Origin of the sequence: Ectopseudomonas composti (assembly GCF_001567565.1) — a bacterium.
GTDB lineage: Bacteria > Pseudomonadota > Gammaproteobacteria > Pseudomonadales > Pseudomonadaceae > Aquipseudomonas > Aquipseudomonas composti_A.
Genome location: NZ_LSSW01000006.1, coordinates 1 through 57,671, shown reverse-complemented (window position 1 = coordinate 57,671; position 57,671 = coordinate 1). Strand labels below are relative to the sequence as shown.

Annotated in this window: 47 protein-coding genes and 1 riboswitch (1 of these 48 running past the window's edge); of the genes, 20 read left to right on the top strand and 27 right to left on the bottom strand. The window is 63.1% G+C overall.

Annotated features, from left to right (window positions below; all coding sequences use genetic code 11):
- The 3 genes from asd to PCLY_RS01230 form a co-directional block, all read left to right on the top strand.
- A protein-coding gene (asd, locus tag PCLY_RS01240; RefSeq protein WP_061237430.1) for an archaetidylserine decarboxylase crosses the window boundary here: on the top strand, window positions 1-203 show its 3' end. It extends 658 nt beyond the left edge of the window; 203 of the gene's 861 nt are visible here — the last part of the coding sequence; the start codon falls outside the window, past its left edge; its stop codon occupies window positions 201-203.
- A 167-nt stretch (window positions 204-370) separates the two neighbouring features.
- Window positions 371-2,173 carry a hypothetical protein gene (locus tag PCLY_RS01235; protein WP_061237429.1) on the top strand — a complete coding sequence of 601 codons (1,803 nt, stop codon included), beginning with the start codon at window positions 371-373 and terminating at the stop codon, window positions 2,171-2,173.
- A gap of 62 nt (window positions 2,174-2,235) precedes the next feature.
- Entirely contained in the window at window positions 2,236-4,305 is a 2,070-nt protein-coding gene (locus tag PCLY_RS01230) for an EAL domain-containing response regulator (RefSeq protein ID WP_061237428.1), read from the top strand.
- Window positions 4,306-4,366: 61 nt separating this feature from the next.
- Here the strand turns inward: PCLY_RS01230 and serB are convergent, their stop codons facing one another.
- The gene (gene serB / locus PCLY_RS01225) at window positions 4,367-5,581 is read right to left on the bottom strand and encodes a phosphoserine phosphatase SerB (RefSeq protein WP_061237427.1); all 1,215 of its coding nucleotides are present in this window, start codon (window positions 5,579-5,581) and stop codon (window positions 4,367-4,369) included.
- A gap of 174 nt (window positions 5,582-5,755) precedes the next feature.
- On the opposite strand from serB, the gene PCLY_RS01220 reads away from it, so the two are divergent.
- Window positions 5,756-7,276: an AhpA/YtjB family protein gene (locus PCLY_RS01220; protein ID WP_061237426.1), complete on the top strand. Its 1,521-nt coding sequence runs from the start codon at window positions 5,756-5,758 to the stop codon at window positions 7,274-7,276.
- A 13-nt stretch (window positions 7,277-7,289) separates the two neighbouring features.
- Here the strand turns inward: PCLY_RS01220 and PCLY_RS01215 are convergent, their stop codons facing one another.
- The 4 genes from PCLY_RS01215 to PCLY_RS01200 all read right to left on the bottom strand — a co-directional run bounded on the left by PCLY_RS01215 (window position 7,290) and on the right by PCLY_RS01200 (window position 10,755).
- Window positions 7,290-8,198 carry a hypothetical protein gene (locus tag PCLY_RS01215; protein WP_061237425.1) on the bottom strand — a complete coding sequence of 303 codons (909 nt, stop codon included), beginning with the start codon at window positions 8,196-8,198 and terminating at the stop codon, window positions 7,290-7,292.
- Between the two features lie 142 nt (window positions 8,199-8,340).
- Window positions 8,341-9,150, bottom strand: a complete 810-nt coding sequence (locus tag PCLY_RS01210) for an aldo/keto reductase (RefSeq protein WP_061237424.1) — start codon at window positions 9,148-9,150, stop codon at window positions 8,341-8,343.
- Complete coding sequence (locus PCLY_RS01205; protein WP_061237423.1) at window positions 9,147-10,322, bottom strand: NAD(P)/FAD-dependent oxidoreductase; 1,176 nt, start codon at window positions 10,320-10,322, stop codon at window positions 9,147-9,149. Before PCLY_RS01205 ends, PCLY_RS01210 begins: the two co-directional genes overlap by 4 nt.
- A 100-nt stretch (window positions 10,323-10,422) precedes the next feature.
- On the bottom strand, window positions 10,423-10,755 hold the full coding sequence (locus PCLY_RS01200; protein ID WP_061237422.1) for a DMT family transporter: 333 nt from the start codon (window positions 10,753-10,755) through the stop codon (window positions 10,423-10,425).
- Between the two features lie 89 nt (window positions 10,756-10,844).
- Between PCLY_RS01200 and PCLY_RS01195 the strand changes: the two genes are divergently transcribed.
- Entirely contained in the window at window positions 10,845-11,732 is an 888-nt protein-coding gene (locus tag PCLY_RS01195) for a LysR family transcriptional regulator (RefSeq protein ID WP_061237421.1), read from the top strand.
- A gap of 43 nt (window positions 11,733-11,775) precedes the next feature.
- Window positions 11,776-13,041 (top strand): lipid IV(A) 3-deoxy-D-manno-octulosonic acid transferase, encoded by a 1,266-nt coding sequence (gene waaA, locus PCLY_RS01190; protein ID WP_061237420.1) that lies wholly within the window; start codon window positions 11,776-11,778, stop codon window positions 13,039-13,041.
- A gap of 145 nt (window positions 13,042-13,186) precedes the next feature.
- Here waaA and PCLY_RS01185 read toward each other — a convergent pair whose 3' ends face one another.
- Window positions 13,187-14,629 (bottom strand): TolC family outer membrane protein, encoded by a 1,443-nt coding sequence (locus PCLY_RS01185; protein ID WP_061237419.1) that lies wholly within the window; start codon window positions 14,627-14,629, stop codon window positions 13,187-13,189.
- Between the two features lie 223 nt (window positions 14,630-14,852).
- A riboswitch (TPP riboswitch) is annotated at window positions 14,853-14,959 on the top strand.
- 99 nt (window positions 14,960-15,058) lie between these two features.
- On the opposite strand from PCLY_RS01185, the gene thiC reads away from it, so the two are divergent.
- The 10 genes from thiC (at window position 15,059) to PCLY_RS01135 (ending at window position 26,436) form a co-directional block, all read left to right on the top strand.
- A complete protein-coding gene (gene thiC, locus PCLY_RS01180) occupies window positions 15,059-16,954 on the top strand; it encodes a phosphomethylpyrimidine synthase ThiC (RefSeq protein ID WP_061237418.1) in 1,896 nt (631 codons plus the stop codon).
- A 238-nt stretch (window positions 16,955-17,192) separates the two neighbouring features.
- Window positions 17,193-17,792: an NUDIX domain-containing protein gene (locus PCLY_RS01175; protein WP_061237417.1), complete on the top strand. Its 600-nt coding sequence runs from the start codon at window positions 17,193-17,195 to the stop codon at window positions 17,790-17,792.
- Window positions 17,783-18,235 (top strand): DUF1249 domain-containing protein, encoded by a 453-nt coding sequence (locus PCLY_RS01170; RefSeq protein WP_061237416.1) that lies wholly within the window; start codon window positions 17,783-17,785, stop codon window positions 18,233-18,235. The genes PCLY_RS01175 and PCLY_RS01170 overlap by 10 nt, the downstream gene beginning before the upstream one ends.
- Window positions 18,236-18,375: 140 nt before the next feature.
- A complete protein-coding gene (cpdA, locus tag PCLY_RS01165) occupies window positions 18,376-19,197 on the top strand; it encodes a 3',5'-cyclic-AMP phosphodiesterase (RefSeq protein ID WP_197432116.1) in 822 nt (273 codons plus the stop codon).
- A gap of 61 nt (window positions 19,198-19,258) precedes the next feature.
- Entirely contained in the window at window positions 19,259-19,870 is a 612-nt protein-coding gene (locus tag PCLY_RS01160; protein ID WP_061237415.1) for a YqiA/YcfP family alpha/beta fold hydrolase, read from the top strand.
- A 15-nt stretch (window positions 19,871-19,885) separates the two neighbouring features.
- Window positions 19,886-21,784, top strand: coding sequence for a DNA topoisomerase IV subunit B (parE, locus tag PCLY_RS01155; RefSeq protein WP_061237414.1), 1,899 nt, complete (start codon window positions 19,886-19,888; stop codon window positions 21,782-21,784).
- Window positions 21,784-22,767 carry an esterase-like activity of phytase family protein gene (locus tag PCLY_RS01150; RefSeq protein WP_061237413.1) on the top strand — a complete coding sequence of 328 codons (984 nt, stop codon included), beginning with the start codon at window positions 21,784-21,786 and terminating at the stop codon, window positions 22,765-22,767. Before parE ends, PCLY_RS01150 begins: the two co-directional genes overlap by 1 nt.
- Before the next feature lie 35 nt (window positions 22,768-22,802).
- A complete protein-coding gene (locus PCLY_RS01145) occupies window positions 22,803-23,288 on the top strand; it encodes a retropepsin-like aspartic protease family protein (protein WP_394326844.1) in 486 nt (161 codons plus the stop codon).
- A gap of 7 nt (window positions 23,289-23,295) precedes the next feature.
- Window positions 23,296-25,545: a DNA topoisomerase IV subunit A gene (gene parC / locus PCLY_RS01140; protein WP_061237411.1), complete on the top strand. Its 2,250-nt coding sequence runs from the start codon at window positions 23,296-23,298 to the stop codon at window positions 25,543-25,545.
- Window positions 25,546-25,716: 171 nt separating this feature from the next.
- Complete coding sequence (locus PCLY_RS01135) at window positions 25,717-26,436, top strand: PqiC family protein (protein WP_082767991.1); 720 nt, start codon at window positions 25,717-25,719, stop codon at window positions 26,434-26,436.
- 57 nt (window positions 26,437-26,493) lie between these two features.
- On the opposite strand, the gene PCLY_RS01130 is transcribed toward PCLY_RS01135, so the two are convergent.
- From PCLY_RS01130 to msbA, 6 genes are all read right to left on the bottom strand, one after another.
- Window positions 26,494-27,705, bottom strand: a complete 1,212-nt coding sequence (locus tag PCLY_RS01130; RefSeq protein ID WP_061237410.1) for an acyl-CoA dehydrogenase family protein — start codon at window positions 27,703-27,705, stop codon at window positions 26,494-26,496.
- Between the two features lie 13 nt (window positions 27,706-27,718).
- Window positions 27,719-28,999: an acyl-CoA dehydrogenase family protein gene (locus PCLY_RS01125; RefSeq protein WP_061237409.1), complete on the bottom strand. Its 1,281-nt coding sequence runs from the start codon at window positions 28,997-28,999 to the stop codon at window positions 27,719-27,721.
- 152 nt (window positions 29,000-29,151) lie between these two features.
- Complete coding sequence (hldE, locus tag PCLY_RS01120) at window positions 29,152-30,573, bottom strand: bifunctional D-glycero-beta-D-manno-heptose-7-phosphate kinase/D-glycero-beta-D-manno-heptose 1-phosphate adenylyltransferase HldE (RefSeq protein ID WP_061237408.1); 1,422 nt, start codon at window positions 30,571-30,573, stop codon at window positions 29,152-29,154.
- Between the two features lie 62 nt (window positions 30,574-30,635).
- Entirely contained in the window at window positions 30,636-32,018 is a 1,383-nt protein-coding gene (locus tag PCLY_RS01115; RefSeq protein ID WP_061237407.1) for a PIG-L deacetylase family protein, read from the bottom strand.
- A gap of 4 nt (window positions 32,019-32,022) precedes the next feature.
- Window positions 32,023-32,919, bottom strand: coding sequence for a GNAT family N-acetyltransferase (locus PCLY_RS01110; RefSeq protein ID WP_061237406.1), 897 nt, complete (start codon window positions 32,917-32,919; stop codon window positions 32,023-32,025).
- Window positions 32,919-34,760: a lipid A export permease/ATP-binding protein MsbA gene (gene msbA / locus PCLY_RS01105; RefSeq protein WP_061237405.1), complete on the bottom strand. Its 1,842-nt coding sequence runs from the start codon at window positions 34,758-34,760 to the stop codon at window positions 32,919-32,921. The genes PCLY_RS01110 and msbA overlap by 1 nt, the downstream gene beginning before the upstream one ends.
- A gap of 128 nt (window positions 34,761-34,888) precedes the next feature.
- On the opposite strand from msbA, the gene PCLY_RS01100 reads away from it, so the two are divergent.
- Entirely contained in the window at window positions 34,889-36,070 is a 1,182-nt protein-coding gene (locus PCLY_RS01100) for an O-antigen ligase family protein (protein WP_061237404.1), read from the top strand.
- Entirely contained in the window at window positions 36,070-36,714 is a 645-nt protein-coding gene (locus PCLY_RS01095; RefSeq protein WP_061237403.1) for a BUD32 family EKC/KEOPS complex subunit, read from the top strand. Before PCLY_RS01100 ends, PCLY_RS01095 begins: the two co-directional genes overlap by 1 nt.
- Here PCLY_RS01095 and PCLY_RS01090 read toward each other — a convergent pair.
- The 15 genes from PCLY_RS01090 to glnE form a co-directional block, all read right to left on the bottom strand.
- Entirely contained in the window at window positions 36,697-37,332 is a 636-nt protein-coding gene (locus tag PCLY_RS01090) for a CatB-related O-acetyltransferase (protein WP_061237402.1), read from the bottom strand. The genes PCLY_RS01095 and PCLY_RS01090 overlap by 18 nt on opposite strands.
- A 2-nt stretch (window positions 37,333-37,334) precedes the next feature.
- On the bottom strand, window positions 37,335-38,219 hold the full coding sequence (locus tag PCLY_RS01085; protein ID WP_061237401.1) for a glycosyltransferase: 885 nt from the start codon (window positions 38,217-38,219) through the stop codon (window positions 37,335-37,337).
- Complete coding sequence (locus PCLY_RS01080) at window positions 38,216-39,361, bottom strand: glycosyltransferase (protein ID WP_061237511.1); 1,146 nt, start codon at window positions 39,359-39,361, stop codon at window positions 38,216-38,218. Before PCLY_RS01080 ends, PCLY_RS01085 begins: the two co-directional genes overlap by 4 nt.
- Window positions 39,362-39,363: 2 nt before the next feature.
- Window positions 39,364-40,245, bottom strand: a complete 882-nt coding sequence (locus PCLY_RS24285; protein WP_082767989.1) for a DUF6625 family protein — start codon at window positions 40,243-40,245, stop codon at window positions 39,364-39,366.
- A gap of 27 nt (window positions 40,246-40,272) precedes the next feature.
- Window positions 40,273-41,391 (bottom strand): glycosyltransferase, encoded by a 1,119-nt coding sequence (locus PCLY_RS01075; protein ID WP_061237400.1) that lies wholly within the window; start codon window positions 41,389-41,391, stop codon window positions 40,273-40,275.
- On the bottom strand, window positions 41,378-43,132 hold the full coding sequence (locus PCLY_RS01070) for a carbamoyltransferase family protein (RefSeq protein ID WP_061237399.1): 1,755 nt from the start codon (window positions 43,130-43,132) through the stop codon (window positions 41,378-41,380). The genes PCLY_RS01075 and PCLY_RS01070 overlap by 14 nt, the downstream gene beginning before the upstream one ends.
- Window positions 43,133-43,144: 12 nt before the next feature.
- Window positions 43,145-44,590 (bottom strand): lipopolysaccharide kinase InaA family protein, encoded by a 1,446-nt coding sequence (locus PCLY_RS01065; RefSeq protein WP_061237398.1) that lies wholly within the window; start codon window positions 44,588-44,590, stop codon window positions 43,145-43,147.
- Window positions 44,590-45,333, bottom strand: coding sequence for a lipopolysaccharide kinase InaA family protein (locus tag PCLY_RS01060; RefSeq protein ID WP_061237397.1), 744 nt, complete (start codon window positions 45,331-45,333; stop codon window positions 44,590-44,592). The genes PCLY_RS01065 and PCLY_RS01060 overlap by 1 nt, the downstream gene beginning before the upstream one ends.
- A complete protein-coding gene (locus tag PCLY_RS01055) occupies window positions 45,330-46,064 on the bottom strand; it encodes a lipopolysaccharide kinase InaA family protein (protein WP_061237396.1) in 735 nt (244 codons plus the stop codon). Before PCLY_RS01055 ends, PCLY_RS01060 begins: the two co-directional genes overlap by 4 nt.
- Entirely contained in the window at window positions 46,064-46,870 is an 807-nt protein-coding gene (gene rfaP / locus PCLY_RS01050) for a lipopolysaccharide core heptose(I) kinase RfaP (RefSeq protein ID WP_061237395.1), read from the bottom strand. The genes PCLY_RS01055 and rfaP overlap by 1 nt, the downstream gene beginning before the upstream one ends.
- Entirely contained in the window at window positions 46,867-47,991 is a 1,125-nt protein-coding gene (locus tag PCLY_RS01045; protein ID WP_061237394.1) for a glycosyltransferase family 4 protein, read from the bottom strand. Before PCLY_RS01045 ends, rfaP begins: the two co-directional genes overlap by 4 nt.
- A 9-nt stretch (window positions 47,992-48,000) precedes the next feature.
- Complete coding sequence (gene waaC / locus PCLY_RS01040; RefSeq protein WP_061237393.1) at window positions 48,001-49,005, bottom strand: lipopolysaccharide heptosyltransferase I; 1,005 nt, start codon at window positions 49,003-49,005, stop codon at window positions 48,001-48,003.
- A gap of 1 nt (window position 49,006) precedes the next feature.
- Window positions 49,007-50,050: a lipopolysaccharide heptosyltransferase II gene (gene waaF / locus PCLY_RS01035; protein WP_061237392.1), complete on the bottom strand. Its 1,044-nt coding sequence runs from the start codon at window positions 50,048-50,050 to the stop codon at window positions 49,007-49,009.
- 201 nt (window positions 50,051-50,251) lie between these two features.
- A complete protein-coding gene (locus PCLY_RS01030) occupies window positions 50,252-51,175 on the bottom strand; it encodes a branched-chain amino acid transaminase (RefSeq protein WP_061237391.1) in 924 nt (307 codons plus the stop codon).
- A 64-nt stretch (window positions 51,176-51,239) separates the two neighbouring features.
- A complete protein-coding gene (gene glnE / locus PCLY_RS01025; protein ID WP_061237390.1) occupies window positions 51,240-54,182 on the bottom strand; it encodes a bifunctional [glutamate--ammonia ligase]-adenylyl-L-tyrosine phosphorylase/[glutamate--ammonia-ligase] adenylyltransferase in 2,943 nt (980 codons plus the stop codon).
- Between the two features lie 271 nt (window positions 54,183-54,453).
- Here glnE and aceE point away from each other — a divergent pair, with 271 nt between their 5' ends.
- Window positions 54,454-57,099 (top strand): pyruvate dehydrogenase (acetyl-transferring), homodimeric type, encoded by a 2,646-nt coding sequence (gene aceE, locus PCLY_RS01020; protein ID WP_061237389.1) that lies wholly within the window; start codon window positions 54,454-54,456, stop codon window positions 57,097-57,099.
- An 11-nt stretch (window positions 57,100-57,110) separates the two neighbouring features.
- Window positions 57,111-57,671, top strand: a 561-nt coding sequence (locus PCLY_RS01015; protein ID WP_331711336.1) for a biotin/lipoyl-containing protein, incomplete at its 3' end; no start/stop codon positions are given.

Genomic DNA, 57,671 nt, shown 5'->3' with positions numbered 1-57,671 from the left:
CCAAGCGCGAACTGAAGAGCACTCGCTATGACGCGCATGCGCGCGGCCCGATCGAACTGGCCACAGGAGCGGAAATGGGTCGTTTCAAACTGGGTTCAACTGCCATCGTCCTGTTCGGCCCGAATCAGGTGCAATGGGCCGCAGAGCTGGATGCCGGCAGCGCGGTACGCATGGGCCAACTGCTGGGCAACGCTCAGGGCTGAACGCCAAGGAACAGGAACCCGCATAACGACGGTCTGGTCAAAGATCCATACCCTGCCTGGGTTGCCCGTCCAAGTGGACGGGCTGCCAGCGCAGCCAGATGCTGCTAGAGTTCGAAAGACTATTACTAGAGCCGCTTGCTAGTGCGTGGCCGGAGCCTCCAAGTTTGATGGATAAACAGAGTACCCACCTTCAGCTACTGCGCGTACCCACGCCAAGCAAGCAGAGCCTCAGCTTCTGTGACGGCACTCCCCGCGATCTCAAACGCTGGATTGCAGGCCTACCCAAGGCGAACATCGGTGAAACCGCGCGGCAGTTGTATCAGAGCCTGGTGGAACTCAACCAACTCCTCACCCCTTCGGAAAACCGCCTGCAACTGCTCGAGCTGCTGCGCCCGGAGGTCAGCTTCGTCTGCCAGCATCTGGAGCGGCACTTCCTCAACCAGGCCATCGTGCTCGATGAGCGCCCACGTAAGGTAGCCAACCTGTGCCAGGCGCTGCAGAACCACCTGGCCGTCGGCTACAAACTGATCATCTCCCGCGTTATCAGCCGCAGCGGCAAGGATCGCGAGCAACTGCTCGCCGTCGCCCTGCAACGCGCCAGCCACAGCCTGTGCAGCCCGCTGATCCGCGCCAGCCAGCTTTACTGCCCGGTGCCCGAGGGACTCTGGCTGGAGCTGCACCAGCTGTATCAGATCGCCTGCGAGCAACGCCTGCAGCGTCAGGTCATTCGTGATCCACTGGCCCGCCACACCCAAGGCCTGAGCACCGAACAGTCCTACGTGACCGCACTGCTGCTAGGCTGCGCCCGCACCAACCAGATGCGGCAGAACGGCATCGCCCGCCTGGCAGAAGCGCTGGAGCCCTGGAGCACGCTGGTCAAGCTGCAGCCGGGTGACCATCCGGACAGCCTGTTCGTACTGGCGCCGCAGATCGACGGCCCACCACGCTACAAGTCGCTGTACCAGAGCAGCGAGTTGCACAACCTGTTGGGTATCGATACGCAGCCACTGGTCGATGCGATCAAGGAATACCTCGAACTGCCGGAAGAGGAGCGCAGCAAATCGCGCCTGATGATTCCGGAAGGCATCAGCCTCGACCTGCTACAACATGTCGCAGCAGCCTGGGGTGACATCGCCGAGCGCACCTTCCAGCGCACACCGGGCCAGGGCAACCTGACCCTGTGCATCGGCATGACCGCATTGCATTTCTTCCTCTCCGGCAAGCGCAGCTTCGCCGAAGTACTCAAGCGTCCGGTCGAACTGGGCGCCGCGGTATTCAAGCCAACGACCGGCGAGCCTGACGTCTGGTCGAACGCCTTCGACGCTCAGCGCACTGCCGCTGACGAAATCCATTTCGAAGAAATCCAGTACACCAAGGTGACGCCTGGCGAACAGCCGCAACCCACGAGCAGCAGCGAGGACTATCCGACCTTCCCGCTGGCCATCGTCAATCACAGCCCAGGCGGCTACTGCCTGTCCTGGCCCAAGGACGTGCCCAGCCAGTTGCAGGCCGGCGAGTTGCTCGGCGTGCAGGACAACCCGAGCCAGGGCTGGAGCGTGGCCATCGTGCGCTGGATTCGCCAGGTTCGCGGTGGCGGCACGCAGATGGGCATCGAACTGATCGCCCCGCATGCACGCCCATGCGGCCTGCAGCTGCTGCGCAAATCCGAACAGAGCAGCCAGTACCTGCGCGCCCTGCTGCTGCCGGAAATCAGCGCCATCTCCCGCCCTGCCAGCCTGATCACCCCGCGCCTGCCGTTCCAGGAGGGCAGCAAGGTGATGATCAACGACCACGGCGAGGAGCATCGCGCCATGCTCACCCACAAGCAGGTCAGCACCGGCAGCTTCAGTCAGTTCGAGTACCGCCGCGTGGGCGAAGAAGAAGGCGCAGCCGGGACACCGGTCACAGCCTCGCAAAGCCAGAAGCCTGCCGGGGAGGAAGATTTTGACTCGCTCTGGAAGTCGCTGTAGGCTCCGCCAGACTCACCATTTGTCGCCTTTTCGCGTCCGTTCGGCGCGGTATTGACTCCCCTATGGCCATCGAAAAAAAAACCATCCGCCTGCTGATTCTCGAAGACTCGCAGAACGAAGCTGAGCGCTTGGTCAGTCTGTTCCGCAACGCCGGTCACGCCACCCGTGTGCACCGTTTGACCTCCAGCGACGACCTTGCAGAGACCCTGCAACAGACCTGGGATCTGCTGATCTGCGCGCCAAGCAGCGAGCAGCTCGAGCCTAGCGAGGCGATTACCGCCATCCGCCGCCAGGCCAAGGATATTCCGGTCATCCAGCTGATCGAAGACAACGACTCGGAGATCATTACCGAGGCGCTCCTGTTCGGCGCCCAGGATGCCTTGCCGCAAGGCGAGGACGAGCGCCTGGTGCTGGTGGCCAAGCGCGAGCTGGCCAACCTCGAGGAGCGCCGCGCCCGCCGCGCCGCGGAAGTGGCGTTGCGCGAGGCAGAGAAACGCTGCCAGCTGCTGCTCGAGAGTTCGGTGGACGCCATCACCTATGTCCACGAAGGCATGCACATCTACGCCAACCGTGCGTACCTGGAGCTGTTCCGCTACGAAGATGGCGACGAGCTCGAAGGCATGCCGATGATCGACCTGATTGCCAGTGCCGATCATGGGTCCTTCAAGGACTTCCTGAAGAACTACCAGAGCGCCGAAGGCCACGCCGAGCTCAACTGCCAGGGCGTGCGAGCCGACGGCAGCAGCTTCGCCGCGCAGATGAGTTTTTCGCCGGCCACCTACGACGGCGAGCCGTGCATTCAGGTGGTGATTCGCGCGGAAACCTCCAACGCCGAACTGGAAGAGAAACTGCGCGAGATCAGCAGCCAGGACCTGGTCACCGGCCTGTTCAACCGCAACCATTTCCTCGAACTGATGGACAACGCTGCCGAGCGCGCCATCAGCACTGGCCAGCCCTCGACCCTGGCGTACATCCGCGTCGACCGCTGCGCCAGCATGCAGGGCGAAATCGGCCTGGCCGGCATCGACCTGCTGCTGACTGACCTGGCTGGCCTGCTGCGCGCGCACTTCCCGGCGCAAACCCAGCTGGCCCGCTTCGGTGACGACGTGTTCGCCGCCCTGCTGCCGGGCCAGACGCCCGAGCAATGCGAAGCCAGTCTGGCAGCGCTGTTGAAGAAGGTCGAAGGCCACCTGTTCGACGTCAGCGGGCGCACCGCCCAGACCACGCTGTCGGTAGGCGTTGCCGGCCTCAGCGAGAAAACCGCCAAGGCCCAGGAAGTCATCGACCGTGCGCACCGCTGCGCGGATGAACTCAACGATGGCAATGCCATCAAGCTGTTCAACCCGGCCGACGAACTGGCTGCCGCCGCCAACCGCGGCAACCTGCTGGCGATGGTGCAGCAGGCACTGGAGAACAACAGCTTCCGCCTGCTGTTCCAGCCGATCATCAGCCTGCGTGGCGATGCCCACGAACACTATGAAGTACTGCTGCGCCTGCTCAGCCCGCAGGGTGAAGAGGTGCCGCCGATGCAGTTCCTCGCAGCCGCCAAGGACGCCGGGCTGGGCGAGAAGATCGACCGCTGGGTGATCCTCAACTCGATCAAGTTGCTGGCCGATCATCGCTCCAAAGGTCACAACACGCGTCTGTTCGTGCACCTGTCCAGCGCCAGCCTGCAAGACCAGACACTGCTGCCCTGGCTCAGCGTCGCGCTCAAGGCTGCACGCCTGCCGTCGGATTCACTGGTGTTCCAGTTCAGCGAGCCAGATGCCATCGCCTACCTGAAGCAGGCCAAGGCCCTGACCCAGGGCCTGGCGGAGCTGCACTGCAAGGCGGCGCTGAGCCAGTTCGGCTGCGCGCTGAACCCATTCAACACGCTCAAGCACCTGCAAGTGGACTTCGTCAAAGTCGACGGCTCGTTCTCCCAGGACCTGACCAACGCCGACAACCAGGAAGCGCTGAAGACGCTGCTCAGCAGCCTGCATGCCCAGGCCAAGCTGACCATCGTGCCCTTCGTCGAGAGCGCCAGCGTGCTGGCCACACTGTGGCAGGCCGGGGTCAACTTCATTCAGGGTTACTACCTGCAGGGCCCGAGCCAGTCGATGGACTACGACTTCTCGGCCGGCGACGAATAAACCCGCGCCCAAGAAAAAGCCGCCTGTTCAGGCGGCTTTTTCATTTCCGAAATACCTTGGCTCAGTCCTGCCCCTCGCGGTCGCGAAAACCTAGCAGGTAGAGGATGCCGTCCAGGCCCAAGGTGGAGATTGCCTGCTTGGCCGACTGCTTGACCAGTGGTTTGGCGCGGAAGGCCACGCCGAGACCGGCCAGGCCGAGCATCGGCAGGTCATTGGCACCGTCGCCAACGGCGATGGTCTGCTCCAGCTGCAGGCCTTCCTTCTGCGCCAGCTCGCGCAGCAGATCGGCCTTGCGCTGGGCATCGACGATGGGCTCGACGGCCACGCCGGTAACCTTGCCGTTCTCGATCTGCAGCTCGTTGGCGAACACGTAGTCGATACCCAGCTTGGCCTGCAGTTGCCTGGCGAAGTAGGTGAAGCCGCCCGACAGAATCGCAGTCTTGTAACCCAGGCGCTTGAGTTCGGCGAACAGCACCTCGGCGCCCTCGGTCAGGCGCAGGGACGCGCCGATCTCTTCCAGCACGTCCTCCGACAACCCCTGCAGCAAGCCCAGGCGTTCCTTGAAGCTGGCGCGGAAATCCAGCTCGCCGCGCATGGCGCGTTCGGTGATTTCGGCAACCTGCTCACCGACACCCGCGGCCTTGGCCAGTTCGTCGATCACCTCGGCCTCGATCAGCGTCGAGTCCATATCGAATACGGCCAGGCGGCGATTGCGACGGAACACCGAATCACGCTGGAAGGCGATGTCGACGTTGAGCTCCTGCGCCACGCTGAGGAACTCGGCGCGCAGGGCTGCAGGATCGGCTGGCTCGCCACGCACCGAGAACTCGATACAGCCCTTGCCCTGCTCGGCCGGCATGTCCAGTGGCATACGCCCGGAAAGACGGTCGATATGATCGATATTCAGGCCGTACTTGGCGGTGATGGCACTGACGCGCTGCAACTGCTCGGCGCTGACCTTGCGTGTCAGCAGGGTAACGATATGGCGGGCCTTGCCCTGGCCACCAACCCACTGCCGGTAGTCGTCTTCCGAAACCGGCGTGAAACGTACCTGCTGGTCGAGTTCGTAGGCAGTGAACAGCAGATCCTTGAGCACCGACTGGGAGCGACCGTTGTCCGGAATCTCGATGAGGATGCCGAACGACAGGGTGTCGTGGATCACCGCCTGGCCGATATCGAGGATGTTCACCCCGCCCTGAGCCAGCACGCCAGTGATGGCAGCGGTGAGTCCGGGGCGATCTTCGCCGGTGATATTGATCAGGACGATTTCGCGCAAGACGCACCCTCCAAGGCAAGCGATTGAGGCAGGCCAGCGGCGAATTGACCACCGACCGACGAAAAGGCGCACATTCTACCCAGTTTCCCGCCGATCCGGGCAGCCATGCGCTTTGCCCACTCCAGGCCGCTCGCTATACTGCGCGGCAACTTCAGTCGACAAGAGCCGTGCTCTGTGAACCGGCCCGCGCCCGCCAAACCCGATAATTTCTTCATCATGATCTTCCACGCGCTGCGTCAGCGGCGGGTGCCCCTGGTGCTGCGCATCGCCAGCCACAGCCTGCTGCTGGTAGCCCTGGCGATGGTCATCTATGCCTGGGTCATGGGCATGCAGTTCAAGCAGGCCATGCAGCAACAGGCCGATGCACTGGGCCAGGCACTGATCACCCAGACAGCGGCGTCAGCCACCGAACTGCTGGTGTCCAACGACATCCTCAGCCTCAATGTGCTGCTGAACAATCTGGCGAAGAACCCACTGGTGGCCCATGCCGCCATCTACAGCGTGGATAACCGCATCCTCGCCGAAGCCGGGTCGCGTCCGACGCGCAGCGTACTGGGCGAAACCGAGGGCCTTTACTCCACGCCCATCACCTTCCAGGAGGTGATCGCCGGGCAGTTGCGCATAAGCCTGGACATGGGCCAGTTCCAGCAGCCGATGACCATCAGCTTGCAGAGCATGGGCATTCTCAGCCTCATTCTGCTGGCCCTGACCCTGTCGCTGAGCATGCGCCTGGGCCGCTACATTTCCACGCCATTGCTGCAAATGCGCCTGTGGCTACGTGACCCGGACGACCCTGCGCCAGGCGCGGGGCGCAACGACGAGATCGGCGATCTGGCGCGCCAACTGCAGGCTCGACTGGTACCGGAAAAGCCGGAGCCCGAGCCGGAGCTGGATGACGAGCCACTGCTGGACGATAACAGCGAAGACTATCTGCACGACGAGCCTGCCGACGAACCTCGCGAGCCCCGCGCCGAGCATGAGTTCGACGAAGCGGACCTGCACGAGGACGAGGACGAGCCGCTCAAGCCCTGGCCCGAGTCGATAGAGCCGGACGATCCCTTCTCCGACCTGCGTGACGACTCCGCAACGCCTACGCCGGCAGCCAAGGCCCCACGCCCCTCGCAAACCAGCGCCGTGCTGGCCATTCAACTCGGCGCGCAGGAACAACTGCGGCGCCTGCCGCGGACGCGACTGCTGGATCTGCTGGATCGCTATCGGGGCTGCCTGGAGCAGGCCTCCGCGCTGTATCAGGGGCGACTGCACACGCTCAAGGACGGCAGCAGTCTCATGCTGTTCCATGAACGCGAATGCGGTGAGGACTACCTGACCCACGCCATCTGCTGCGGTGAGCTGATGCGCGCCCTGGGCCACGCCCTGCAGATTGAGGTCGCCGACAGCGGCATCACCCTGCAACTACAGCTCGGGCTGACCTTGGGCCGTGATCTGGAAGAGCTGGGCCAGGCCGACCTGCTGCTCAGCGACAGCGCCCTGGACGCCCTGGCCTTGTCGCAACACAGCCGTAATCTGCTGCTGGTCGAACAACGCGTTGCGCAAGATGCCCTGGCTCGCCAGCGCGCCCGCATCCGCCCGATCGCCAGCCCGGAAGGTGCCAGCTGCGTGGAGCGCCTGCTCGATCCTTACCCGGCACTGCTGGAACGGCAACTGACGCGCATGCACGACAGCCGGGCGCAGTGACGCCCGGCCTCGACTAGGCGCTGACCAAGGCTCGCCGCTGCGGCGTCTTCACGCCGTAGCGCTGCAGCCAGTCCTTCCAGCGAATCCGCTCGTCGCGCACCAGCCAGCCATCCTGCTCGGCAAAACTTTCCGACAGCCACACCCCTCGGGTGCTGGCGGGCAACAGCTCACCCTTGCGCAAGGTGAACAGCCCTCCACTGGGCACTCCGCGCTGCAGCGCCAACAAGAAGATATCCGGCCGCCGACGCTCCAGGCGCGCCACCAGGCGGCCGTCTTCCAGGCACTCGTCGACGTGGAACAGGCTCAACTGGCGAGCGTCGCGCGGCAACTCCAGACTCAGGTCGTAGACCAGTTGCAAGGACGCCGTGGGCAGATGCACATAGGCGCGCGGGCGCTCGAGCAAGGTCAGGTTGCCGCACTGCACCGGCCGCGCGGCGCCAGACAGTGGACTGAGTCGAAAGTGACTCGACTCGCGATAACGCAGCGTGTCCTGATAGGGCGTAGGCAACCAGGTATCGGCGAAACGCCCGCCCAGCCAACCATCGGCACTTTCCAGCAGGCACTCCTCGGCGACCTCCTGAATGGCGGTGAGCAGCGGCAGGTTCAGCTCATGCGCCGGCACATAGCCGGAAATCAGCTTGAGTACGGTGTCACCCCGATCCGGACGCCGCTGACGCACCAGCAACCAGTAATCACGGCCATGCAGGCGCAGGGTCAGGCGTACGGATACACCGAGATTGGCCAGCTCGACGGAGAAACGCGAGCTATCCGCCACCTCTAGCGGGCGACGGCGTTCGAGCATCTGCTGGAAATTCAGCGGCTGCCCCAGGCTCTGGTAGCTCAGCCCATCGGGGCTGGCCTCGACGAACAGCGGCAGGGTCTTGAAGTTACTCGGGTCCTTGCGGATCAGCGTACGCGACATCTCGACTCCTTGTTCCGGCTGGACGTGAGAGCCGGTGAAGGGCCCTCACGCGAGGATCAGGTTGAAGCGAAAACCGCTCAAGGCTGCCCCAAGCCGACCACCCAGCACAACCCAAGGCTGTAAGAGGACGTGACCGAGGACCTCAGCGGATACCCTGCAAAACCGCCGCGACAGTCGCGACATTGGCCGCCAGGTGCGCCGGCGTGATGGTGCCGACGATGGCGCTGCTGACGCCTGGATGAGCGAAGATCAGCTCGAAGCTGGCACGCACCGGATCGACACCCTCGGCCAGACAGGCATGCCCACTGGCCAGCGCCTTCTTGATCAGAATCCCCTTGGCGTGACTGGCAGCGTAGTCCAGTACGGGCTTTTCGCCCTGCTCACTCAGGTTATAGGTAACCATGGCACAGTCGCCCTGCTCCAGCGCCAGGAGTCCGCCCTCGACGGTCTTGCCGGAAATACCGTAGGCGAGAATCTTGCCCTCCTGCTTGAGCTGCGCCAGTGTCTCGTAGACTCCCGTTTCCCCCAGCACCGCCAGATCGTTGCCGTCGGAATGCACCAGCAGCAGGTCGATACGATCGGTCTCCAGGCGCTTGAGGCTGCGCTCGACCGAAAGACGCGTATGCGCGGGAGAGAAGTCGAAGTGCGACTGCCCCTGCACGAACTCCTCGCCGGTCTTGCTGACGATCACCCATTGATCACGCTGGCCCCGCAACAACGGACCGAGGCGCTGCTCGCTGACGCCGTAGGCCGGCGCGGTGTCGATCAAGTTGATACCCAGTTCGCGCGCCTGCTGCAGCAAGGCCAGGGCCTGCGCATCATCGGGAATGGTGAAACCGTTGGGGTACTTCACGCCCTGGTCACGGCCGAGCTTGACCGTGCCCAGACCCAGCGGCGAAACACTCAAGCCGGTGGAGCCCAGCGGGCGATGCAGATCATGCAGAGTGTTCATGGCAACAGCGCCTCCCAGACCGGCTGCCCCAGCGCCGGGCGCGGCAGCTCAGGCAGCGCGGCATGCCCGGCCGGCTGCACGTTGTCGCGTTTCAGCGTGGCCAGTACGCGGTCGGCGAAGTCCGGCGCCAGCGCCAGCTTGGTCGGCCAACCCACCAGCAGGCGCCGCTGCTCGGCGAGGAAGGCGTTGTCCGGGCGCACCAGCCCCGACTGTGCAGGCTCGGCGCGGTCGACGCGCAGTGTCGCCCAGCGCGTCTGGCTCTGATCGACCCAGGGCAGCAGCGAGGCCATTTCCTTTTGCGCAGCCTGAATTTGCGCGGCCTCATCGCGGCCGACGCCATCCGCCTCAGCCAGATCGCCGCCGAGGTACCAGACCCACTGGCCATCGGCGGCCGGATGAGTGGTAACGGTGACTCGCGGTTTAGATCCGCCGCCAAGGCAATGCGCATACAGCGGTTTCAGTGCCGGCCCCTTGGCCAGCACCATATGCAGCGGGCGCAGCTGCTGCGCGGGCTGCTCGACGCCCAGGGCAGCGAGCAGTTCGGCATTGCCGGCCCCGGCACTGAGCACCACGCGCTGCGCACGAATCTCGCGGCCGTCGACGATCAGCCCGCACAGCTCGCCATTGTCCTGCAGCGCTTCGATACGTTCAGCGGCGAGCAGACCATCGCCAGCCAGTTCGACCAGGCGCGCGATCAGGCTCGGCACATCGAGCACCAGTTCGGCGAGTCGGTAGACCTTGCCCTTGAACTTCGGATGCTGCAGCGCCGGCGGCAACTGCTCACCCTTGACCTGATCGACCCGGCCGCGCACCGCCTTGCTGGCGAAGAAGCTGGTGAGGTTGCCGGCCAGGGTGCCCGGTGACCACAGGTAGTGGGCATCGGACAGGATGCGCACGCCGGAAAGATCCAGCTCGCCGTTACCGGCCAGCGCTTCGCGCCAGCGCCGCGGCATATCGGCGATGGCTTCGGAGGCGCCGGTGAGCGCGCCATGCAAGGCATATTTGGCGCCACCATGGATGATGCCCTGCGACTTCAGGCTCTGCCCGCCACCCAGGCTGCCGCGCTCCACCAAGACGGTAGCGAAGCCCTGCTGACGCAGGCGCGCATTGAGCCAAAGGCCGGCGATACCGCCGCCGACGATCAGAACATCGGTGCTGAGAGACTGGGACATGAACGGGCCTCGGCGAAAAACAGGCGCGCAGTATAACGGCTTCAGGCAAGCCCCGCCGGGTGCACCTGGTGCACCGAGCGGCTTCAGGCAGGCGCGGACATCAGTGCCCGGTGGAGTTGGAGAACAGCTGGATCACCACCACCCCACTGACGATCAGGCCCATACCGAGCACAGCCGGTAGATCGAGTTTCTGCTGGTAGATGACCAGCGCGGCGAGGCTGACCAGGACGATGCCCAGCCCCGCCCAAATAGCGTAGGCGATGCCCACCGGAATGGTCCGCACCACCAAAATCAGCATCCAGAAGGCGATCGCGTAGCCGCCGACCACCAGCAACAGCGGCAATGGCTTGCTGAAACCGTCGATAGCCTTCATCGAGGTGGTGGCGACCACTTCGGCCGCGATGGCAATGGCGAGATAGAGATATCCGGGCATGATGGCGACTCCTGAAAGAGGGTCTCGATTCTAAGTTCTTCCATGATGGGATAAAGTCATTACCTATCTGTTTTGAATATAGGCCGGCCATGAACTGGAATCTCGATCAGCTACAACTGTTCGTCCGCACCGCCGAGAGCCGATCCTTTTCCGCCGCCGCCAGGCAAATCGGCCGCGCGCAATCGGCCGTCAGCACCGCCATCGCCCTGCTCGAAAGCGATCTCGGCGTTACCCTCTTCGAACGCAGCAGCGGGCGCCAGCCGCGCCTGACCGAGGCAGGCGCCGCGCTGCTGGAACAGGCCCGCAGCGTCTTGCAGCAGTGTGAGCGACTGGACGGCCGCGCGCTTGGCCTGGCACGTGGCGAAGAGGCGTGCCTGCGCCTGGCACAGGACGAGGCCATGCCCTACCAGCCGGTACTGGCCAGCCTGGAGGCACTGGCCGAGGCCTTTCCCCTGCTCGAAGTCCAGCTCTCCAGCGGCGCACAGGGCGACGTGGCGCGCAAGCTGCTGCAGCGCCAGGCGGACCTCGGCCTACTGTTTCATCACGAGCTGATGCCCCGCGAGCTGGAAAGCCAACGCCTGGGCACCATCGAGATGGTCACGGTGTGCAGCCCGCAACACCCACTGGCGGGCCTCGACAGTGTGGAGCGCCGCGACCTGGCCGAACACCGCCAACTGCTGATGACGCCGCAGGACAGCCACTACCCCGGCGGTGAACAGATCAGTCCGCTGGTGTGGCGCGCCGACAGTTTCTACGCGATGGCCGAGCTGGTGGTTCGCGGTCTTGGCTGGGCCTGGCTGCCACGTCACGTGGCGCAGTATCCGACCTACCAGGGCCACCTTCAGGAACTGCGCAGCGATTGGGCGCCGTTGCCGCTGGTGGTGGAACTGGTCCGCCGCCGCGACGGCGCGCTCGGCCCCGCCGCCAACTGGCTGGCGGACTGCCTGGCACGCGAGCTGTTGCGGCCACCGGCATGATCGCCCTTCCAGCACCCGGCCGGCAGCGATAAGCTGCGCCCCCATGAACAGACACCTCTACACCCTCCTGCTGCACCTGGCCCTGCCCCTGATCGCCCTGCGCCTGGCGCTGCGCGCCCGCAAGGCGCCGGCTTATGCGCGCCGTATCAAGGAGCGCTTCTCCTTCGCCCTGCCGCCGATGAAACCTGGCGGCATCTGGGTGCATGCCGTGTCGGTGGGTGAAAGCATCGCCGCCGCGCCTATGATCCGCGCCCTGCAGGCGCGCCATCCCGACCTGCCGATCACCGTCACCTGCATGACGCCGACCGGCTCCGAGCGCATCCAGGCCCTGTTCGGCGACAGCGTGCAGCACTGCTACCTGCCTTACGACCTGCCCTGGGCCGCGGCACGCTTTCTCGATCGCGCAAGACCGCGCCTGGCCGTGGTGATGGAAACCGAGCTGTGGCCGAACCATATCCACCAGTGCACCAAACGCGGCATCCCGGTAGCCCTGGCCAATGCACGCCTCTCCGAACGCTCGGCACGCGGCTACGCGCGTTTCACCAAGCTCACCGCACCGATGCTCGCCGAACTGTCGCTGATTGCGGTACAGACCCAGGCCGAGGCACGGCGCTTTCTCGACCTCGGTGCTCGCCCGGGCTGCGTGGAAGTCACCGGCTCGATCAAGTTCGACCTGAAGATCGATGACGAGCTGCTGCAACGCGCCGCCGAGCTACGCCGTCAGTGGCAGGCCGAACAACGCCCGGTGTGGATCGCCGCCAGCACTCACGCTGGCGAAGACGAGATCGTCCTCGCCGCCCATCGCCAGTTGCTGGCAACACGATCTGACGCGCTGCTGATCCTGGTGCCGCGCCACCCTGAACGCTTCAACTCGGTCCATGAGCTGTGCCTCGCTCAGGGCCTGACGACGCGTCGCCGCTCCACGGCTGAAACGGTGCAAGCCAGCGACCAGGTGCTGCTGGGCGACACCATGGGCGAGCTGCTGTTTCTCTATGCGCTGGCGGATATCGCCTTCGTCGGCGGCAGCCTGGTGGCCAACGGCGGGCACAACCTCCTCGAACCCGCAGCCCTGGGCAAGCCGGTACTGAGCGGGCCGCACCTGTTCAACTTCCTCGAGATCGCCGCACAGCTGCGCGAAGCCGGCGCCCTGAGCGAAGTGGCGGACGCCGTACAGTTGGCGGACAGGGTTGCCACATTGCTCAACGAGCCGAGCGAGATGCGAAGCATGAGTCAGGCCGGCCTGAGCGTGCTCAAGGCCAACCAGGGCGCGCTGGAGCGGCTGCTGACAGGGCTGCAGCGGCTTCTGTAGCCCGGATGCAATCCGGGGGATATTGCAGCATGGCGCTTGTCCCGGATTGCATCCGGGCTACGACGGCTCGATCACCCTGCATCTCGGAGTTGCCGCACCTGAAAGCAAAAGCCCGACTGACGTCGGGCTTTTGCGTATCGGGCTCTCAATAGTCCTGATTGTTCTTCAGACGCTCTTCGGCGGCGGAAGCCAGATCCGGTGGCAGGAAGTCCTTGTCCGGGTTGTAGTCCGGCTTGAGGAAGCTGCCCAGCGCATCCAGATCGGCCGGGCTGAGCGTGCCGGCAGCCTGCTTCAGGCGCAGGTTGTTGAGGATGTAGTCGTAGCGCGCATCGTTGTAATTGCGCACGGCGCTGTACAGCTGACGCTGCGCATCGAGCACGTCGACGATGTTGCGGGTGCCGACCTGGTAGCCGATTTCCGTGGCTTCCAGGGCGCTCTGGTTGGAGATGATCGACTGCTTGCGCGCCTGCACGGTTTCCACATCGGTGTTCACCGCGCGGAACAGGTTGCGGGTGTTCTGCACCACTTGGCGGCGCAGGCTCTCGCGCAGTTGCTCGGTCTGGCCGAGACGCTGATAAGCCTCGCGCACCTGCGAGCTGGTCAGGCCGCCGCTGTACAGCGGGATGTTCAATTGCAGGCCGATGGTGCGCTGCGAAACGTCGCCACTGTAGCGCGGAGCGCCGAACGCACCGGAGTTGGTGAAGCCCAGGCTGTCGTTGTCGCCCTTCTGGTAGCTGGCCACCGCATCGAGGGTCGGCGCATGACCGGCCTTGCGCTGACGCAGGTTTTCTTCGGCAGCGTTTACCGCGTACAGGCTGGCTTGCAGGTTGAGATTCTGTGTGGCGGCAGTGTCGACCCAGGACTTGGCGTCATTGGGCGTCGGTGCCAGCACCGGCAAGGTGTGAACGATCCCCTCGACCGCCAGGTGATCACGATTGGTCAAGGCCACCAGGGCTTCGAAGGCATCATCCACCGCGCGCTTGGCCAGCAGGCGGTTGGCCCGGGCCGTATCGAAACCGGCCTGGGCTTCGAGCACATCGGTCTTGTCGGACAGCCCCACATCGAAACGCTCGTTGGCCTGATCCAGCTGGCGCTTGAATGCCGCTTCTTCGGCCTTGGTCGAGGCCAGGTTGTCCTGGGCGCGCAGCACGGCGAAGTAGGTTTCGGCGCTCTGCAGGATCAGGTTCTGCTCGGTGGCGGACAGCTCCAGCGCGGCCTGCTCGCTGGTGGCCTCGGCCGCCTGCAACTGGAACCAGCGATCGGCGCGGAACAGCGGCTGGCTGAGATTGGCCTGATACACCAGGCCGCTGCGCGAGAGGGCGGCGCTGGGAGAATCGACTTCAGTGCGCGTGTCGCCGTAGTTGGCGCCAGCCGACAGGTTGGGCAGCAAGCCGGCACGCGCCTGCGGTACCACTTCGCGGCGAGCCTGATAGTCGGCGCGCGCGGCGGCGATGTCGGCATTGTTCTGCGCCGCTTCCTGATACACGGTGACCAGGTCGGTCTTGCTCGACAGCGGGGCCTCTTCGGCCTGAACCAGGCCCACCGAAGCGGCGGCCACGGCGATTGCCAGGGAAAGTCTGCGCAACATGATGGATATCGATCCTTGAATAGGCGGTAATCAGCAAGGCTACGGCTCGCCGCAGGCGAGGGTCAAGCGTGCCATGGACCGCATCAGTCTAGCTGGCGGCAAGCTATGTTGCTCGTCGGGAACAATCGGCCATCAGCAGTGCCCGCAGTCGTTTTCCGACGCGCGGGTCGGAATTTATTGACCGCCGAGTTGGTTTTCTGCCACCAGCTTGTTTAGACTGGCCGAGTTCTTGTCGGGGTGCCCCAAATGCGGGGCTGAGATTGGCAGCTGCCGGATCCCGTTGAACCTGATCAGGTTAAGGCCTGCGTAGGGAACAAGATGTCCTCGCCAGTAGACCGGCGAGTCCTCTCGGCACCGCCCCAAGGTGTATCTCGCGCCCCCTCTCCCCTCAGGTTCCAACTCCGACACCTATCCCCGGAGAGAGCCTTGATGAGCGCACAACAAGAAAAGAATTTGAGTCCGATTCTGAGCGAGAGCGCCCAGGTCGACCAACAGTCGGTACAACCCTTCCCCCGTTCGCAGAAAGTCTACGTACAAGGCTCACGCCCGGACATTCGCGTACCGATGCGCGAGATCAGCCTGGACGTCACACCGACCGATTTCGGCGGTGAGATCAATGTTCCGGTCACCGTCTACGACACCTCCGGCCCCTACACCGACCCGAACGTCAGCATCGACGTGCGCCAGGGCCTAGCCGACGTGCGCAGCGCCTGGATTGAGGATCGTGGCGATACCGAAAAGCTGCCGGGCCTGTCCTCGGAATTCGGCCAGCGCCGCCTCAACGATGCCGAGCTGACCAAAATGCGCTTCGCCCACGTGCGCAACCCGCGCCGGGCCAAGGCCGGGCACAACGTCAGCCAGATGCACTACGCCAAGAAGGGCATCATCACGCCCGAGATGGAGTACGTCGCCATCCGCGAGAACATGAAGCTGGCCGAGGCGCGCGAAGCCGGTCTGCTGGGCGAGCAGCATGCCGGGCACAGTTTCGGCGCCAACATCCCGAAAGAGATCACCCCCGAGTTCGTACGTAGCGAGGTCGCCCGTGGCCGCGCCATCATCCCGGCCAACATCAACCACGTTGAGCTGGAGCCGATGATCATCGGCCGCAACTTCCTGGTGAAGATCAACGGCAATATCGGCAACAGCGCCTTGGGCTCCTCGATCGAAGAAGAAGTGGCCAAGCTGACCTGGGGTATTCGCTGGGGCTCGGACACGGTGATGGACCTGTCCACCGGCAAGCACATCCACGAAACCCGCGAGTGGATCATCCGCAACTCGCCGGTACCGATTGGCACCGTGCCGATCTACCAGGCCCTGGAAAAGGTCGGCGGCATTGCCGAAGACCTGACCTGGGAGCTGTTCCGCGACACCCTGATCGAACAGGCAGAACAAGGCGTGGACTACTTCACCATCCACGCCGGCGTGCTGCTGCGCTACGTGCCGCTGACCGCCAAGCGCGTCACCGGCATCGTCAGCCGTGGCGGCTCGATCATGGCCAAGTGGTGCCTGGCGCATCACAAGGAGAACTTCCTCTACACCCACTTCGACGACATCTGCGAAATCATGAAGGCCTACGACGTGTCCTTCTCCTTGGGTGACGGCCTGCGCCCCGGCTCCATCGCCGATGCCAACGACGCCGCGCAATTCGGTGAACTGGAAACCCTTGGCGAGCTGACCAAGATCGCCTGGAAGCACGACGTGCAGTGCATGATCGAAGGCCCCGGCCACGTGCCAATGCAGCTGATCAAGGAGAACATGGACAAGCAGCTGGAATGCTGCGACGAGGCGCCGTTCTACACCCTCGGCCCGCTGACCACCGACATCGCTCCGGGCTACGATCACATCACCAGCGGCATTGGCGCGGCGATGATCGGCTGGTTCGGCTGCGCCATGCTCTGCTACGTCACGCCCAAGGAGCACCTGGGCCTGCCGAACAAGGATGACGTGAAGACCGGCATCATCACCTACAAGATCGCCGCGCATGCTGCGGATCTCGCAAAAGGTCATCCGGGTGCGCAGATCCGCGACAACGCACTCTCCAAGGCGCGCTTCGAGTTCCGCTGGGAAGATCAGTTCAACCTCGGCCTGGACCCGGACACCGCACGCGCCTACCACGACGAGACGCTGCCCAAGGATTCGGCCAAGGTGGCGCACTTCTGCTCCATGTGCGGGCCGAAGTTCTGCTCGATGAAGATCACCCAGGAAGTGCGCGAATACGCCAAGGACCAGCGCATCGACGCCGTCGACCTGGATGCCGAGCAGGGTATGCAGGCCAAGGCCGAGGAGTTCAAAGCGCAAGGTAGCCAGCTTTACCAACGCGTGTAACAGACCGTCATGGAAGCTTGATCTGGCAGCGCTATGCTCGCTAGTGTGACGGGTAACGGGCCGCATCAGACCGTGTGAAAACGTAGCGAGCGAAGGTCAGGCAAGGCAAAAAACGGCGAAAAGGCGCAGTTTACGAGCTGTAAATGAGTACTTTGAGCCGTTTTTTAACGCAGCATGAGCGAGCGCAGTAGTTTTCACACAGTCTGAGCTTGGCCCGTTACGACCATCTGGAGTGACCATGGACAAGAACGACATCGACATCATCGAGCGCGAGAACTGCTTTCGCGGCTTCTACAAGCTCGACCGGATCAAGCTGCGCCATCGCCAGTTCGCCGGCAACATGGGCCCGCAACTGACCCGCGAGCTGTTCGTGCGTCACGATGCCGTATGCGTGCTGCCGTACGATCCGCAGCGCGACGAAGTGGTGCTGATCGAGCAGTTTCGTGTCGGCGCCATGGACAAGAGCAGCAACCCCTGGCTGCTGGAACTGGTTGCCGGTTTGATCGACAAGGACGAGGAACCCGAGGAGGTCGCGCGGCGCGAGGCCATCGAGGAAGCTGATCTGTCCCTGACGTCACTGTGGCCAATCACTCAGTACTACCCTTCACCAGGCGGTTCGGACGAGCGCGTGCATCTGTTCGTCGGGCGCTGCAGCAGTGAAGGCGCCGGCGGTGTGCACGGCCTGCCCGAGGAGGGCGAGGACATCCGTGTTCAGGTGATGGCGCTGGAAGATGCGCTGTCCGCCGTGCGCGACGGACGCATCGACAACGCTGCCAGCATCATCGCCCTGCAATGGCTGGCGCTGAACCGCGACGAAGTGCGAGGAATGTGGTCGTGAATCTGCTGCGTGAGCGCTATCGGGTCGACCTGGTCGAGCTGCAAGCAGCTTGCGAGGCCAACTACGCACGCCTGATGCGCTTGCTGCCAGAGATGCGCGAGCATACGCAAAGCCGTCGCGTAGCCCTGAGCCAGGGCGAGCACCTGCTCGGCATTCTGGCGCTGGAAGTGCTGGAAAGCTGCCCCTATACCACCACCCTGTGCGTGCGCCAGGAACACAGCCTGCCCTGGCTGCCGGTGCCGCAACTACAGGTACGGGTGTATCACGATGCGCGCATGGCCGAGGTGGTCAGCGCGGAAAACGCGCGACGCCTGCACATCCGCTACCCATACCCCAATGCGGCGATGCACCAGCCGGATGAAAAGAGCCAGCTCAACCTGTTTCTCGGTGAGTGGCTGAGTCATTGCCTGGCCTGCGGCCATGAATCACAGCCAGTGATGTAGGACCCGCCACCTCGCGATCAAGCTTTCCCCCGGCCGGCCGATAGTGCGAGGTCGTGCCAATTTCTGTGATCTACGTCTGCTTCCCAGGTTTTCCCTTTGTGGCAGCAACCACCATAATCCACTCGATAATGCCTTAGGAGATGGTCTTGCCGAGCCTGCCCACCCCACCCACTGATTCCTCGGCTCTGCTGGTGCAGTTGTCCGACAGTCATCTGTTCGCCGAAGCGGACGGCAAGCTGCTGGGCATGGATACCTGCGACAGCCTGCAGCGAGTGATCGAGCGGGTGCAGCAGGAGCAGCCGCAGATCGACCTGATCCTGGCCACGGGCGACCTGTCCCAGGACGGCAGCGTCGCGTCGTATCAGCGTTTTCGCCAACTCACCTCGGCCATCGATGCACCGGCGCGCTGGCTGGCCGGCAACCACGATGAAACCCCGCCGATGCAGGCCGCCAGCAAAGACAGTGACCTGCTGGAGCCGGTGATCGACCTCGGGGCCTGGCGCATCATCCTGCTCGACTCCTCGATCCCGGGCGCCGTCCCCGGCTTTCTCGCCGCCAGCCAGCTGGAGTTGCTCGAGCGTGCGCTGAGCGAGGCGCCGCAACGCCATCACCTGATCTGCCTGCACCACCATCCGGTGTCAATCGGCTGCAAATGGATGGAACCCATCGGTTTGCGCAACGCCGATGCCCTGTTCGCCATCCTCGACCGATACCCGCAGGCGCGCGCCGTGCTCTGGGGACATATCCATCAGGAGTTCGACCAGATGCGCGGCAATCTGCGTCTGCTCGCCTCGCCCTCGACCTGCGTACAGTTCGCACCGGGCAGCGAGGATTTCCAGGTCGGCAGCGAAGCGCCTGGCTACCGCTGGCTACGCCTGCATGCCGACGGCAGCCTGGACACCGGGGTATCACGCGTCACCGGCATCCATTTCGAAGTGGATTACAGCGTCAAGGGTTACTGACATACCCCTAATCAGCTTGAAGCTTGCAGCTTGAGGCCCCGGACGAGTAGCCTCCCGCTCCATGACCGCATCCATCCTCTATATCCACGGCCTGAACAGCTCGCCAGCCTCGCACAAGGCAAGCCAGCTGAGCCGCGCCATGGCTCATTTGGGCCTGGAAAACCAGTTGCGCGTACCAGCCCTGCACCATCATCCGCGCCAGGCCATGGCGCAGTTGCAGGCGCTGATCGGCGAACTGGGCGCGCCACTGCTGGTGGGCAGCTCCCTGGGTGGCTATTACGCCACCTATCTGGCGGAGCAACACGGGCTCAAGGCGCTGCTGGTCAATCCGGCGGTACGGCCGCACCTGCGCTTCGACGGCTACCTGGGCCCGCAGAAAAACCACTACAGCGACGAGACCTGGGACCTGACCGCCGATCATGTCAGTGCCTTGGCCGAGTTCGAGGTCGCGCCGCCAGACGATCCGACGCGCTATCAGATCTGGCTGCAGAGCGGCGACGAAACCCTCGATTACCGCGACGCCGAGCGTTACTACCGCGCCTGCGCCCTGCGCATCCAGGCCGGTGGCGACCACGGCTTCCAGGGCTTTGCCGAACGCCTGCCAACGCTCTTCGCTTTCGCCGGCATTAACGCCACACTTTGGCGCGATACCGACTTTTCCGCATTCAATTGATGAACAAGAGACCCTATGGCCCAGCAGAACGCCTATAACGCAGACGCCATCGAAGTCCTTTCCGGCCTCGACCCGGTGCGCAAGCGCCCGGGCATGTACACCGATACCACGCGCCCCAACCACCTGGCCCAGGAAGTGATCGACAACAGCGTCGACGAAGCCCTGGCCGGACACGCCAAGACCATCCAGGTGATCCTCCATGAGGACAACTCACTGGAAGTGCTCGACGACGGCCGCGGCATGCCGGTGGACATCCACCCGGAAGAAGGCGTGCCGGGCGTGGAGCTGATCCTCACCAAGCTGCATGCCGGCGGCAAGTTCAGCAACAAGAACTACCAGTTCTCCGGCGGCCTGCACGGCGTCGGCATCAGCGTGGTCAACGCCCTGTCGACCCGCGTGGTGGTCACCGTCAAGCGCGATGGCAACGAGTACCAGATGAGTTTCGCCGACGGCTTCAAGGCCAGCGAGCTGGCAGTCATCGGCACGGTGGGCAAGCGCAACACCGGCACCAGCGTGCATTTCTGGCCGGACGCCAAGTACTTCGACTCCTTCAAGTTCTCCGTCAGCCGCCTCAAGCATGTGCTCAAGGCCAAGGCCGTGCTGTGCCCGGGCCTGTCCGTGACGTTCGAGGACAAGGCCGCCGGCGAGAAGGTCGAGTGGCATTACGAGGACGGTCTGCGTTCCTATCTGGTCGATGCCGTCAGCGAGTTCGAGCGCCTGCCCGCCGAGCCCTTCTGCGGCACCCTGGCCGGCAACAAGGAGGCGGTGGACTGGGCCCTGCTGTGGCTGCCCGAAGGCGGCGACGCAGTGCAGGAAAGCTACGTCAACCTGATCCCCACCGCGCAGGGCGGCACTCACGTCAACGGCCTGCGCCAGGGCCTGCTCGATGCCATGCGCGAGTTCTGCGAGTTCCGCAACCTGCTGCCGCGTGGCGTCAAACTGGCGCCGGAAGACGTCTGGGAGCGTATCGCCTTCGTCCTCTCGATGAAGATGCAGGACGCCCAGTTCTCCGGCCAGACCAAGGAACGCCTGTCCTCGCGCGAGGCCGCCGCGTTCGTCTCCGGTGTGGTCAAGGACGCCTTCAGCCTGTGGCTCAACGCCAACCCGGAAACCGGCCTGGCCCTGGCCGAACTAGCCATCAGCAATGCCGGGCGGCGTCTCAAGGCGGGTAAGAAGGTCGAGCGCAAGAAGATCACCCAGGGACCGGCACTGCCCGGCAAACTGGCCGACTGCGCGGGGCAGAACCCGCTGCGCTGCGAACTGTTCCTGGTCGAGGGTGACTCCGCCGGCGGCAGCGCCAAGCAGGCGCGCGACAAGGAATTCCAGGCCATCATGCCGCTGCGCGGCAAGATTCTGAACACCTGGGAAGTCGATGGCAGCGAAGTGCTGGCCTCGCAGGAAGTGCACGATATCGCCGTGGCCATCGGCATCGATCCAGGCTCCAACGACCTCAGCCAACTGCGCTACGGCAAGATCTGCATCCTCGCCGACGCCGACTCCGACGGTCTGCACATCGCCACCCTGCTCTGCGCCCTGTTCGTGCGCCACTTCCGCCCGCTGGTCGATGCCGGCCATGTCTACGTGGCCATGCCGCCGCTGTACCGCATCGACCTGGGCAAGGAGATTTTCTACGCCCTGGACGACGCCGAGCGCGATGGCATTCTCGACCGCCTGGTCGCCGAGAAACGCCGCGGCAAGCCGCAGGTCACTCGCTTCAAGGGCCTCGGCGAGATGAACCCGCCGCAACTGCGCGAAACCACCATGGACCCGAACACCCGGCGCCTGGTGCAGCTGACCCTGGATGATTTCGAAGGCACGCGCGAAGTGATGGACATGCTGCTGGCGAAGAAGCGCGCCAGTGATCGCAAGAGCTGGCTGGAAAGCAAAGGCAACCTGGCCGAGGTACTGGCCTGATGCGCAGTCACCTCCTGGCACTCGGTCTGCTGGCCGGCGTCGCCAACGCCGAGCCGGTGGCGCTGGAAGAGCTGCAACTGCAGGCTGAATACCCGGTGGCGGACATGCCCAGCGGCAACCTTTCCGGCCTGGCCCTGTGCGGCGAGACGCTGTGGGCGGTCTCCGACCGTGACGACGAGCGCATCTATCAACTGCACCGTGAAGAAGGCCTGCTGCGCGCCGAGGCGGAAACCTTCGTCGCCCCGGAGCCGCCCGAGAGCGCCCTGCCCTGGGGCCTGCGCATGCGTAACTGGGCCGCCGGGCTGGTGCGTGGCGGCACGCTGGATTTCGAGGGGATGTCCTGCGACGCGCAAGGCAATCGCTACCTGGTCAGCGAAACCCGCGCTGCCGTGTTGCAGATCAGCAGCAACGGCAGCACGCAGTGGCTCAACCTGCCGAGCGGCCTGGTACGCCAGGCGCGTGCCAGCGGCATGCTGCTGCACTTCAACCAGGGTTTCGAAGGCATCGCCATCGACCCCGCAGGCGAACGCCTGTGGCTGGCGGCAGAGCAGCGCCGCCGTGGCCTGACCGTGCTACATCAGCGCGGTAACAGCTGGCGCTGCACCGGCGGCTGCGTGCTGAACAGCGAAAGCGGCGAAGAAGCCTCGCCAGAAGCACTCGGCGGCCACGCGGCACCACGTGACTTCTCCGGTCTGGCCTATTTCGGCGAAAAGCTCTTCACCCTGGAGCGCCAGGCTCATCGCATCTGCCGCCGCACCCTGAGCGACGGCGTCGCGGACATCTGCTGGTCGTTCGCCGCCGAGGCCTTGACCGAGCCGCGTCGCTACACGCCGGACTACGGCATGGCCGAGGCGTTATGGATCGACAAGGACGGCGCCTGGATCGGCATCGACAACGGCAGCCAGGCCCGCGCCGACGGTGAGGAGCGCCCCATCGTCTGGCGTCTCAACGCGCCCAAGGGCGGCTGGAGCCGGCGCCCGTGAGCGAGCAGACGCCCGGTCGTCGCGCCGGACGGGTGATGTGGGTGCTCGCCTGGGGCGCGGGCCTGCTGCTGGCCACGCATTTCTTCGGCAATTGGGAAGATCGCCAGCACAACCCCAACCAGACGCCGCAGTCGGTGCATGGCAATGGCTTCGTCGAAGTCAGCCTGGCCAGCAGTCGGCAGGGGCATTACGTGGTCAATGGTCAGATCGATGGGCATGAAGTGACCTTCCTGCTCGACACCGGTGCCACCCAGGTGGCGATCCCCAGCGCAGTTGCCGAGCAACTGGGCCTGCAACGCGGAGCACCGATCATCATCAGCACCGCCAACGGCCGCGCCACCGGGCACCGCACGCGCCTGGACAGCCTGCGCCTGGGCGATATCGAGCTGCGCGACGTCGCCGCCTTGATCGCACCCGGCATGGACGGCGACGAAGTGCTGCTGGGCATGAGCGCCCTGAAGCAACTCGAATTCAGTCAAAAGGGCGGCACCCTGGTGCTGCGCCAATCAACCTTGCAATGAGGCCCGCATGAGCGAATCCCTCGATTTGAGCCTGGAAGGCGTTGAACGCCGGTCACTCGCCGACTTCACCGAGCAGGCTTATCTCAACTACTCCATGTACGTGATCATGGACCGCGCCCTGCCGCATATCGGCGACGGCCTCAAGCCCGTGCAGCGCCGCATCATCTACGCCATGAGCGAGCTGGGTCTGGACGCCGACTCCAAGCACAAGAAATCGGCGCGTACCGTCGGTGACGTGCTCGGCAAGTTCCACCCGCATGGCGACAGCGCCTGCTACGAGGCCATGGTGCTGATGGCGCAGCCGTTCAGCTATCGCTATACGCTGGTCGATGGCCAGGGCAACTGGGGTGCGCCGGACGATCCCAAATCCTTCGCCGCCATGCGCTACACCGAGGCGCGTCTGTCGCGTTACTCGGAAGTGCTGCTCACCGAGCTCGGCCAGGGCACGGTCGACTGGGTGCCGAACTTCGACGGCACGATGAACGAGCCGGCGACCCTGCCGGCGCGCCTGCCCAACCTGCTGCTCAATGGCACCACCGGCATCGCCGTGGGCATGGCCACCGACGTGCCGCCGCATAACCTGCGCGAAGTCGCGAGCGCCTGCGTACGCCTGCTCGATGAGCCCGGCGCCACCGTCGAGCAGCTCTGCGAACATATCCAGGGCCCGGACTTCCCGACCGAGGCCGAGGTCATCACGCCCAAGGCCGACCTGCTGAAGATCTACGAGACCGGCCGCGGCTCGGTGCGCATGCGCGCCGTCTATCGCGTCGAGGACGGCGACATTGTCGTCACCGCACTGCCGCATCAGGTCTCCGGGGCCAAGGTACTGGAGCAGATCGCCGGGCAGATGCAGGCCAAGAAGCTGCCGATGGTCGCCGACCTGCGCGACGAGTCCGACCACGAGAACCCGACCCGCATCGTCATCATCCCGCGCTCCAACCGTGTGGATGCCGATGAGCTGATGACTCACCTGTTCGCCACCACCGATCTGGAGTCCAGCTATCGGGTCAACACCAACGTCATCGGCCTCGACGGCAAGCCGCAGGTCAAGGATCTGCGCACCCTGCTCAGTGAATGGCTGGTGTACCGCGTCGGTACCGTGCGCCGGCGTCTGCAGTTCCGCCTGGACAAAGTCGAGAAGCGCCTGCACCTGTTGGAAGGCTTGCTCATCGCCTTCCTCAACCTCGACGAAGTGATCCGCATCATCCGCAGCGAGGATTCGCCCAAGCCGGTGCTGATGGAAACCTTCGGCCTCACCGATGTGCAGGCCGACTACATCCTCGACACCCGCCTGCGCCAGCTGGCCCGCCTGGAAGAAATGAAGATCCGTGGCGAGCAGGATGACCTGGCCAAGGAGCGCGAGAAGCTGCTGGCCCTGCTCGGCAGCGAAGCCAAGCTGAAGAAGCTGGTGCGCAAGGAAATCATCGAAGACGCCGAGAAGTACGGCGATGACCGCCGCTCGCCGATCGTCGCTCGCGCCGAGGCCAAGGCCCTGTCGGAAACCGAGCTGATGCCGACCGAACCGGTCACCGTGGTGCTCTCGGAAAAAGGTTGGGTGCGCTGCGCCAAGGGCCACGACATCGACGCCACGGGTCTTTCCTACAAGGCAGGCGACGGCTTCAAGGCGGCAGCACCGGGGCGCTCGAATCAGTACGCGGTATTTATCGATTCGACTGGCCGCAGTTATTCGCTGACGGCCCACAGCCTGCCATCAGCGCGTGGCCAGGGTGAACCGCTGACCGGCCGCCTGACGCCGCCGTCAGGCGCCAGTTTCGAATGCGTGATGCTGCCGGAAGACAGCGCGCTGTATGTCATCGCTTCCGACGCCGGCTACGGCTTCGTGGTCAAGGGCGAGGACCTGCAGGCCAAGAACAAGGCAGGCAAGGCGCTGCTGACCCTGCCCAACGGCGCCAAGGTGGTCCCGCCCAAACCCGTCAGCAATCTCGACAACGACTGGCTGGCCGCGGTGACCACCGAAGGCCGCCTGCTGCTGTTCAAGGTCACCGATCTGCCGCAACTGGGTAAAGGCAAGGGCAACAAGATCATCGGCATTCCCGGCGAACGCGTGGCCTCGCGCGAGGAATACCTGACCGATCTGGCCGTGCTGCCCAGCGGCGCCAGTTTGGTTTTGCAGGCCGGGAAGCGTACCCTGACACTCAAAGCCGACGACCTGGAGCACTACAAGGGCGAGCGCGGCCGCCGTGGCAACAAGCTGCCGCGTGGCTTCCAGCGTGTCGACCAGCTTCTGGTGGAATAGCGTCGGCAACACGCCTCGTTCTTCCAGAAAACCCGCGCGACCGGCAAGCAGCCAAGGCTGGAGTCATAGCGCGGTTTGACGGATGATACGCGCCCTGGGTCATGCGCAAATGACCCCCTGAATGATATGGGATCGATGTGCAGCTGCCCCAGAAGCGGCTGCCTGGGATTGATGATGACTGTAGTACGCCCTGTGGCCCTGCTTCTGACCGCGCTGCTCGTATTGAGCGGTTGCAGCCTGCTGCAGCAGAAGCCGGTTCCCCTTTACCAACTGGACGGCGGCAAGGCCGTAACTCCCACCAAGGACAATGGTGTGACCGTGCTGGTCGGCCCGATCAGCGTGGCCGATTACCTGCGTCAGCAAAATCTGCTGCAACGTCAGGCCGACGGCAGCCTGGTCGTGGCCCAGAACGCGCGCTGGGCCAGTGGCCTGGCCAACGATATCGACCAGCAGATGCTGCGCCAGCTGGCCTGGCGCCTGGATAGCCAGCGCCTGGTTCTGGCGCCGGCAGCTCCCGGTTTCAGTGCCGATGCGCAGGTCATGCTGACCATCACCCGCCTGGATTCCGGCCCGACCCAGCCGGCTGTGCTGGAGGCGCAATGGCGCCTGCTGGATCGCCGTGGGCAACTGCGCGACAGCCGTCTGATTCGCCTGGAAGAACCGCACAGCGGTCCTCTGGCTGAACAGGTCAAGGCGCAAAGCGCCCTGCTGCAACGCCTGGCAGCCGAGCTGGCGGTGGCCATTCAGCCCATCGCGGCGGCAGATCCGGCGCCTGAACCGTCACGCAAGAAGACGCCGATGGCCAAAGCCAAACCACAGGAACCTGCCCCCGGGCCGAAAATCCCGGTGGCAGAACCTATCAAGATCGATACGGAAGTCTTCCGTTTCTAAGCAAAAAAGCCCGCTATTGCGGGCTTTTTCTTTTACTGCGCGAGACCTTGCAACGCTCTATTTGAGCTCACTGGAGCTCTTGCCCAGCAGCCGGCGCGCGACGATCAGCAACTGAATCTGCTGCGTGCCTTCGAAGATATCGAGAATCTTCGAGTCGCGGGCCCACTTCTCCAACAGCTCATCCTCGCCATAACCCAGCGCACCGGCCAGCTCGACGCACTTGAGCGTCACTTCACTGGCCACGCGCCCAGCCTTGGCCTTGGCGATGGAGGCCTCTTTCGAATTGGGCAACTTGTTGTCGGCCATCCAGGCAGCCTTGAGCGTCAGCAGCCGCGCCGCCTCCCACTCCGCTTCCAGGCGATACAGCGTGGCCTCGGCGTGAGTGACACAGAGCAGCGGCTTGCCGTAGTCGAGACGGCAACCCGCCTTGTTCAACAGTTCACGGGCACGCTCCAGCGCTGCGCGCGCGACACCGACAGCCATGCCGGCGACCAGCGGCCGGGTGTTGTCGAAGGTTTCCATGACCCCGGCAAAGCCCTTCTGCACGTCGATCTCGGCATTGCCCAACAGGTTGGCTGCCGGCACCCGGCAGTCGCTGAAGCTGATCGAAGCGGTGTCGGACGCCTTGATCCCCAGCTTCTTCTCCAGACGCGTAACCGTCATCCCAGGCGTTCCCTTCTCGACCACGAAGGATTTGATCGCCGCTCGCCCCAGGCTCTTGTCCAGGCTGGCCCACACCACGACCGAATCCGCCCGCTCTCCGGACGTGACGAAGATCTTCTCGCCATTGAGGATGTAATGATCGCCGTCCCTCACTGCCGTGGTGCGAATCGCTGCGGAATCGGAGCCGCAGCCCGGCTCGGTGATGGCCATGGCGGCCCAGGTCCGGCCCAGGCGCGCGAGCTGTTCATCGTTGGCCACCGCCGCAATCGCCGCATTGCCGAGCCCCTGGCGCGGCATGGCCAAAAGCAGCCCGACGTCGCCCCAGCACAACTCCATCACACCGAGCAGCGCCGCCATATTGCCGCCGTTCTTGATGCCTTCCTGCTGCTCGCGGGCCGCCCCGCGCTTGCTGGCCGAGCCGGCGCCGACCGCATCGGGCGAGCCTTCGTTCATGCCGTCGAGCAGCGCGGCGAGCAGATCCAGCTCCTTGGGATAGGCGTGTTCGGCCTTGTCGTACTTGCGCGAGATAGGCCGGAAATAATGTTTGGCCACCTGCCCGGCCTGGTGCTGCAGGCCGCGGAATTTCTTCGGGGTTTCCAGATTCATGCAGGCACTCCTCTCAAAGGTGCAAACCGCCGGCAAGCACGGCGACACTGCGCAGATCGCGATACCAGCGCTCGACCGGGTGCTCCTGAGTAAAACCGTGGCCACCGAGCAGTTGCACGGCGTCGGAGCCGATTTTCATCGCCTTCTCGGCACACAGCAGACGCGCCAGGTAGGCCTCGCGATGGAAGGGCTGACCGGCCTCGGCACGGGCGCAGGCACGCCACAGCAGCAGGCGCATGGCATCCAGCTCGATGGCGATATCGGCCACCATGAAAGCCACGCCCTGGCGGTGGCTGATCGGCTCACCGAAGGCTTGGCGCTCGTTGCAGTATGTCGTCACGTAATCCAGCGCAGCCTGGGCCGTGCCCACGGCCAGCGCGCAGAAGGCCAATGCCGAATGATCGAGAAAGGCCGTGAAGTCGAACGCATCGCCAGCCAGGCGGCAGTCGCTCGACACCTTGACGCCCTTCAGCTGGACACGCGCCAGCCCACAGGCCTTGAGTCCCATGGCGGGCTCGGCAGTGCGGCTGACACCCTTGCTCGCCGCCTCGACGATGAACAGCGCCGGCCCATCACTGGCCTGGGCGCTGACGACCAGCCGACTGGCATCCAGGCCGGCAATCACCAGCGCCTTCTCACCGTCGAGCAGATAGTGCCTGCCGCGCTTGCGCGCCCGCGTCGTAGGCTGGCCTGGATCGCTCAGCACAGCAGGCTCATTGACGGCCAAGGCGAACGCCGGCGCGCCTTGCTCGCCAACGAACGCCGGCAGCCAGGCGGCCTGCTGTTCAGGCGTTCCCCAGCGGCGAATGCAATTGGCGGCCGATAGCGGCACCAGCAGCGCAGCGGCCAAGGAAAAGTCGCCCTGCGCCAAACTCTCGGCGATCAGCGCATTGCTCAGAACCGTGCGCTCGCCGGCCAGGCCGCCCTGCGCCTCGCCCACGCCGTAGTGCGCCAAGCCCAGCTCGCGCGCCTGATTGATCAGCGCAGCCGGCACGCGCGCCTGCGCATCCGCCTCATGCGCTACCGGACGCAGCACTTCCAGGGCGAAGCCCTGCAGCATGTCCACCAGCATTTGTTGCTCATCGCTGAATGACAGATCGAACAGGTCATCCGCTGTCTGACGCGCCTCACGCGGCTTGCTCGCCGCACGCCCAGCCGCCAGGCGAAAACTGGCGCGGCTACCGCTGTAAACGAGTTTCTCGAAGGACTTGCGTACCTTCAGGCGATCCGGCCAGTCGGCCTGGGCCAACTTGCTCAGTACGCTCAGGGCCTGGCCCTGTACATCGACGGTCATGGCATCTCACTCCACATGAGGGATGCCATTGATGATGAGGTCAGGGCCGGCGAGTGCCTATGACCCTCAAGACAGGCTGCTGCGGCAATCGGGTCAAGCCATGGCTGGAGGCGAACGGACTGAGCAGGACTTGCACCTGGCTCAGCCTGCTGTCACTTGCTGCGAATCTTCTCGACGATCGCCGTGGTGGAGCTGTTTTCCACCAGGCCGAGCACGCGCACCTCACCACCATAGGCCTGGACGATATCGGCGCCGACCACCTGCTCGATACCATAGTCGCCGCCCTTGACCAGTACGTCCGGCCGCACCTGCCCCAGCAGGCGTTCGGGGGTGTCTTCGCTGAAGCTCACCACCCAGTCCACCGCGCCCAGACCGGCGAGCACCGCCATGCGCCGATCAACGGCGTTGATCGGGCGGCCCGGCCCTTTCAGACGGCTCACCGAAGCGTCGTCGTTGATCGCCACGATCAGCCGATCACCCTGCGCGCGCGCCTGTTCCAAGTAGGTCACATGGCCGGCATGGAGGATATCGAAGCAACCGTTGGTGAAGACGATCTTTTCGCCATGGGCGCGGGCATCTTCGATGGCGATCAGCAGTTGATCCAGGCTCAGCACGCCGCGCTCGGAGCCTTCCTCGCGCTGCACCGCACGGCGCAGTTCAGGCGCACTGATGGCCGCCGTACCCAACTTGCCGACGACGATGCCGGCTGCCAGGTTGGCCAGGGCCACCGCCAGTGGCAGCTCCTCACCGGCGGCGATGGACGCGGCCAGGGTGGAAATCACCGTATCGCCGGCACCGGTCACGTCGAAGACCTCACGGGCACGAGCCGGCAGGTGCAGCGGCGGATGCTCAGGCCGCAGCAGGGTCATGCCGTGCTCGCCACGCGTCACCAGCAATGCACCCAGCTCCAGCTCATGCATCAGCGTGGCGCCCTTGCTCACCAGTTCGGCCTCATCGACGCAACCACCGACGATTAGCTCGAACTCATGCAGGTTTGGCGTGATCAGGCTGGCACCGCGGTAGATGGAGAAGTCCTTGCCCTTGGGATCGGCAAGCACCGGGACACCCTTGTTGCGCGCCGCCTGGATCAAAGCCTGATGGTTCTGCAGCGCGCCCTTGCCGTAGTCCGACAGTACCAGCACCTTGACCCCATCGAGCAGTGCATCGACTTCACGCGCCAGGGCTGCGGTGTCGGTATTGAACGGCTCCTCGAAGTCCATGCGCAGCAGTTGCTGGTGACGGCTCATCACCCGCAGCTTGACGATGGTCGGCTGGCCGTCATGGCGCTGGAAATGGGCGTCCACGCCTGCGCCACGCAGGCTGTCGCTCAGGCTCTCGGCGGCTTCATCGTTGCCGGTCACGCCCACCAGCAACGCGCGCGCGCCGAGTGCGGCAATATTCAGTGCCACGTTGGCAGCACCACCGGGACGATCCTCGATCTGGTCCACACGCACCACCGGTACCGGCGCCTCCGGGGAAATCCGCGAAGTGCCGCCATGCCAGTAGCGATCGAGCATCACATCGCCCACCACCAGAACGGCGGCTTGGTCATAGCGGGGCATGGTCAGTTTCATGGCAGCTCCAGAAGGGCAGAAAAACGGGAAAAATCATAGCATGACGCATTCGGTGTACCGCTCTAGCGGGTACGCACCCAGAACAGCTCATGGCGGCGCACGGCCTTGCGGAAGAACTCGTCCTCGCCCGTGACAGGCCAGCGGCGCCCGGCCAAGGCCCACTGGATCAGGCGGCGCAGGCGCCGCTTCAGCGGCAGCGGAGCTTGCAGATCATGCTGCATGCCCAGCGCCATGGCCTTGTCCAGTTGCCGCTCGGCATCGAGCAACGGGCTCCACAGGCGCTCGGCCGGCAGCGCCGTGATCGCCGGTGGCAGGGCAATGCCATGGCCGGCCGGCCCCATGGGCCAACGGTCGTTGTCATGCAGGTGGTTGGCATAGAGCAGCAGCGTTTTCGGCTGCCAGGCCGCACGCTCGCAGGCTTCCAGCAAGGCGCGCGTACTGGCGACGTGATCATGATGAGGGTCGAGCTCCGGATGCGGCGTCAGCACGACTTCGGGCCGGTAATGCTCGATCACGGCGACCAGATCGGCGATCAGGTTGCTCCAGGTTGGCTGTCCGTCGGCATCGCCCGGCAAGGACAACGGATTGTGGCGGCGCACAGGGCGCACATCGCTCTCGCCCGACTCCCGTGAACCAAACGGCGTTTGAGGCTGCTCAGCCATGGCCGGTAGCTGCAGGCAGTAGTAGCCGAGTTGCACGCAGCGCGCCTGAGTGACCCCGCCCCACAGCGGCACGGCCAGGCTGTCCCAGCTGCGCAAGCGCCCTTTCAGACGCGCGGCGGCGGCCTTGTCCAGCCCGAAACGCTGATAGGCCTCGGCCTCGATCTCGCCTTGAGTGAGGGTCACGATGGCAGTGTTGGCCGCGCGGCTGTACTGACCAAAGGCGGCCAGCTCGGCATCGTCGGCATGCGGCGCGATGATCAGCATGCGCTGCTCGGCGAAATCGGGATTGCGCATGGCATGCAGGCGCAACTCGCCACCGATACGACAGAAGCGCGGCACGATGCTCAGAGCCTGCGCCTGCTGCCCGGACAGGTTGAGGTAACGACGGCCAGCCACGCCACGCTCGAAATCCTGGCGGTCATCGCCCAGGCGCACGTAGGGATCGAACCACCGGCCAAGCCAGGTCGCCGTCAGACGCAGCTCGAGTATCAGCGTGTCGTAGCCTTGCAGGTCAGCCTCGACCTGCAGCTGCCCCTGCTCGATACGTGCCGATACGCTCAGGCTGTCCTCGGGGAAGTCGTAGCGATAATCGTCGCGTGGCGAATAAAAGAGGTGATCGGCGAACCAGGCCTCATGCGCGACCCAGCCCAACACCAGCAGCACTGGCGGCAGCCACCAGGCGACGAACACACCAAGCGCCAGCAACGTCAACAGCGCCAGCAACAGGGCGATGCGTTTGTTGCGGCGATGGCGTTTGAGCAGTTGTTGCTTGCGACCGTTCATGCGCTCACACCTGATAGACCGGTACCCGGTTGCACCAGCGATCCTTGTATTCGCGGTCAGCGCGGCCAAACGAGTAACGCAGAGGCTTGCCCAGCGCCCGCGCCTGCTCCCACTCGCTTTGCGTGTTGACGAAGCTGAGTACGCTGCCAGGGCTGAACTCGCGCTGCTGCGGATCGACCCCGCCGTTGATGTATTCCAGACTGACCCAGTGCGGCGCCTCGACCCGGTACAGCACCTGGATCGCCACCGGTTCGTCGTTGAGGTAGATCAGCGAGCCGGTCATGAAATCGCGCAGCAGGCTAAACACCTCAGCCAGGTGCTCCTTGCCAGTGGCCTCGAAGCCCCAGCGACGCAGGAACAGATCGGCGTAGATGCGCGCCTGCTCCTCGGGCGCCAGCTCCAGCATCGGCCGGATCACCCCGCCCGCCTCTTCCAGCAAGCGTTGCTCGCGGCGCTGGTTGTAGCGAAATTTCTTGCTGTATTGCTCAGGCTCACGAGCCAGCGCCAGGCCCTCGGGCTGTTCGCCGACACCGATGAGTCCTGTTGCATTGAGTTCGGACAGGTAGCGTGCCCGATGGCGCAGCGAAACCTGCGCCTGCGGAGCCAGAGGCAGAATGATCTCGGCATTGCCCAGATCGAACAGACCGCGCTTGCCTTGCTGCTTGAGCACATCCTTGGACAGGGCCAGATACCGCCCCCAGGTAGCAATTGCAGCCTGCAGTTCGCCACCGACCTGCCAGCCCAGGTAGCGCACGGGAATACCAGCCAGGTCAGCCAGCCGCGCCAGCACCTCGGGATGAGTCGCGACGCTGCCGCCAAAACGGGCCCAGGCCTCGGCATAGTCGGCAGCAGTAATCGGCGTCCAGTCGCGTTCACGCCAGAATCGTAGACGGCTCAGCATCAGACGCTCTGCTCGACCACGACCGACTCGTCGCCGTCCTCGAACTGCTTGGCATGCAGACGCGCGTAGTAACCGTTCTGCGCCAGCAACTCGGCATGACTGCCGCGCTCGACGATCTGCCCCTGATCCATCACCAGAATCAGGTCGGCCTTCTCGATGGTGGTCAGGCGGTGGGCGATGACCAGGGTGGTACGGCCCTGCATCACCTGGTCCAGTGCCGCCTGGATATGCCGCTCGGATTCGGTATCCAGCGCCGAGGTGGCCTCGTCGAGAATCAGCAACGGCGCATCCTTGAGCAGGGCGCGGGCAATGGCCAGGCGCTGACGCTGACCGCCGGAGAGCAGCACGCCGTTCTCGCCGACCAGGGTGTCGTAGCCTTGTGGCATCTTCTCGATGAACTCGGCGGCATAGGCGTCACCCGCAGCCTGTTGCACGGCCTCCAACGGCGCGCCAGCCAGATCACCGTAAGCGATATTGTTGCGCACGGTATCGTTGAACAGGGTGACGTGCTGCGTGACCAGCGCGATGTGCCGGCGCAGGTTGCGCAGGGTGTAGTCCTCGACATCCACGCCATCGAGCAGAATCTGCCCCTGATCATGGTGGTAGAAACGCGGGATCAGATTGGCCAGGGTCGACTTGCCACTGCCGGAGCGCCCGACCAGCGCCACCATCTGCCCGGGCTCGGCGACGAAGGAAATGTTGTTCAGTACGGATTTCTCCGCGCCGGGGTAGCTGAAGCTCAGATCCTTCACCTGCAGCCGGCCGCTGATGCGCTCGCGCTCCTGAGTGCCACGATCAACTTCCGGCTCCTCGTCGAGTTGCTCGAAAATGCTTTCGGCACCGGCGACACCCTTCTGAATAGTCGAACTGACCTCGGATAGCTGGCGAATGGGCTTGGGCAGCAGACCTGCCAGGGTGATGTAAGCCACCAGATCCCCTGCCGAGGCATCGCCGCGCAGCAGCAGCACCAGGAACATCAGCACGGCCATGGCGCTGTAGATCACCAATTGCAGTGACGGCGTGTAGACAGCGTTGGTCTTGACCATCTTCAACTGCTTGAGCTTGTTTTCCTCACTGGCGCCCAGAAAACGCTGCTTCTCGTAGTCCTCTCCACCGAAGCTGCGCACAACGCGATAACCCTGGATGCTTTCAGAGGTCACATGGGTGACATCGCCCATGCTGGTCTGGATCTTCTTGCTCTGCTTGCGGAATTTCTTGCTGGTGCTGGTCACCATCAGGCCGATCACAGGCAGGATCGCCACCATCACCAGCGTCAGTTTCCAGTTCATCCACAGCAAGGTGGCGAACAGGAAGATCACCGTCATCCCTTCGCGCACCACGACCTTGATAGCGTCGGTGGCAGCACCGGTGACCATGGTCACGTTATAGGTGATGCGCGAGATCAGATGACCGGAATTGTGGTTGTCGAAGTAACGGTTGGGCAGCGTCAGCAGGTTATTGAACAGCTCGACACGCAGGTCCTGCACCAGCCCCATCGAAACCTTTGCCAGGTAGTAATTCCCCAGGAAAGAGCCAATGCCTTGCCACAAGGCAATCAGCACGATCAGCAGAGGCACTGCCTGCAGCAGCTTTAGATGTGCCAGCCAGGGCGCATGCTCCAGCAACCAGGGCACGCCTGCAAAGAGGCTCGCATCAGGATTGGACAATCCGTCGACGAAGTACTTGAGGATATAACCCAGCATTGGCTGAGTGGAGGCGAAAATCAGAAAGCCAGCCAGACTGAGCAGGAACAAACCGATGTAAGGTCTGACGTATCGTAGTAAGCGAAAATAGATCTTCAAACTGGAGGTGGCTTGAAGGTCCGCAGAGGTATCGGTCATGGAAATATGCCGCAGCCAGAACAGGGGCGAATACTATCACAGCCCCCTGCCGCGTCATGGATGCGCGAAAAATCCACTGGTATCCCGTAGAATCGCGCCTCGAATCAGAATCGGGGAATACAGGATCAATGTCGCTTTCCTTGGGCGCATGGCCGCGCAATACATCGAACTTCATTAGCGAATGGATTTTACCAATCGGCTATTTCTGTTTGCTGACCGGGCTGACCTGGCTGGATGATCGCAGCCAGTATCACAAGCTCTTCTATGCTCTGATGGCAGCACCAGCACTGATTGCGATCGTGATGCAGCCCAAGCAGATTGCCCTGCAACTGAGTGAACCCGTCACTCTTTTGTTTCTTGCCTTCTCAGCCTGGGCACTGATCAGCATCTCCTGGTCAGGCACCGAAGATTCCTTTGCCTCGCTTGCCAAGAGACCGCTTTATATCTTCATGCTTTTCACAGCCTGCATGCTGATGACCCAACGCAACTGCTCGCGCCTGCTTTTGGTCCTGTCTCTGGCATCGCTGGCAATTATTCCTATAGCGGCGTATGGATTAGTCGACTTCGCTACCCACTACACCCCCGGCGCTCGCCTGGTAGGTAGCGGAGCGTTGGATAACCCACTGCTGAGCTCGCATGTATTTGGCTTGTTCTGCGTGATATGGCTTGGCTGGGTCATGACCTCCTCGTCGCGGTACTACTGCTTCGCGCTAATTCCGCTGGCGGTACTATCAGTGACGCTACTTGCAACGGGCTCCCGTACTCCGCTTGTCGCAGCTGCACTTGCGGCGGCCTGGCTGATGCTTTGCTGTTGGAACAAACGCGCACTCCTGCTCGCCTGCGCCGGCGCTTGCGGGTTGATTATCCTTCTGCTGGCCTTCCCTGAAAGCCTGCTTAACCGAGGCACATCCTACCGCCTGGAAATCTGGCAATTGGCGCTGGAGCAGATTCGCTTACAACCATGGACCGGGCACGGCTTCGATGCGCATCTCGCGATCAATGTTCCTGGTATTCACTACTCATTCAGCGAACCTCATAGTTTCTTTCTAGGCGTGCTTTATTATACCGGCGTAATCGGCGCCCTCTGCTGGGCGCTCATGCACGGTGCGGCACTCTGGACCTGCTGGCGACGACGCAGTGACTTGTATTTCATCATCGCTGGTGCGTTGGTTGTTTACGGACTGGGCGCAGGCCTTACCGAAGGAGGGGGAATTCTTCCCCGCCCCAAAGAACACTGGTTCTTGACTTGGATTCCGCTGGCACTGGTGGCAGCGCTAAGTATCGGACGCAAACAGGAGCATGCACTTTGATGCAGCGCCTGTCAGAGGAACAACTGCAGGCACTGATGCTCGGCTCCAGCGTATTGGAGCAAGACGGGCTCGGCCCCAAAGTCCTCCGCCTGCAGGACAGCAGTTTTCTTAAGCTATTCCGTATACGTCGACTGTTTTCCAGCGAAACCCTGAAACCCTACGCCAAGCGCTTCGCAGACAATGCCAGACGACTACAGAGCCTAGGTTTTATTGCACCACAGATAATCGAGGTCTACCGCGTAGAGGACGAAGTGAACGGGACTGCCGTGCACTATTGGCCACTTCCGGGCGAAACACTGAGACAGGCCCTGGAGCAGGCACAGCCGGAACAGCGCTGCCTGTTGATTAACCAGTTCGGGCAGTTGCTGGCGCGCCTACATGAGAAGGGCGTCTATTTCCGCTCCATCCACTTGGGCAACGTACTGGTGATGCCTGATGGCGCCCTCGGCCTGATAGATGTCGCTGACATGAAATTTGGACGACGCCCACTCAACCTGAGCATGCGCCAACGCAATCTGAAGCACATGCGTCGCTACGAGCAGGACGAGGAGTGGCTGTTCAAGTTGCATAAGGACGCCCTCATCGATGGCTACCGCCAATACGCCCCTCGCCTTGCTCAAGCGCTGCTACTGAGGCCGGAGTGACGCAGCACGTCGCTCCACGTACTCAAGAAAAGAATCCAGCCGCTCACTGCACAGTAGCGCACTGACCTTACGCACCTCGTCTTCAGGCCATTCCCACCACCTTGCAGCCAGGAGCGCCTCCCTGACTGGCTCGCTGAAACGCCACCGGATGTGCTTCGCTGGATTACCAGCCACAATCGAGTATGGAGCCACGTCTCGGCTCACCACGGCACCAGCAGCGACCACCGCACCATCGCCCACGGTCACGCCAGAAAGAATCATTGCCCCAGTACATAGCCACACATCACTGCCAATCACGACATCACCGCGAGTGAAGGCATAGCCGGTAATATCCGCAGCCTCGTCAATCATGGCCGGGAACGGGTAAGTCGTAACCCACTCGGTACGATGATGCCCACCGAGAAATATTTCGACCTGCTCAGCGATGGATGTATACGCACCTATACGAAGCGTAGCGCCCTCACTCCAGTCATGGACGATGGGTAGACCATAACTGCCTACACCTATCGAGTAGTGAGGATAGCGCTGGAGAAAGCGGGCCTGACCGCGATACAGCCTCGGCAGCTTACGGATCGCACGCTTGCTCCGACGCTCTCGAAATCTTGCCCAGAAACCCATGATCAGTTCTTCTCCAGAGGCGAGAAAAAAAGACGCCCCAGCCCACGCCAGGTTTTCTTGTTCCATCTACGCAACGGAATCTGCCTGAGCAACTGCCGCGCGTAATCACGGTCTCGATTGGAACACTTCAGGAACATAGAGCTGAGAAACCGAGTCCTGACGAACTCGTATTGAGGGTGGTCCTTGAACAAGGCATAAGTACGCAGAATGCTATCCACCATGAACGGGGTGTTCTTGGAGGAGTTACTGCCATGCTTGCGGTACTGAGCCAACACCTCGCCAAGACAGTCGATGTAATAACCTGCATGAGTGATCTTGAGTTCGATAAGCAGATCCTCTAACCGGATCTCAGGATCGAACCCCCCTACCCGTTCCAACGCTTCTTTGCGAAACAGTAGCGTGGGCGCTGGCGGATAGGGTTTACGCTCCATGAACACGTCATCGAAATCCAGTCGACGAAACGCTATATCTCGACGCTGACGAGACTCAGGAAACAGATGACCGTCCGAATCGATCAACTCGATATTGCCGGCACAGATCCCGACTTCCGGCTTATCCCGCATGTAAGCGACCTGCTTGGCTATACGCTCCGGCACCATGATGTCATCCGAGCCGAATGGAGCAATCAGGCTGCCTTGGGCGCGTGAAACCGCGTCATTGAGCGTATGCGTCAAACCCCTGTTCTGCTGGACACGAAACTCGAATCCATATTCTTGCTGCAAACGTTCGATTCGCGCCACGCTGTCGTCCGTGGAGCCGTCATCGATCACCAACAACTCGATATTCGGGTATGTCTGCTGCACGACACTGAGAATGCAGCGCTCGATGTAGGGCGCATGGTTGTATGAAGCGATCACCACCGTGACCAATGGCAGTTGCTCCGTCATTTCCTCACCTCGTTCAGCGCAGATTCGATCAACTCCAGATACTGCTGGCGAAACACGTCAATATCGTGCTCTCTGTTCAAGTAGCTGTAAGACTGCTCGCCCTTGATCTGAAGCTGCTCATCACTGAGGGAAAGATACTCATCCAAGGCCTGGCTCAGCCCCTCGACGTCTGCCGGAGCAACAGCGATACCACCAGCTCCCTGGATCAACGGGAGCATGGCAGGGACATCGCTCGCGATTACCGGTAGCCGCCCACTCATCCCCTCAAGCAACGCCAAGCCCAGGCCCTCCGCCAAAGAGGGCATGGCCCATATGTCGAACGCCCGCACATAGCGTAGAGCGTTATCTCGAAAGCCAAGCAAATGGATACGCCCTTGCAAACCAAGAAGCTCCACTTCCTGTAGCAAGCGGTCGCGCTCGCGACCCTCCCCGATGATTGCCAGCTGTACATCTGGATAGCGCTGCGCAATCTGCGCAAAAGCACGGATCAGATGTATGTGCCCCTTTACCGGGACCAGTCGCCCCAATGCACCGACAATCCGCACATTGGACTCGAGCCCCAACTGAGAACGCGCTTGGTCACGTGATAACTGCAGACTTTCGGCCTGCACGATATCGATGGCATTGGTTATCGCAACGGTGTTGTTCGGAGTGAAGCCGCACTGACAATCCAAGAGGTACTGCTTAACCGCAGGAGAAACACCCACGAAACGCCAAGCGGGGCTGACCAGGCGAGCAGTCTGCTGACGACGATAGGCCCGATCGTATTCGCCAAAACCATGGGCGATACCGATACAAAGGGGAATCTTGAGCCAGCGATTGAGCATCAACATCATGTTCACGGGCTTGAAGCGATTACAGATCACTACATCGAAGCGCTCGCTGCGGCAGTACTGAAATAGCCGCCACATAGCACGAATGCGCATGCCCTTGAGCTGTGCATCGGAGAACTCGAAGTAAACAGAACGCTCAGCACGACTCTCCGGCTGACCGGTAGTCGGCCGTCCCCGGAGAAACGCATTGACTGTCTCGAAGCGCTCAGAAGGAAGGGCGTGAAAAATCTGCTCCCCCAAATCAGCAAAATCGTGCGTCTTGATGTTGTAGTCAGGATGCAACTGCAAAACCTTGATACGACGCGCCATGCTCATTGCCATTGCGAAAATCCTTCTTCACTTACCATCCAGGCTCGCTTACCGGCCAATGCATGCATCGTTTCCTGCGAGGGAGACGCCTTGTCAGACCACTCACCTCGCTTCCATATGGCGAAGTGGAAATAAGGAAACTGTCGATCACCGTCCTGATCGTTAGTCAGGCAGCCATCGCGCCAGAACCAGCGATCAGGAAAATGAAAGCCTCCATCAATCCAAGGTATACAGCCATTTGGGGTGCTGAATGCTTCAACGAACTCACTGCGCCGGCGCAAGGGGTTGAAACGCCCCACCAAGTTGAAAAGCGGCTTTGGAAAATTCTTTCGCCATAAGAACAGGCGACTGAATGCTCCCTCGTCAAGCGCATGATGCTCTTGATCCCCCAAGCGTTCCTGCCAAGACGGCATACGCATGAAGACTCTACGCATTGCCTCGGTATTACGAATCAGGCATAAGTGACCCGACACACGCCGAGCATGGGTGGAGTAAAGGTCGTAACGTGCAAGTCGCTCGTCAGAGAAGTACTGACGTAAGCGTCCGTAGATCAGATCGAGATCGCCAAACGCCCAAAAATCATATCCCCGTAACTGCTCCTCATGGATATAGCCTAGAGCAGGTTTCAGATCACAAAGCTTGTAGGGGTTATGCGGCGTAAACGTTATGCCCAAGCGCACCGACACCAAAGAGCAATAATCTGCATACGTCACCGGCTCAACACGAACATTGGCCGGCAAGTTATCCGGCTCACCACAGTCGCTGAATAGCAACCAGTCGATATCCGGATTACTTCTGCAACTTTCCAAGAACAAAGGCATCCAGAACGGCCAGCGCCCAAAATACGGAATGATGAAGCAAATGCTAGGGCTCACAGTAACGATCCGGGAATACAGTCAGAACAAGACAAGTTATTGGGACAGCCAATCGAACGCCCAGAAGCGCACTCGTGCCGCCTGATCACTAAAGCACAGACTCAATCTACGCGCAGGTAACGAGGGATCGAGCGGGCTCAGGGAACAGTCACGGAGCGCCCCAGCCAACGCAGCAGGTTGACCGAATGCGACCAGCAAACCTTCGCCATCCACCACCTCTCGACCACCGCCACAATCGCTGCATATGACTGGCACTCCTGCGGCCATCGCCTCCAGTAATACCATGCCGAACGGCTCATGATCGGAGGTCAGCGCGAAGACATCGAAGGCCTTGAAATAGCGCCGTCCATTCGCCACCTGACCAAGAAAACGCACGGACTCGCTGACGCCCAGCTCCAACGCCAGTGCCCTGAGCGCAGACTCCAGCCGACCAGTACCCATAATCGCCAGCAAGCTGCCATCCGGCAGCTGCGGCAATGCCTGGGCGAAGCCGCGGATCAATGTGGCCTGGTCCTTGTCCGGATGCAGTCGGCCGACGTTGCCAACCACCCAGGCACCCTGTGGCAAGTCCAGACGCTCGCGAGCCTGCTCGCGAGAAACCTGCTCGGCCTGTACCGCCTCGACATCGATACGGTTGTACAGCGTTTCGATACGCTCGGCCGACCAGTCAGGCAGACAGGCGCGCATATCGTCACGTACGGCGTTGGAAACGCCCAGCAATGCCAGACGCTTGCGAAAGAAGTTGGCGAACAGCTGACGGGAACGGCGCTTGTAGTCGCCGAAGGCGTGATGCACACCGATCACCGGCAGATCGCTGCCGAGCAGCGCCACGTAGATCGGCTTGAAGCGGTGAGCGATGCACAGGGCGAAGTCGCGCGACGCGGCGATGCGGCGAAAATCGCGAATCGCCGCCAGCTTCAAGCCACGCACCTGTGCACTGGAGTAATCGAGGAAGATCACCTCGTCGGAAGCCGAGCCGCGCTCGACCTCCGCTGACGGAGCGCCGGTCAGATAGACAGTGCAGACCTTGTACGGCGTGCCCTCGAACAGCACGGCGTACTGCCGTGCGCAATCCAGAAAGGGGCCGTCATAGCCGTGACAGAACTGCAGAACCCAGCGCTGCGCCTGGCTGGCAGTCGGCTCAGACGCCGTCATACCAATCCTTGCCATCCTTGACCACGAGCACGTCTTCCATGATCAGGTACTGCAGATCCGAACCGTAGAACATGTTCAGCGCATCGGTCGGCGAGCAGATCATCGGTTCGCCACGGCGGTTGAGCGACGTGTTCAGCGATACGCCGTTGCCGGTGAGTTTCTCCAGTTCCAGCATCAGGTCGTACCAACGCGGATTGAAGCGGCGCTCCAGCACCTGGGCGCGCGAGGTGCCGTCTTCGTGCACCACCTCACCGACGCGCTCCTTCCACTCCTCATTGACCTCGAAGGTGAAGGTCATGAACGGGCTAGGATGGTCGACTTTGAGCATCTTAGCCGCCACGGTATCGAGCATCGACGGGCAGAAGGGTCTCCAGCGCTCGCGGAACTTGATCTGCTCATTGATACGGTCGGCGACACCCGGCACGCTCGGGCAGCCGATGATCGAGCGGCCACCCAGAGCACGCGGGCCGAACTCCATGCGCCCCTGGAACCAGGCCACCGGGTTGCCGTCGGCCATGATTCTGGCGATACGCTCGGGGGTATTCTCGATGCGCTTGAACACCGGCTGATTCGGGTGCCTGGCGCAAGCGGCGATGACGTCTTCATTGGAGTAGGACGGGCCGAGATAGACGTGCTCCATCTTCTCCACCGGCACGCCGCGCTGGTTCGACACGTAAGCTGCGGCGCCAACGGCGGTACCGGCGTCGCCGGAAGCCGGCTGTACGAACAGTTCCTTGACGTCGTCGCGGGCGATGATCTTCTGGTTCAGCTTGACGTTCAGCGCACAGCCGCCGGCGAAGGCGATCTTGCCGGTTTCCTTGAGGATGTCGCCGAGGTAGTACTCCATCATCTGCAGCGCCAGCTTCTCGAACAGCGCCTGCATGCTGGCCGCGTAATGGATGTAGGGGTCGTCGGCGATGTCGCCTTCACGCTTCGGCCCGAGCCATTCGATCAGCTTGGGCGAGAAGTAGTAGCCCTTGCCGTTTTCCTTGTAGCGGCGGAAACCGATGACGTTGGCGTACTCGGTGTTGATGATCAGCTCGCCATTCTCGAACTTGGCCAGGCGCGAGAAATCGTACTTGGCGGCGTCACCGTAGGGCGCCATGCCCATGACCTTGAACTCGCCGTCGAGCATCTCGAAGCCCAGGTATTCGGTGATCGCGCCATACAGGCCACCGAGCGAATCCGGATCGAAGAACTCCTTGATCTTGTGGATCTTGCCGTTCTCGCCGTAGCCGAAAAAGGTGGTGGCGTACTCGCCCTTGCCGTCGATACCGAGGATCGCGGTCTTTTCCTTGAAGCCCGAACAGTGGTAGGCGCTGGAGGCGTGCGCCAGGTGGTGCTCGACCGGCTCGATCTTGACCTTCTTCAGGTCAAAGCCGAGCTGCACCAGGCACCACTCGATACGCTTCTTGTAGCGGTGGTAGCGACGGTTGCCGAACAGGATGGCGTCCAGAGCGCGATCCGGCGCGTAGGCGTAACGCTTGGCGTACTGCCAGCGGGCCTTCTCGAAGATGCTGATGGGGGCGAAGGGAATGGCCACCACGTCGACATCCGACGGCTTGATGCCCGCCTGTTCCAGACAGAACTTGGCCGACTCGTAGGGCATGCGGTTCTTCGCGTGCTTGTCGCGCACGAAGCGCTCCTCTTCCACGGCCGCGATCAGTTTGCCGTCGATGTACAGCGCGGCGGACGGATCGTGACTGAGGGCGCCGGACAGGCCGAGAATGGTCAGTGCCACAGGTTTGAGCCTCTAATTCGGGCAGGTGCCAGGCACCTGCGGTAAACGTTGGTCGAGCAACTGGTGCAGGGCGGAGTCCGCCGGCCAGTTGCGCAGAAAACGGGCGCGGTCGCGAGCATAGGCCCGGGCGAAACTGCGCGTACTGCGATGCTGGCGCATGGCATCCAGGTCGATCAGCGACCAGGCGCCCTGGGCGTCATCCCAGAACAGGTTGTGCCCCTTGAAATCACCGTGACTGATGCGTTCGCGCTGCAGGGCAGCGAACAATCGATCAAGTGCCAGCAGGTCGCTTTCCGGGGGCGTTGCCTGCTTGTATGCCTCAAAACGCGCGATTATATCCTGCCCGCCACAATAGTCGGTAATCAGGTAGGCGCGACCGCGCAGCCAGCACCACCGCCGCTCGATCACCGCCAGCGGCGTCGGCGTGGCGATGCCCAGCAGTTGCAGGCGATTGCCCTCGCGCCAGCTATGCCAGGCACGACTGGGACGCCAGAAGCGCTTGAGCCAGTGCAGCAGGTTTTTCACGTTATAGCGTTTGACCACCAGCGGCCGGCCGTCGAGCTCCACACGCGCGACGGTAGCGGCGCCACCGGTCTTGTAGATATGTCCGGCGTCGGTCCGAGCATCCAGATCAGCCAGCAGCGGCTGCAGGGCGGACTCGGCCTGGCGGCGCACCACACGCAGGCCAAAGGCGCCAATGCGTGCGGCGAACAGACTGCAATCACGCGCCGCTTTCTTCAGATAATCGCGCAGGCGCCAACGGCGCACCTTGGCTATTTCGGCCTGCAGCATCTCCAGCGGCAGCGCGTGCTCGCCGTTAGCCAGCAGGTAGTGGATCAGCAGCTCTTCCAGGTAAAGGTCCAGCTCGGCCGGCAGCTGAGCGAAGAACACCCCGAGGTTTTCCAGCACTCGTGCCCGCGACAGGGGTTGCCCTGCTGTTTCGCAGCGCACGCCACCGCCGTCGATCAGGAACAGGCGGCCCTCATGGCGCAACAGGTTGTCCAGATGCAGGTCGGCCTGCCACAGGCCCTGAGCATGCATCTGCCCGATTGCCGTCAGCGCTTCGGCCAGCACGCTCTGCTGGGCGTCGCTCAACAGCGGCTCGCGAGCTGCTTCACCCCAGGCATCCCAGAGGCTCTGTGCGCTCTCCAGGTATTCGAACAGCAACCAACCGCCCTGCCCGACGATGAAATCCTGAGCCAGCAGCCTGGGCGTGACGAGCCCCTGGCCAGCCAGATACTCGGCGCCTTCACGTTCGCGCAGAAAGTGCCGCTGCGCCTTGTCGCCAACCAGCAACTTGGCCAGCACCGGACGCCCCTGCCAACGCGCAACGCCGACATAGCGCTGCCCTGGCAGCACACGTAGCAGACGCTCCAGCACCAGCGGCTCGCACGCCACCTGCAATGTCAGCGGCAAATCAGGTGTGCGGCCGGCCTGGCTCAACTCAACCAGTTGCATCAACGCGCCTCCTTGTAGCGCTGCCGAGCAGCAAGCTGCCGCCACCAGGCATCGACAGCGCCCTCATCGCCCAGATAGGCCCCCAGCAGCTCACGCACCTCAGCCTCGTTCCAGACTCTGGCACGGCGCAACAGGGGCTCGATATCCTTGACTCGATCACGCTGCCCCAACAGCAAAGGACGGGTTTTCTCCAGATCGATCAGTTGCGCCTCGAACACGCCCTCCAGCTCGCGCAGGAAGATATGCTTGGGATAGAAACAGCCATGCATCTGTCCCGCCTGATGCAAACAGCGCGCAAGACGGCCACAGGCATGAAGAATGGACGCACGCCTGGCACCGTCGAGTGCAGACCATCGGGTCAACCATTGTTCCAGGTCCTGCCAGCCGTCCAGTGCGCGAGTCAGCAAGACGGCACGGCGCTCGCCCGGCAAACGGCGTTCGGCGAAATAGGCCGCCTGAAGTGCCGGAATGCCCAACTCGGTGTAACGACGGATATTGCGAAACTCGCGCGCGAAGGTCGGCTCACCGAAGGGATGCAGCAGACTGCGCGTCAAGTGATTGCTTTGCCGCTTCAGGTAGAAGGCGCGCTCGTCCAGTTCCAGGCGATATACGCTGCTCCAGCCGCCACGTTCGGTATTGGGCTCGTCCACGGCTTCCAGTTTCAACGCCCACAACGCATCGAAACTGGCTAACCCGTGACGCTCGAGCAGGGCGCGATCCTGCTCCGCGATGAAGTCGCTCATTCCCGGCCCTCGAAAAACTTCAGGATTTGCAGGACGCGTTGCTTATCCGCACCACTGAGCCGGTTGCACTCGCGATATTGCAGGTAGAAACGCAGACGCTGCGTTCTCGACAGCACGCGCTTGGCCACTTTGTCGAGACAGGCCAGATCCTTGATGATCCGATAACGCAATAGCGGCCCCCACCAGAAACTGCCGGTGGGGCAGTCGATGAAGAACAACTCGGCCTTTTCATTGACCAGCAGGTTGCGCCACTTCAGGTCGTTGTGGGTGAAGTGGTGCTCATGCATCGTCCGCGTGCCCCTGGCCAATTGCTGACTGACGCGCAGAACCCACGACCGATCAGCCAGGCGCGGGTCATCACGATTGGCGATCGCAGCAAGATCGAGCGTATTTTCCAGCTCGCGTGTCACCAGCGCTCCACGCACGAAAGCCCCCGCCTTGCGCTGGAGACCATGCGCAACGATCGGCGCCGTCGGGATGCCCCACTTGGCGAACAACTTGAGATTCTGCCATTCGGCCTTGACCCGCGGGCGCCCCAGATAGCGGCGCAGACCTTTACCCGCTCCCCAGTAGCGTTTGACGTAGTAATGCACGCCATCACGCTCGATACGAATGACCTCCGACAATGGGTCCTTGGTCAGCCGCTCGCCCTTGATCGCGAAAACAGCCTCCAGAGAGCCGAAGTCCTCGGTCAGGGCATGGTACTCAGGGGCAAGGATCCAGCTCGCCATCAGAGCGCATCTCCGTAACGCTGCTTACGTTCATACAGTTTCACTGCCTTGCGCTCCAACCAGGCGAGCAGGCTCGCCTCCTCGCGCAGCACCTGGCGCAGGGGCCGCTGAAAATAGGCACGCAGAAAGCGCAGCTTGTCGCGGTGGGTCAGGCCGATATCCAGCGCCGAGAAGTACAGGGCAGCCAGATCCTTGTCACGCCAGCGGCGGGGTACGGCGTCGCGCACCTGGGCACGGTGCAGGTCGATCACCGACAGGCGCAGGTCGCTGGCCTGGATCGGCCGGTCGGTGTGCAGCAGGAAGTGGCAGATATAACAGTCGCGGTGATTGACCCCCGCGCGGTGCATGGTGCCGGTCATCTGCGCCACTCGCTCGATCAGCGCCCACTTGAGCGCCGGCTTGGGTGGCTGTTGCGCCCAGTTGAGGCTGAGCTGCTCCAGGTCGACGGTCGGCGCCAGCTCCTCGGTGACGATGAACGAGTGCTGCCGCGCCGGATTGCTGCCGCGCTCGCCATAGGCAACTGCGGTCATGGTCGGCACACCTGCCTCGGTCAAACGCTGGATCGCCTGCCACTCCTGCGCCGCGCCCAGTACGGGCGCCTTGGCCGTGAGCAGGTTCTTGACGATCTCACCCCAGCCGATACCGCGATGAATCTTGACGAAATAGCCATGACCATCGACCTCGGTACGCAAGGTGCGGCGCCCTTCCAGCTCACGGTAGACCTGCCCCTGCAGCGCCTCCACAGCATCGAAGGCGTCGTGCCCTGCCCACAGGGTCTTGAAGGGTTCAGCGAGCATCAGCTTCACGCATGCTTCTCCGCCAGGATCACGTCGGCAGCCTTCTTCGGCATCGAATACAGATCGGCACTGTCGGCATACGCCAGCGCGTTGCGCCCCCAGAACGCGCGGCGCTCCGGATCGGCGAGCATATCGGTCAGGGTACGGTTGAGCCGTTCCTGTTCGAAGGGGCTGGGTAGTACGCGGCCGCAATCAGCATCGGCAATGTAGTGGGCATAACCACAGACATCGGTGACCAGCACCGGCAACCCGGACACCAGCGCCTCCAGCAGCACGGTGCCGGTGTTCTCGTTGTAGGCCGGATGGATCAGCAGGTCGGCGCCGAGCAAAAAGCGCGGAATGTCGCTGCGCCCCTTGAGGATCTGCACCTGATCGGACAGCCCCAGCGCCTTGATCTGCAGCAGGAATGGCTTGGGGTCGTCCTGGCCAATGGCGATCAGGCGAGTGCGTTTGCGCAGCTCACGCGGCAACGCGGCCAGCGCCTTGAGGCTGCGATCCAGGCCCTTGGTCTTGAAACCGGAGCCGATCTGCACCAGCAGCAGGTCGTCGTCGGCCAGCTTGAACTCACGGCGGAACTCGGCACGGACTTCTGCGGCATTGGCCGGCGCACGACGATCCTGGGCGATGCCGGGCGGCAGCAGATGGAAGCGCTGCAGCGGCGTCTTGTAGTGCTTGATGAACAGCGGCTGCTGCACTTCGGAGATCATCAGGATTTCGGTCTTCGACTCCGGCGCGAACACTGCACGCTCGTAGTCGGCGAAGTGCTTGTAGCGACCCCAGCGCCGGTAGATCGGGTTACGCAGGGTCTGCGCCTTGTCCTCGAAGCAGCCGTCGGCGGCGTAGTAGACGTCGAGGCCGGGCATCTTGTTGAAACCTATCACCCGGTCGACTGGATCGCGCGCCAGATCCGCCTGCAACCAGGCCGTAAACTTCTCGTTGCGGCGATGATTGAACAGCGCGCGCACCGGCGCCACGCGAACGTCGAAGCCGCCGGGGTTGTCGCCTTCCCAGATCGGCGTGTAGACGCGAATGGCATGACCACGCGCCTGACACTCTAGGGCAATGCGCATGAAATCGCGCTGTAGCCCGCCGAACGGGAAGTATTTGTAGAGAACGAAGGCCAGTTGCATAGCCGCTCCTTAAAGGGTGCCGGGAGGCGCAAGCAACAGCGCCTCCAGTTCCAGACCGACGCGCTCGGCGCCCAGGCCATCGAAGCAAGGCTTGTCACGATCACCGCCGCCAGCCCCAGGGCCACTGGCGCACAGGTGAATCTGGCTACGGCCATAGGCGCCCACCTTGCCGGGCAGGGTCGGGCCATAAAGGGAAATATTGGGAACGTCCAGCGCTGCAGCCAGATGGCCGAGCCCGGTATCGACGGAAACGCAGGCGCTGGCGCCGGCAATCACCTTGGCCACGCCGGCCAGGTTCAACTTCGGCAACACGGCGGCATGCCTCAGGCCGGCAGCGATACGCTCGGCACGCGCCTTTTCCGCCTCGTTGCCCCAGGGCAGGCGCACGGCCCAGCCCAGCTCGTCCATGCGCTCGGCTAGAGCGCGCCAATCGGCTTCCGGCCAGTGCTTGCTGGCCCAGGTGGTGCCGTGCAGAAACACCAGGTAGGGCGGCGCCGCAGTATCCATCATCGCCGCGCGGTTCAGCCCGTAATCGGCGGTACCAGGCGGCAGCGGATAGCCCAGCGCCTTGGCGAACAGCTGGCGCACCCGCTCCAGGGCATGCTGATCCTTGGCGACCGCATAACGCCGGGCATAGAAACGGCTGGCCAGCGGTTCGCGCGCCGAGTCGCGATCCAGCCCGGCCACTGGCGCCTGCACATAGCGCGTCAGCCAGGCACTTTTGAGCAGACCCTGAGCGTCGATCACCAGGTCGTAGCGGGTCTCGCGCAGCCGCTGCTTGAAGCGCGCCCACTCGCCACTGCGCCAGGTGCGCAGCGGATGCTTGCGCCAGCGACGAATGGCTACGGGAATCACCTGAGAAACCGCCGGGTGCCAGGCCGGAATCTCGGCGAAACCTTCCTCGACCACCCAGTCGAAACGGATGCCAGGAATCGCACGGGCTGCATCGGTCAATGCCGGCAGGGTATGCACCACGTCGCCGAGCGACGAGGTCTTGATGATCAGCACCCGCAAATCAGTCGCCCTCGACCAGGGTCAAGGCTTCGCCGACCAGCCGATCCAGCGCCTCGATCACCGGACGCGGTTTGAGCTCGCGCAGGCAGTTGTAGTGACCGTAACGGCAGGTACGCTCGAAGCAGGGGCTGCACTCCAGCCCCAGGCGGACGATCTCGACACGATCGGCCAAAGGCGGGGTGAACTGCGGCGAGGTGGAGCCATAGACCGCCACCAGCGGACGGTTCAGGGCGGCAGCGACGTGCATCAGCCCGGAGTCGTTGGACACCACGGCGGTGGCCGCCGACATCAGGTCGATGGCCTCGGCCAGGCTGGTCTGCCCGGAAAGATTGCTGACTTCCTCGCGCAGGCCCGGAATCAGACGCAGGCGAATATCTTCGCCACCGGCATGGTCGTTCTTCGATCCGAACAACCAGACCTGCCAGCCTTCACGAATCTTGGCCTCGGCCACCTTGGCATAGTGCTCGGCGGGCCAGCGCTTGGCCTCGCCGAACTCGGCGCCCGGACACAGCGCCAGCACCGGCCGGTCCAGTTGCAGGCCGAACTTGGCCAGCGCGGCGTCGCGACTGGACTCATCGATCTGCAGACGCGGCTGCGGGTAAGGCTGGGTCAGCAGCGTATCGGGCTCATAGGCCAGCGCCATGAAACGCTCGATCATCAGCGGATAGCGGTCTTTATCCAGCGTGCGGATATCGTTGAGCAGGCCATAGCGCATCTCGCCCTTCCAGCCAGTGCGCTTGGGGATACCGGCGAACCAGGGCACCAGCGCGGACTTGAGCGAGTTGGGCAGCAGGATCGCCTGGTCGTACTGACCGGCCAGCGACTTGCCGATCCGCCGACGGCTGGCCAGATCGAGCACGCCATGCCCCAGCGGCAGGCTCAGCGCGGCGCGCACCTCGGGCATGCGCTCGAGGATCGGCCGGCTCCAGTCCGGTGCCAGCACGTCGATCTCGCACGCAGGGTGGCGTTGCTTCAGGCACTGAAACAGAGTCTGCGCCATCACCATGTCGCCTACCCAGCTAGGGCCGATGATCAGTATTTTCATGCCTTATCCAAAAACAACCGGGGAGGCTCAGAGCCTACCTGCAATCAGCTGCGCGTCGGTCATGCGTCGTTGCAAAAGGGCCTTGGGCGTTCATTTACCGCAGTAAACTCACGCCTCCCCCTGTCGCGCCTAGCCTGACTCTAGCTCGCAAGATTGCCGACAGACTCCTGAAGCCTCCCCGTCGGGCCTTCGAGGAATCGCTTACTTGACCAGCGTACGCCATTCGGCGTGGCCGCTGGTCTTGCCGGTAACGAGGTCGAAGTAGGCCTTCTGCAGCTTCTCGGTGACCGGACCGCGGCGGCCGGCACCGATCTTGCGCCCGTCGACTTCGCGGATCGGCGTGACTTCGGCAGCGGTGCCGGTGAAGAAGGCCTCGTCGGCGATATACACCTCGTCGCGCGTGATGCGCTTCTCCACCACCTTGACGCCGTGCTCGTCGGCCAGGGTGAGGATGGTGCTGCGGGTGATGCCGTTGAGGCAGGAAGTCACTTCCGGGGTGTACACCACACCGTCCTTGACCAGGAAGATGTTCTCGCCCGAGCCCTCGGCCACGTAGCCTTCCGGATCCAGCAGCATGGCTTCGTCGGCGCCACCGGAGATGGCTTCCTGCAGGGCCAGCATCGAGTTGATGTAGTTGCCGTTGGCCTTGGCACGGGTCATGGCGATGTTGACGTGGTGGCGCGTGTAGGAGCTGGTGCGCACCTTGATGCCGGCCTCCAGCGCTTCTTCGCCCATGTAGGCGCCCCAGTGCCAGGCGGCAACGATCACGTGCACTTTCAGTCCAGCGGCGCGCAGGCCCATGCCCTCGCTGCCGAAGAACACCATCGGGCGCAGGTAGGCGCTTTCCAGGCCGTTCTCACGCACTGCAGCGCGCTGGGCTTCGTTGATCTCTTCCTTGGTGAAAGGGATCTGCATATTGAAGATGTGCGCGGAATCGAACAGACGGTCGGTGTGCGCCTGCAGGCGGAAGATCGCGGTGCCGTCCGGGGTGTTGTAGGCACGTACGCCCTCGAACACGCCCATGCCGTAGTGCAGGGTATGGGTCAGCACATGGGTGTTGGCTTCGCGCCACGGCACCAGTTTGCCGTCGTACCAGATCACGCCATCACGGTCGGACATCGACATCTTGCCTGCTCCTCAAATTCGCTTCACGGTTCGAACAATTAGGTGGGGCCGCAGCCCCTGCCATTCAACTCAGCCCCAGCTGACGCCACAGGCGCATCACGGCGCGACGCTCATCCTGGAACTGATCGCCCGGCACCACACCGGGCTGCTTCTGCAGCGCCTGGCGATGAGCAGCCGAGCGATAGATCTTGTAGACCTCGCGCAGCAATGCGGCATCCTCGGCGCCCATCAATCCGACCCGCTCCAGACCCTCCAGAATGCGGATGTTATCGGTGAACTCGAGTAGCTGCGGGTGTTGCCACGACCAGGCCAGAGCCGCGTATTGCACCATAAATTCGATATCGACGATACCACCGGCATCCTGCTTCAGATCGAAGGAGGACGTGGCCTCGAAGGCATTCGGCGCCGTCCCGGCCGCGGTATTTTTGTTGCCAAGGTTGTCGCGCATCTTCGCGCGCATCTCGCTGACCTCGACCCGCAGCGCCTCGACATCACGCTGACGCCCCAGCACCTCGGCCCGTACGCGAGCGAATTCGCCGGCCAGACGCGAACATCCCACCAGCACCCGCGCCCGCACCAGCGCCTGGTGCTCCCAGGTCCAGGCCTCGGTTTCCTGATAGCGCTGAAAAGCGCCCAGCGAACTGACCAGCAGCCCGGCTGCGCCAGAAGGTCGCAGGCGCATGTCCACCTCATAGAGCGCGCCGGAGGTGGTCTGGGTGGTCAGCAGATGAATGATGCGCTGCCCCAGGCGGGTGAAGAACTGCGCACCATCGATGGATTTGGCACCATCGGTCTCAGCCTGCGGGTCGCCGTCGTGGATGAACACCAGATCCAGGTCCGAGCCATGGCCAAACTCCAGACCGCCGACCTTGCCGTAGCCGACAATGATGAAGTCCGGATCACAGGGCGTACCGTCGGCACGATACGGCCGACCATGACGCTGCACCGTGTGCTGCCAGGCCAGGGCCAGCACCTGATCGAGAATCGCCTCGGCCAGCCAGGTCAGGTAGTCCGACACTTTCATCAACGGCAGCGTACCGGCGATCTCCGAGGCTGCCACGCGCAGGCTGTGCGCCAGCTTGAAGTGGCGCAGCGCCTCCATCTGCTGCTCCAGGTCTTCCTCGGGGATGCGGATCAGCCGCTCACGCAGCTCGGCCGCCAGCTCCGGCGCCAGCGGCGGCGAATACAGGCGTCCTTCGTTGAGCAACTCGTCGAGCAACAGCGGGTAACGAGCGATCTGCTCGGCAATCCACGGGCTGGCTGCGCAGAGGCTGATCAACCGCTCCAGCGCACCGGGGTTCTCGGTCAACAGCACCAGGTAGGCCGAGCGCCGGGCCACCTTTTCCACCAGAGGCAGCACCCGCTCCAGCACCAGGTCCGGGGCATCATGCTCCACCGCCTGCACCAACAGACGCGGAATAAAGGCATCCAGTCGCTCGCGCCCCAGACGCTGCATGGCGCGGACCTGCGGACCGTTACGCAGATCGGCCAGGCGCCGACAAGCGGCGACAGCATCGACGAAACCGCTTTCCAGCAGTTGCTGCGCAGCCGCCTCTTCATCCAGCGCCCCCTGCCACAAAGGCAGCCACTCGGCGCCGACACTGGCCTCGCCAGCATCCGACTCATCCTCATCAGGATCGGCGATCACCTGCTGGAAATGCCATTCGATGCGCCCGCGCCAGTGCATGAGGCGCTCATGAAAACTCGCCCAGTCAGCAAAACCCATGATTGCCGCCACGCGCGCCTGATCTTGCGCATCGGCCGGCAGCATCTGCGTCTGCCGATCACCAATGCCCTGCAAGGCGTGCTCGGTGTAGCGCAGGAACTCGTAGCCTTCCTTCATTTCGGTGACCACTGCTGGCGGCAGGTAGCCCTGCCCCTCCAGCGTACCCAGCACCTTGAGCAACGGCCGCTGCTGCAGACTGAGATCACGCCCGCCGTGAATCAGCTGGAAGGCCTGGGCGATGAACTCGATCTCACGGATTCCGCCGGCACCGAGCTTGATGTTGTCACTCATGCCCTTGCGCCGCACCTCCTGCTGGATCAGCAGCTTCATCGCACGCAGCGCCTCGATGGCGGAAAAATCCAGGTAGCGGCGATAGACGAAAGGTCGCAGCATCTCCAGCAACTCGGCACCTGCTGCCTGATCGCCGCCGACCACACGCGCCTTGATCATGGCGTAGCGCTCCCAGTCGCGGCCCTGATCCTGGTAGTACTGCTCCAGCGCATTGAAGCTGAACACCAGCGCACCGCTGGAACCATAGGGCCGCAGGCGCATGTCGGTGCGGAACACGAAGCCGTCGACGGTGATCGCATCCAGCGCCTTGATCAGCCTCTGCCCCAGGCGAATGAAGAACTCCTGATTGTCCAGCGGGCGCTTCACCCCTTCGGTCTCGCCGCCTTCCGGGTAACCGAAGATCAAGTCGATGTCCGAGGACAGATTCAGCTCATGCGCGCCGAGCTTGCCCATACCGAGGATGACCATATGCTGCGATTGACCGCTGCGCCGCCCCACCGGCGTACCGAACTGCGTGCAGTGCCGCGGATACAGCCAGTGATAGGCCAGGTCGATGCAGGCATCGGCAAGATCGGACAGGTCGCGACAGGTTTCACCGAGCGCCGCCTGGCGGCTGAAGTCGCGCCAGATGATGCGCAGCTGCTGACGATTGCGAAAACGCCGCAGACTGCGCCCCAGCGCGTCCTCATCAGCACATTCGGACAACTGAGCCTCCAGCTGCTGACGCAGCTCGCCAGGCGCCAGGCTGCGCTCCAGCTCACCGGACTCCGCCAGCGCGACGAACATCTGCGGATCACGCTGAGCCTGCTCGGCGACGAAGTCGCTCAGGGCCGAGACCTGCCGCCATGCATCGTGCCGCTCGCGGGGCCAGGCAGCGACACGCTGAGCCAGCGTCTCATGCTCGGCCAAGGCGCTTTGCAACGACGTTTCGGCGCGCTCGGCCAGGGATACGAGGGAGGGGGGCAACTCGACCAGCAACGGCAGGCTCATGGTCTATCCTTTTGGCGGACTGCCGGACGCACGGTGCAATCGCCCGCAGCCCCGCTCCAGCGGGGCACGCGCGGCCGGCGGTGCCGCGGATTGTAGTTTTACTACGAAAGAATTGTATCCAGAGGGCTGAATCCGCCGTCGAAATGTAGTAAAACTACATACGGCCGGTCCTACCCCCGGTAAATCCAAGAATTTCAACTCGCCCGCCCAAAAAGCCGGTGAGACCCAACTGGCCTCCGATTCTGGAAGCCTTTCCGCCCTGGAGCAAGCCATGCAAGACCTCGATCCGATCGAAACCCAGGAATGGCTGGACGCCCTTGAATCCGTCCTCGACCGTGAGGGTGAAGACCGTGCCCATTACCTGATGACCCGTCTGGGCGAGCTGGCCACCCGTAGCGGTGCGCAACTGCCCTACGCGATCACCACGCCTTACCGCAACAGCATCCCGGTTACCCATGAAGCTCGCATGCCCGGCGACCTGTTCATGGAACGCCGCATCCGCTCGCTGGTGCGCTGGAACGCCCTGGCCATGGTGATGCGCACCAACCTGGACGACCCGGACCTGGGCGGCCACATCTCCAGCTTCGCCTCTTCCGCGACGCTGTACGACATCGGCTTCAACTACTTCTTCCAGGCCCCGACCGACGAACACGGCGGCGACCTGGTGTTCTATCAGGGCCACGCCAGCCCTGGGGTCTACGCCCGCGCCTTCATGGAAGGTCGCATCGCTGAAGACCAGATGAAGAACTTCCGCCGCGAAGTGGATGGCAAAGGTCTGTCGTCCTACCCGCACCCCTGGCTGATGCCGGACTTCTGGCAGTTCCCCACCGTTTCCATGGGTCTGGGCCCGATCCAGGCGATCTACCAGGCGCGCTTCATGAAGTACCTGGAAGCACGCGGTTTCATCCCGGCCGGCAAGCAGAAGGTCTGGTGCTTCATGGGCGACGGCGAGTGCGACGAGCCGGAATCCCTCGGCGCCATCTCCCTGGCTGGCCGCGAGAAGCTGGACAACCTGATCTTCGTCATCAACTGCAACCTGCAGCGCCTCGACGGCCCGGTGCGCGGTAACGGCAAGATCATCCAGGAACTCGAAGGCGTGTTCCGTGGTGCCCAGTGGAACGTCAACAAGGTGGTCTGGGGTCGCTTCTGGGATCCGCTGTTCGCCAAGGACAAGGACGGTGCCCTGCAGCGCCGCATGGACGAAGTGGTCGACGGTGAATACCAGAACTACAAGGCCAAAGACGGTGCGTACGTACGCCAGCACTTTTTCAACAGCCCCGAGCTGCAGGAGATGGTCAAGGACCTCTCCGACGACGAGATCTGGAAGCTCAACCGCGGTGGCCACGACCCGTACAAGGTCTACGCGGCCTACCATCAGGCCGTGAACCACAGCGGCCAGCCGACCGTGATCCTGGCCAAGACCATCAAGGGCTACGGTACCGGCGCCGGTGAAGCGAAGAACACCGCGCACAACACCAAGAAGGTCGATGTCGACAGCTTGCGTCAGTTCCGCGACCGCTTCGACATCCCGGTCAAGGACGAAGACCTGGAAAACCTGCCGTTCGTGCGTCCGGAGCCGGGCAGCCCCGAGTACAAGTACCTGCACGAGCGCCGCAACGCGCTGGGCGGTTTCGTCCCGCAGCGTCGCCAGCAGAGCTTCAGCATCCCGACGCCGCCGCTGGACACCCTCAAGGCTATCCTCGATGGCTCGGGCGACCGCGAAATCTCCACCACCATGGCTTTCGTGCGCATCCTCGCGCAACTGGTCAAGGACAAGGAACTCGGCCAGCGCATCGTCCCGATCATCCCGGACGAAGCCCGTACCTTCGGTATGGAAGGCATGTTCCGTCAGCTCGGCATCTACTCCTCGGTCGGCCAGCTGTACGAGCCGGTCGATAAAGACCAGGTGATGTTCTACAAAGAGGACAAGAAAGGTCAGATCCTCGAGGAGGGCATCAACGAAGCCGGCGCCATGAGCTCCTTCATCGCCGCGGGTACTTCGTATTCCTGCCACAACCAGCCGATGCTGCCGTTCTACATCTTCTACTCGATGTTCGGCTTCCAGCGTATCGGTGACCTGGCTTGGGCCGCTGGCGACAGCCGCACCCGTGGCTTCCTGATCGGCGGTACCGCCGGCCGTACCACCTTGAACGGTGAAGGTCTGCAGCACGAAGACGGTCACAGCCACATGCTGGCAGCGACCATCCCCAACTGCCGCACCTACGACCCGACCTACGGCTACGAGCTCGCCGTGATCATCCGCGAAGGCATTCGCCAGATGACCGAAGAGCAGCAGGACATCTTCTACTACATCACCGTGATGAACGAGTCGTACCAGCAGCCGGCCATGCCGCAGGGCGTGGAAGACGGCATCATCAAGGGTATGTACCTGCTCGAGGAAGACAAGAAGGAAGCCGCGCACCACGTGCAACTGCTGGGTTCCGGCACCATCCTGCGTGAAGTCGTCGAGGCGGCGAAGATCCTGCGCGACGAGTTCAACATCGGCGCCGATGTATGGAGCGTCACCAGCTTCAACGAACTGCGTCGCGACGGCCTGGCCGTGGAGCGCAGCAACCGCCTGCACCCGGGCCAGAAGCCCAAGAAGACCTACATCGAGCAGTGCCTGAACGGTCGCAAGGGTCCGGTCATCGCCTCCACCGACTACATGAAACTATTCGCCGAACAGGTTCGTCAGTGGGTTCCGAGCAAGGAATACAAGGTCCTGGGCACCGACGGCTTCGGCCGCAGCGACAGCCGCAAGCAGCTGCGTCACTTCTTCGAAGTGGATCGCAACTGGGTCGTGCTGGCCGCTCTGGAAGCCCTGGTCGACCGTGGCGAGATCGAAGCCAAGGTGCTGGCTGACGCCATCGCCAAGTTCGGCATCGACGCCGACAAAGCCAACCCCCTGGACTGCTAAGGAGCGTAGCGATGAGTGAGTTGATTCGCGTACCCGACCTCGGCGGTGAAGGCGAGGTCATTGAACTGCTGGTGAAGGTCGGCGACCGTATCGAAGCCGACCAGAGCGTACTGACCCTGGAATCCGACAAGGCCTCCATGGAAGTGCCCTCGCCCAAGGCCGGCGTGGTCAAGGAACTGAAGGTCAAGATCGGTGACCGCCTGAAGGAAGGCGACGAGTTGCTGGTGCTGGAAGTCGAAGGAGCCGCAGACGTGGCGCCTGCGCCGAAAGCCGAAGCAGCGCCAGCCGAAGCACCGAAAGCGGCCGCTCCGGCAGCCGCGCCCGCCGCTGCCAGCAGCAGCGTGCAGGACGTGCACGTGCCGGATATCGGCACCGACGGCAAGGTCAAGGTCATCGAAGTCATGGTCAAGGCCGGCGACCGCATCGAAGCCGACCAGTCGCTGATCACCCTGGAGTCCGACAAGGCCTCCATGGAAATCCCCTCGCCGGCTGCCGGCGTGGTGGAGTCAGTGCAGGTCAAGCTGGACGATGAAATCGGCACCGGCGACCTGATCCTCAAGCTCAAGGTAGCG

Bases quoted from the DNA above. Each gene is read 5' to 3' on its own strand.
- parC (WP_061237411.1), top strand. From the start codon at position 23,296: ATGAGCGAATCCCTCGATTTGAGCCTGGAAGGCGTTGAACGCCGGTCA.
- PCLY_RS01205 (WP_061237423.1), bottom strand. From the start codon at position 10,322: ATGTCCCAGTCTCTCAGCACCGATGTTCTGATCGTCGGCGGCGGTATC.
- PCLY_RS01185 (WP_061237419.1), bottom strand. From the start codon at position 14,629: ATGTTGCGCAGACTTTCCCTGGCAATCGCCGTGGCCGCCGCTTCGGTG.
- glnE (WP_061237390.1), bottom strand. From the start codon at position 54,182: ATGAGCCTGCCGTTGCTGGTCGAGTTGCCCCCCTCCCTCGTATCCCTG.
- PCLY_RS01085 (WP_061237401.1), bottom strand. From the start codon at position 38,219: ATGACGGAGCAACTGCCATTGGTCACGGTGGTGATCGCTTCATACAAC.
- PCLY_RS01110 (WP_061237406.1), bottom strand. From the start codon at position 32,919: ATGCTGAGCCGTCTACGATTCTGGCGTGAACGCGACTGGACGCCGATT.
- cpdA (WP_197432116.1), top strand. From the start codon at position 18,376: ATGGTCTTGCCGAGCCTGCCCACCCCACCCACTGATTCCTCGGCTCTG.
- PCLY_RS01060 (WP_061237397.1), bottom strand. From the start codon at position 45,333: ATGAGCGACTTCATCGCGGAGCAGGATCGCGCCCTGCTCGAGCGTCAC.
- parE (WP_061237414.1), top strand. From the start codon at position 19,886: ATGGCCCAGCAGAACGCCTATAACGCAGACGCCATCGAAGTCCTTTCC.
- PCLY_RS01195 (WP_061237421.1), top strand. From the start codon at position 10,845: ATGAACTGGAATCTCGATCAGCTACAACTGTTCGTCCGCACCGCCGAG.
- PCLY_RS01065 (WP_061237398.1), bottom strand. From the start codon at position 44,590: ATGCAACTGGTTGAGTTGAGCCAGGCCGGCCGCACACCTGATTTGCCG.
- PCLY_RS01200 (WP_061237422.1), bottom strand. From the start codon at position 10,755: ATGCCCGGATATCTCTATCTCGCCATTGCCATCGCGGCCGAAGTGGTC.
- waaA (WP_061237420.1), top strand. From the start codon at position 11,776: ATGAACAGACACCTCTACACCCTCCTGCTGCACCTGGCCCTGCCCCTG.
- PCLY_RS01175 (WP_061237417.1), top strand. From the start codon at position 17,193: ATGGACAAGAACGACATCGACATCATCGAGCGCGAGAACTGCTTTCGC.
- PCLY_RS01130 (WP_061237410.1), bottom strand. From the start codon at position 27,705: ATGAATCTGGAAACCCCGAAGAAATTCCGCGGCCTGCAGCACCAGGCC.
- msbA (WP_061237405.1), bottom strand. From the start codon at position 34,760: ATGACCGATACCTCTGCGGACCTTCAAGCCACCTCCAGTTTGAAGATC.
- PCLY_RS01215 (WP_061237425.1), bottom strand. From the start codon at position 8,198: ATGTCGCGTACGCTGATCCGCAAGGACCCGAGTAACTTCAAGACCCTG.
- PCLY_RS01210 (WP_061237424.1), bottom strand. From the start codon at position 9,150: ATGAACACTCTGCATGATCTGCATCGCCCGCTGGGCTCCACCGGCTTG.
- thiC (WP_061237418.1), top strand. From the start codon at position 15,059: ATGAGCGCACAACAAGAAAAGAATTTGAGTCCGATTCTGAGCGAGAGC.
- PCLY_RS01080 (WP_061237511.1), bottom strand. From the start codon at position 39,361: ATGGCGCGTCGTATCAAGGTTTTGCAGTTGCATCCTGACTACAACATC.
- PCLY_RS01235 (WP_061237429.1), top strand. From the start codon at position 371: ATGGATAAACAGAGTACCCACCTTCAGCTACTGCGCGTACCCACGCCA.
- waaF (WP_061237392.1), bottom strand. From the start codon at position 50,050: ATGAAAATACTGATCATCGGCCCTAGCTGGGTAGGCGACATGGTGATG.
- PCLY_RS01030 (WP_061237391.1), bottom strand. From the start codon at position 51,175: ATGTCGATGTCCGACCGTGATGGCGTGATCTGGTACGACGGCAAACTG.
- PCLY_RS01115 (WP_061237407.1), bottom strand. From the start codon at position 32,018: ATGAACGGTCGCAAGCAACAACTGCTCAAACGCCATCGCCGCAACAAA.
- PCLY_RS01125 (WP_061237409.1), bottom strand. From the start codon at position 28,999: ATGACCGTCGATGTACAGGGCCAGGCCCTGAGCGTACTGAGCAAGTTG.
- aceE (WP_061237389.1), top strand. From the start codon at position 54,454: ATGCAAGACCTCGATCCGATCGAAACCCAGGAATGGCTGGACGCCCTT.
- PCLY_RS01100 (WP_061237404.1), top strand. From the start codon at position 34,889: ATGTCGCTTTCCTTGGGCGCATGGCCGCGCAATACATCGAACTTCATT.
- PCLY_RS01145 (WP_394326844.1), top strand. From the start codon at position 22,803: ATGTGGGTGCTCGCCTGGGGCGCGGGCCTGCTGCTGGCCACGCATTTC.
- PCLY_RS01090 (WP_061237402.1), bottom strand. From the start codon at position 37,332: ATGGGTTTCTGGGCAAGATTTCGAGAGCGTCGGAGCAAGCGTGCGATC.
- PCLY_RS01095 (WP_061237403.1), top strand. From the start codon at position 36,070: ATGCAGCGCCTGTCAGAGGAACAACTGCAGGCACTGATGCTCGGCTCC.
- PCLY_RS01075 (WP_061237400.1), bottom strand. From the start codon at position 41,391: ATGACGGCGTCTGAGCCGACTGCCAGCCAGGCGCAGCGCTGGGTTCTG.
- PCLY_RS01135 (WP_082767991.1), top strand. From the start codon at position 25,717: ATGATGACTGTAGTACGCCCTGTGGCCCTGCTTCTGACCGCGCTGCTC.
- PCLY_RS01160 (WP_061237415.1), top strand. From the start codon at position 19,259: ATGACCGCATCCATCCTCTATATCCACGGCCTGAACAGCTCGCCAGCC.
- PCLY_RS01055 (WP_061237396.1), bottom strand. From the start codon at position 46,064: ATGGCGAGCTGGATCCTTGCCCCTGAGTACCATGCCCTGACCGAGGAC.
- PCLY_RS01045 (WP_061237394.1), bottom strand. From the start codon at position 47,991: ATGCAACTGGCCTTCGTTCTCTACAAATACTTCCCGTTCGGCGGGCTA.
- hldE (WP_061237408.1), bottom strand. From the start codon at position 30,573: ATGAAACTGACCATGCCCCGCTATGACCAAGCCGCCGTTCTGGTGGTG.
- PCLY_RS01150 (WP_061237413.1), top strand. From the start codon at position 21,784: ATGCGCAGTCACCTCCTGGCACTCGGTCTGCTGGCCGGCGTCGCCAAC.
- PCLY_RS01230 (WP_061237428.1), top strand. From the start codon at position 2,236: ATGGCCATCGAAAAAAAAACCATCCGCCTGCTGATTCTCGAAGACTCG.